This window comes from Streptomyces sp. NPDC001634 (assembly GCF_040298185.1).
Lineage (GTDB): Bacteria > Actinomycetota > Actinomycetes > Streptomycetales > Streptomycetaceae > Streptomyces.
Genome location: NZ_JBEOZU010000017.1, coordinates 55,709 through 113,379, shown reverse-complemented (window position 1 = coordinate 113,379; position 57,671 = coordinate 55,709). Strand labels below are relative to the sequence as shown.

The following is a 57,671-nucleotide window of genomic DNA, read 5'->3' as shown; positions in this document are numbered from 1 at the left end:
GAGATGGAGATCGTGCATTTGCTGCGCGCGGTGACCGCCGAACTCGGTCTGCACAGCTCCCGGTTCGCGAACCGCAACGACATGCACCCGACGGACGTACGCGCCCTGATCGCCCTCATGGACGCGTCGCGCGCCGGGGAGGACATGACGGCGGGCCGCCTGGGTTCGCTCCTCGGGCTCAATTCGGCCGGCACCACGGCCCTGGTCGACCGCCTGGAACGGCTCGGGCACGTGCGGCGCGTACGGGACGGGCGCGACCGGCGACGGGTGCTCGTCGAGGTCGACGAGCGGGCGGTGGAGCTTGGGTGGGAGTTCTTCGGCCCGCTGATCGAACGGGCGGTGGAATTGCTGAAGCGGTACGACGAGCGGGAACTCGCCGCGATCCGGGGGTTCCTGGGCGGAGTGCGGGACGCCGCGGCCGGGGACGGCATGCATCACGGCACAGCATGACCCGGTAACACACGGTTCACACTCGGGCAATGATCGGGAAATCGCCTGTTGACAAGCTGCCGGGCAACAACCGCGGCGCCCCAGTGCCGCAGCGCCGCAGCACCCGCAAGTGCGCCTGACCCACCCCCGAAGGATGTGGCCCGTGACCTTCAAGGCTGAGTACATCTGGATCGACGGCACCGAGCCGACGGCCAAGCTTCGTTCCAAGACGAAGATCATCGCGGGCGCCCCCGCCGGCCTCGACGCGCTGCCGATCTGGGGTTTCGACGGGTCCTCCACGAACCAGGCCGAGGGCCACTCCTCGGACTGCGTGCTCAAGCCGGTCTTCTCCTGCCCGGACCCGATCCGCGGCGGCGACGACGTGCTGGTCCTGTGCGAGGTCCTCAACACGGACATGACCCCGCACCCCTCCAACACGCGTGCCGCGCTGACCGAGGTCGCCGAGAAGTTCGCCGCGCAGGAGCCGATCTTCGGCATCGAGCAGGAGTACACCTTCTTCGACGGCTCGCGTCCGCTCGGTTTCCCGGAGGGCGGCTTCCCGGCCCCGCAGGGCGGCTACTACTGCGGTGTCGGCGCGGACGAGATCTTCGGCCGTGACGTCGTCGAGGCGCACCTGGACAACTGCCTGAAGGCGGGTCTGGGCCTCTCCGGCATCAACGCCGAGGTCATGCCCGGCCAGTGGGAGTTCCAGGTCGGCCCGCTGGCCCCGCTCGACGTCGCCGACCAGCTGTGGGTCGCCCGCTGGCTGCTGTACCGCACCGCCGAGGACTTCGGCGTCTCCGCCACCCTCGACCCGAAGCCGGTCAAGGGCGACTGGAACGGCGCCGGCGCGCACACCAACTTCTCCACCAAGTCGATGCGCGAGGGCTACGACGCGATCATCACCGCGTGCGAGTCGCTCGGCGAGGGCTCCAAGCCGATGGACCACGTCAAGAACTACGGCGCCGGCATCGACGACCGCCTGACGGGCCTGCACGAGACCGCCCCGTGGAACGAGTACTCGTACGGCGTCTCCAACCGCGGCGCCTCGGTCCGCATCCCGTGGCAGGTCGAGAAGGACGGCAAGGGCTACATCGAGGACCGCCGCCCGAACGCCAACGTCGACCCGTACGTGGTGACCCGCCTGATCGTCGACACCTGCTGCACGGCGCTGGAGAAGGCCGGCCAGGTCTGATCGACGCCCACGGCTCCCGAGGGGGGCGTCCACCGTCCGGTGGGCGCCCCCCTCGTCTTGTCTCCGTCAACTTCCCTCCAGGGAAGCGTCCGACCAGTGAGAGGAGTCTCCTGCGGGACCCGGGTGTCTGCTTCAATGGGGCCATGACCGGCTTCCAGAAGTACAGCGCGACGGGTCGCCATGACCTCGAGCCCTTCTGGCCTTCCCGTCAGCACCACGACTTCGACCGGGTGTGTTGTCGCGCGGGGAACGCGCGGGCCCTCTAAAGCCGTACACCCCGGCCTTCGGCCAGCGCGCACGACGTACGTCCTCGACGACCCCGACCACGAACTCGCGGTCGTCGGCCTCCCCGACGAACTTCTCGCGCGAAAGAGCTGACCTCTCATGGCGACCACCCGTTCTCTCTCGACCGCCACCACCCTCAAGCCCACCACCGCCCCGTCGAACGGCTCCGCACGGCACCGGCTGCGTGCCGTGGACCGGAACGAGACCGTCGACGTGGCGGGCCTCCTTCCGCCGGGCGCCACCTGGCTGCCGGCGCCCCAGCACTCCGTGCCCGGCCTGCCGGGCCGGCCGCCGATGATCGGCTACCTGGTGCTCGTCCCGGCCGACCAGCAGCCGCCGTTCCTGCCGGTCGCAATGCCGGACCACCCGGACGCCGTGGACACCGACGACACCGGCCGCGGCGGCGATGCGCTCGTCCGCATCGACGCCGCACAGCGCATCGCCGAGGTGGACGGACGGCCGCTCGACCTCACCTACCTGGAGTTCGAGCTGCTCGCCCATCTGGTCGCGCACCCGCACCGGGTGCACACCCGGGACCAGCTGGTGACCACGGTGTGGGGCTACGGGCACGTGGGCGACGGACGCACCGTCGACGTCCACGTCGCCCGGCTGCGGCGCAAGCTGGGCGCCGAGCACCGCAAGGCGATCCAGACGGTACGGCGCGTGGGCTACAAGTACGCGCCGCCGACCGGGCGTTGACGGTTCCGGGAACCGCCGGTTCTCCGGTTCTCCTGGTAGCAGATTCCCGTTCCGTCCCGCGGCCGGGTCGGGCAGAGTCGCCGGCATGAGACTTCTGGTGCTCGGTGGTACGGAGTTCGCGGGACGGGCCGTCGTGGAGGCGGCACTCGGGCGGGGCTGGGAGGTGACCGTCTTCAACCGGGGACGGCACCAGCCCCCGCCCGGTGTGCGCACGTTGCAGGGCGACCGCACCGCGCCGGGCGGGTTGGCCGCGCTGGCCGAGGGCGAGTGGGACACCGTCGTCGACACCTGGTCGCGGGCGCCCCGCGCGGTGCACGAGGCCGCCCGGCTGCTCGCCGGCCGCGCCGGACGGTATGTGTATGTGTCCAGCTGTTCGGTCTACGCGTGGGCCCCGCCCGCCGGGTACGCCGAGGACGCGCCCCTCGTCGAGGGTGCGGAGGCCGACGCAGACCTGACCGAGTATCCACAGGACAAGCGGGGCGGTGAGCTGGCCGCGCTGGGCGCCTTCGGCGCTGCCGGCTCGGTGTTCGTGCGGGCCGGGCTGATCCTCGGGCCGTACGAGAACATCGGCCGGCTGCCCTGGTGGCTGACCCGGATCGCCCGCGGCGGCCCGGTCCTGGCCCCGGGACCACGGGACCTGCCGCTGCAGTACGTCGACGTCCGGGACCTCGCCGAGTGGATCCTCGGCGCGGCGGAGCAGGAGCTAAGCGGACCGTACAACCTCGTCAGCCCGCAGGGGCACGCCACGATGGGCGACCTCCTCGACGCCTGCGTGGACGTCACGGGCACGGCAGCCGAGCTGCGCTGGACCGACCCGGATGTCGTCCTCGACGCGGGCATCGAGCCGTGGACGCAGCTGCCCGTGTGGGTACCCCCGAACAGCGACATGCACGACGCCATGCACAGCGGGGACGTCTCGCGGGCGGTCGCGACGGGCCTGGACTGCCGCCCCGTCACGGAGACCGTGGCCGACACCTGGAGCTGGCTTCAGGGCATCGGCGGCACCGCGCCCCAACGGCCCGACCGGCCCGCGGTGGGCCTCGACCCCGCGGTGGAGGCGAAGGTGCTCGGCCTCTGAGCTTGTGACCGTCGGGCCGGGGGTGGTGTCAGGTACACCCCCCGGCCGGGTGGTGATCCCCCTGACCTGCACGGAGGCGACGGGCACACTGGACCCGAACCGAGAGAGGCGGGGGTCCATGAACGTGGCACGGATACAGGACGCGCTGAAGGCCGGTGCGCAGGGCGCGGCGCTGGCGGTGGTGGGGTGGATCCCGTCCCTCATGATGTCTGTCCTGGCCACGTTGTCGATCGCCTTCATCCCGCTGGGCGTCGGAGTGCTCACCACCCCGCCCGTGCTCCTCGCGGTGCGCTCGTACGCCGACCGCCGCCGGCTGCTGGCGGAGGAGTGGGCAGGGCCCCGGATCCCGTCCCCGTACGAGCCCCTTCCGCCGCCTGCGCGCGGTGGGCTCATGGGACGGGTGGAGCTCACCAACCGGCTGCTGCGGGACCCGGCGACCTGGCGGGACCTGCGCTGGCTGTTCGTGGACACGACGGCCGCCGCGACCGTCGCCGTCCTGGCGCCGGGCCTGCTCGCGGAGGGGGCCTTCGGCGTTCTGCTGGCGGCGGGCCTGTGGAAGCCGATCGTGGGCGCGTCGGACGACTACTGGTACGGGTTCATCCCGGTCACCAGCTGGGCCACCGCCTTCGCCGCGGGGGTCCTCGGCTGTGTCTGGCTCGCCGTCGCCGTGAAGTGGAACCCCGCGCTGATCCGCACGCACTTCAGGATCACCAAGGCGCAGCTGGCCCCGACGAGCGAGGCCGAACTCGCCCGCCGTGTAGAGAAGTTGACGGAGACCCGGCGGGACGCCGTCGATGCCTCCGCGGCCGAACTGCGGCGCATCGAGCGGGACCTGCACGACGGGGCGCAGGCCCGGCTGGTCGCGATGGGCATGGATCTGGGCACCGTCGAGATGCTCCTCGACAAGGACCCGGCGCAGGCCAGGAAGCTTCTGGCGCAGACCCGCCGGTCCTCCGCCGACGCGCTCGCCGAACTGCGCGACCTGGTCCGCGGCATCCACCCGCCGGTGCTCGCCGAACGCGGCCTCGGCGACGCCGTACGGGCGCTGGCGCTGCGGCTGCCCCTGGCCACCGAGGTGACCGTGGATCTGGACGGCCGCGCGGACGCCCCGGTCGAGTCGGCCGCGTACTTCGCCGTCAGCGAGGTCCTCACCAACGCCGCCAAGCACTCCGGCGCCGACCGCATCCGGGTGAACGTCCATCACACGGACGGCATGCTGCGGATCGCGGTCACCGACAACGGGCGGGGCGGCGCGGTGGTCGGGGCCGGTTCGGGTCTGGCCGGGGTGGAGCGCCGGCTGGGAACATTCGACGGCGTTCTGGCCGTCAGCAGCCCCGCGGGCGGTCCCACCATGGTGACGATGGAGATTCCGTGCGCGTTGTCCTAGCCGAGGACCTGTTCCTGCTGCGTGACGGACTGGTCCGGCTGCTGGAGGCGTACGACTTCGAGATCGCCGCGGCCGTGGCGACCGGCCCCGAGCTGGCCCGCGCGCTGTCCGAGCTGGCGCCCGACGTCGCTGTGGTGGACGTACGCCTGCCGCCGACGCACACGGACGAGGGGCTGCAGTGTGCGCTGCGGGCCCGCCAGGACCGGCCGGGGCTGCCGGTGCTCGTGCTGTCGCAGCACGTGGAGCAGTTGTACGCCCGGGAACTGCTCGCGGACGGAAACGGCGGGGTGGGCTATCTGCTCAAGGACCGGGTGTTCGACGCGGAGCAGTTCGTCGACGCCGTACGACGGGTCGCGGCAGGCGGCACCGCCATGGACCCCCAGGTGATCCAGCAGCTGCTGTCGCGGCGGGCGGCGGACGACCGGCCGCTGGGCCGGCTGACGCCCCGGGAGCTGGAGGTGCTGGAACTGATGGCCCAGGGCCGTTCGAACACGGCGATCGCGGCCCAACTCGTGGTCACGGAACGGGCGATCGCGAAACATACCTCGAACATCTTCACCAAACTGGGCCTTGAGGTTTCCGATGACGACAATCGCCGGGTTCTGGCCGTACTCGCCTATTTGGATCACGGGCGGTGAAGGCAGTTCCGCCGCCGGCCACTGAATTCGATTCAAAAATCTGCGATCTACCCCCCTCAACTCCCTTTGAAACAGGGGCTTCTGCACCTCTTGCGCCCGAAATGCCCTCAGGAACTTCCAAGTTTTTCTGTCACCTCTGAACACCCCATGGGCCCCGTGCGTATTCGAGGACACCGCTTCACCCCTGTCGGGCGCCTCCGCCCCGAAAGGAAGTCAGAGGAGTTCCATGGGACGCAACACACGCAAACGCCGTACGCCGCTGGCCACCAAGGCCATAGCCGCATCGGCGGCCCTAGCAGTCGGTGGGGGCGGGCTGCTCTGGGCCAACTACTACGCCTCGGCTCACGAGTCGAACAACCAGGCGTGGGGAGGGAATTCAACGAAGGCCGCCAGTGCCCAGATCGCCACGATCACCTGCCCGGACGTCGGCCAGCAGCTGACCACCACGCCGAGCGCGGCGAAGTCGCAGGTCGACACGGAACTGGCGACCCTGGACAAGCAGATCACCGAGGCATACGCCCGGCTCGCCTCGACACGCCAGGCGCAGGCGAACGACGCGAACTTCGTTCAGAACGCCATCCTCGGCCCGCTCAAGGACAAGCGGACCGCGGTCATCGGCAGAATCAAGATCGACTTCAAGCGGGTGGGCGCCACCGCCCCGGCCTCGCTCGACGGTCTTGCCGCCTGCACCGGAACCCCCGTCAACAACACAACCGCCGGGGGCGTCCAGAACAACGGCGGGCAGCAGCAGAACAACGGCGGGCAGGCAGGTGCCGGCCAGCAGCAGAACAACGGCGGCCAGGCCGGCGCCGGCCAGCAGCAGAACATCGGTGGCCAGGCCGGCAACGGACCTGTCGCGGCCGACTTCGTGGACATCACGAAGGTCGCGCCGAACGTCCAGGCCAAGCCGCGGAAGACCGCCAACGCCTCGACCGGCACGTTCACCACCCGGTGCGGTACGAACGCCAACAAGAACCACAACACCGACAACGTGATCGTGGCGCCCGGCGTGACCAACGGCGCGCACCACCTGCACGACTACGTCGGCAACCAGAAGGTCAACGCGTTCTCCAGCAACAACACGTTCCTGCAGGGCGGCACCAGCTGCCAGAACAAGAACGACCTTTCGGCGTACTACTGGCCCGTGGTCCGTGTCCAGGACGGCACCAAGGACTTCGACCAGAACGCGGACGGCGGCGGCAAGGAAGGCAACGTCGGCCGGATCCTGAAGCCCGATGTCGCGCAGATCAAGTACGTCGGCAGCGCGGCCAGCAAGGTCGTCGCGATGCCGCAGTTCCTGCGCATCATCACCGGTGACGCCAAGACCACGACCAACGGCCTGGCGAACGCCAACGCGCACTGGAGCTGCACCGGCTTCGAGAACAAGGTTCAGCTGACGACGCAGTACCCGATCTGCCCGCAGGGCAGCAAGGTGGTGCGCACGTTCGCCTTCCAGAGCTGCTGGGACGGCCAGAACATCGACAGCGCCAACCACCGCACCCACGTGGCCTTCGCGGACCCCGCGAGCGGTGTCTGCGGCAACGGCTTCAAGGCCATCCCGCAACTGACGATGCGCCTGGTGTACAACATCACGCCGCCGACCATCCAGAACGGTGTGGTGAAGAACGCCTACGCGGTGGACGGCTTCCCGGAGCAGCTCCACAAGCCGGCCACCGACCACGACGACTTCATCAGCGTCACGACCGGGAACCTGGCGGCCACGATCGCCAACTGCATCAACACGGGTCAGAAGTGCCAGTGACCCACTGAGCCGGTGACCCACTGAAGAAGGCCGGTGGCGGGAGATCCCGCCACCGGCCTTCGGTGTGTGCGCCCCGGAGTGGCCGATCCACCGGACCGGCCGCGGCTCAGCCGCTGTGACCGGCGTGGGCGTGGTGGTCGACCCCGGTCTCCAGGTCGCCGCCGAGCTTGCCGCGCAGCGCCTTGACCACTGCGTCGTCGCCGACGGCGACCCACTTGCTGCCCACGAGGTAGAAACCGCCGTAGTCCTTGGCGTCGTTGATCCACTCGCGCTGTCCCCGGTCGGTGGCGAAGGTGGCCAGCACGAACTTGCCGTCGGAGTTGTTGCAGATGGCCTGACGGATCTCGTCGGCGTCCGTCTGGATGTTCGGCTTGCACTTCACGTCCGCCGCCAGGTCCTCAAGGCTGCCGGTCGCGGTCGCCGGGACCTTGCTCCGGTCGGTGCCCGACGCGGCCGAACCGCCCGAGCCGCCACAGCCGGTCAGCACCAGCAGGGCGACGGCCGCACCGGCCGCCAGCTTCTCGCGCGTCCACCTCATGTGTTCCTCCGGTCCTTCCGGCCCTTGCCACTGGGAGCCCCCCGCGAGGGCCCTCCCTTTCCGTACGGCTCCGATGCGCTCCGTACTCAATTGCGCCATGGCTCACTCCAAGATCACGCAAATCCGGTGCCCCGGACGGCACATGTGTGCGAGGGTCTCCGGTCGAGCGGTCGAGACGAGGGGGACACATGAGCACGCAGGACTGGGACGAGCGCGTGGCCGCCGCCTGGGCGACGTTCGACGACTACGGCGAGGAGGGCGCGGCCGAGTTCCGGGCGGTGATCGACGCCCTTGTCGCCGAACTGCCCGACGACAGCCCGGTCGGCCCCTTCGAACAGGCCTGCGCCTGGGACTCGACCGGTCACTCGGACCGGGCGGTGCCGCTGTACCGGGAGGCGCTGGCACGCGGCCTCGACGGCTACCGCGGGCGCCGGGCCAAGATCCAGCTGGCCAGCTCGCTGCGGAACACCGGGCAGGCGGAGGAGGGCGTCAAGCTGCTCACGCCCGAACTGGAGGCCCCGTCCGACGAACTCGACGACGCGGTGCGCGCCTGTCTGGCCCTGTGCCTGTCGAGCCTGGGCCGCGACCGCGAGGGCCTCTCCCTCGTGCTGGGCGCGCTCGCGCCCCATCTGCCGCGCTACCAGCGCTCGATGGCGAACTACGCGCGCCTGCTGATCGAGCCCGGGGACTGACCGTCCCCGCAGACCCACAGCCCCCTCGAACCCACGCAGGGGCCCACGTCCGGGCCCCGGATCCGGGTCCGCCTCGTAGGCCCGTCGCAGCCTGGCCCGCCGGTTCCTCCGGGCCTGGCGGCCGGTTGACCGAGTACCAGGCGAGCGAGTACGGGTAGACCGGCGTCGGGTCCCGCAACGGAATGCGCAGCAGTCCACGGGCCCCGGGCCGGACGATCCGCCTCCGGGCCCCAGGGGGTCACCGGCGCGGCCGACGCCTGAGGCTTTCGCCCCCGCCGCCCCTACCCTTCCCGTCCTACAGGGACTCCGCCCCTTCAACCCCGCCAGAGGCCCCGCCCTTGGCCCCCGGGCGGGGACAGCATCCCCCGCACCCCCCGCGGGGCTCCGCCCCCGCACCCGCTGGGGCTCCGCCCCTCCGACCCCACCAGAGGCCCCGCCCTTCGACCCCGGCAGGGACTCCATCCCCCGCACCCCGCTGGGGCTCCGCCCCAGAGCCCGATTCGTGGGTGCGGCCCCCGGACCCCAGTGACGGAATGGACGGCAGGGGCCCGGTCCAGGTGACCATCCACCGTCTCGCTCGTTTTGCCGGGCGTGCAGTCACAGGATGTCGCCCCGCGCACAACTCGGGCCTCCGGCCCGGTCGTCGACGTCGAGCAGGCCGAGGCCGCGCTCGTCGAGCACTACCCCCGGCTCGTCCGGCTGGCCTATCTGGTGCTGCCGCCGGGCCTCGGCCGAAACCGGCGGGTGCTGACCGCGCACGCCCTCACCCAGCGGGCACTCCCCCGCGGGCGCGCCTCCGCCTCCGTGATCCCGGCCCAGGCGACAGGCCGCGACGGCGACCCCGGCTACTCCTTCGTCCGCCTCCAGGTGGTGCGTACGGCGCTGGAGGCGGGTCTGCCGCTGAAGCGCAGGGCCTGGCCGAAGCGGGCCCAGCTGCCGTCGCTGTTCCCCCAGGTGTGGGGCCTCAGGCTCTTCCCGCGCTCCGGCGGAGCGGACGAACTCGCCCTGGACCAGCACCTGTCGACGCTCTCCGGCCCGGCCCGCGCCGCCTATGTGCTGCGCGGCCTGGAGAAGCTCCCCGAGGACGGCGTCCGCAAGGTACTCGACGCGGCGGGCGTGGCGGACCCCGCGGCGGCCGTCCGTCAGGCGGCGGGTGTGCCGGTGCAGGACGCGCTGCTCGACTCCCCCGAGTTCGACCCGTGTTCGCTGCAGGCGCGGCCGACCGATCTGATGCGGCGCAGACAGCACACCAAGGCCGCGCTCGCTGCCGCGGCCGCCGTCGCGGTGTGCGGCGCGCTGCTCGCGCTGCCGAGCGGCGGCTGGGGCCCGGACGGCGCGGCCGCACCCTCGTACGCGCAGAACCCGGCCGCCCGGGCCGCCCTGGATCCGGCCAAGGTGACGAAGGCGGCAGCCATCGCGTGGAAGACGTCGGCGCGCACCGACTTCTCCGTGTGGCCCGCGCGTGGCGACCTGCCCGGTGACAAGGCGCTGCTGCGCCGCGCGCTCGCCGTATGGGCGCGGCCCGGCGAGTCCGTCCAGGTCTCGGCGACCCCCGGCACCCCGTCGGGCGGCCCGGCCGGACCGCCGCAACTGCTGTACGCGGGCCGGGTGGACGCCGCCCGTGTGGTGATCTTCTACGACGCTCTGCGCATCGTGCGCTATGCCGAGCCGGTGAGCGGCACGAGCGGGGCGGCGCTCGACTTCGCCCGGGTCGACGCGGCGGCCGGCGCCGAGGCGGACGCGCTGGTGCTGGACCGCGCCGACGGCAACGTCCGCTATCTGACGGCGCCTTGGGTGACCGGAGCGGCCGAGCGGGACCTGTCGAAGCCGTCGGCCGGGGCGATGGACCTGGGTCCCACCGGCGGGGTGACCGCCCCGCTGGCGAGCCCGGCGCAGCAGACCGGCGCATGCACGTCGTGGAACGTGCTGCAGCTGACCGACGCTTCGGGCACACGGCTGCTGACCGACCTCGGGGAGCTGGCGCCGGCGCATCTCACCGTGGGGCGGCCGGCCGCGCCGCGGGAGGTGTCCGGGGCGGCGGCGCTGCGCACCTGGTCGCCGTTCGCGTGCTCGCTCGCGGCGGTTCGGTCGCAGGGCGTGCGGTCCGTGAACGCCTGGGGGTACGCGCAACAGACGCTGCCGGACGACTCCGGGGACGCGGCGTGGGTGTGCACACGGGCGGAGACCTGGCGGGGCGGCGGGGCGCGGGTGCTGGCGCAGTTCCACACGCCGGGCGTGGCGTACGGGGCGGTGGCGGCGAAGGCCGAGGACGTCGCCGCGTGTGGTGCGAAGGATCCGCATGTGCTGGCGGGGGTGCTGTGGAAGTCGGCGGCGGGGTCCTGGTACCTGCTCGCCGCGGGCAGCGCCGACACCCGGTCGGTCCGGGCGACCGGCGGGGTGGAGGGTTCGGCGCAGGGCAATCTGCTGGCGGTACGGACGAAGCAGGGGGCTCAGGCCGGGCTGAAGGGGACTTTGGCCGACGGAAGGGCGATCTCCGGGCTCCGGTAGTCGACGGCAACGTCAACAAGTGGTCGAACGAGGGTTCCCCGCCGTCGAGGCCCGGCTCCCGGAGGGCGCCACCGTCCATCTGGAGCGGTTCGCGCCGCGCGCCACCGTCGTCGGCAACCACCCCTTCGAGAAGGTCGAACTGCGCCGCAGCCGACGGACGTTGACCATACCGGCCGGCTCATCCGTGCTCGCCGCCGTCCGCGCCGAGCTGCCAGGCACCCCGCTCGTGCGAGCAGGGGTTCTGCGGCACCTGCCGACAGCGGGTGCCGGCGGGAGAGGTCGACCGCCGGGACGAACTGCTGACCGACGCGGAGCTCGGTGACTCGATGCTGATCTGCGTATCGTGGGCGCCCAGTGGGAGACTTGTGCTGAATATGTGAACAACCGTCGTCGGTCCCGCCCGTTCGGGGCCGGATTCGATCGGTAAGGTGTTCGCATGACTACCGGGATACGCCGCAGAATGGGAGTCGAGGAGCGGCGGCAGCAGTTGATCGGCGTCGCGCTCGAACTGTTCAGCCAGCGCTCCCCCGACGAGGTCTCGATCGACGAGATAGCGTCGGCCGCGGGCATCTCGCGCCCGCTGATCTACCACTACTTTCCCGGCAAACTCAGCCTGTACGAAGCCGCGTTGAAGCGTGCGTCCGATGATCTGGCCGAACGGTTCGTGGAGCCGCAGGAGGGTCCGCTAGGGGCTCGGCTGCTGCGGGTGATGCGCCGGTTCTTCGACTTCGTCGACGACCACGGGCCAGGTTTCTCCGCGCTGATGCGCGGCGGCCCCGCCGTCCCCGCGGACGGAGTCCGCTCAAAAGATGCAGTGTCCCGGACGAACGCGCTCATCGACTCGGTGCGGCAGGCCGCGTATGTCCAGATCCTTGCGCACCTGCGGGTCCAGGATCCGCCCGCGCGGCTGGAACTGGTGATCCGCTCGTGGATCTCGCTCGTGGAGTCGACGGCGCTGATCTGGCTGGACGGTCGGCGCATCCCGCGTGGCGAACTGGAGGTACAGCTCGTGCACGACTTCGCGGCGCTGGCGGCCGTGAGCGCCGCCCACGACGCCGAGATGAGGGCGCTGCTGCGCCGCACCCTCAAGGACGAGCCGGCCGACGGGCCCTTCACCGACCTGGTCGGCCGGCTGGTCGCCCTGGCGTCCTGACGAGGGTCAGCTCTCGAACTTGCGGTAGGACGCATCGAGGTCCCGCACCTCGGCCGATGCGTGCAGCGCAAGCCCCGTATCCGGCTTCACGTGCTGCCGCAGCAGCTCCAGCACCGCCTCGGTGAGCCGCGCCTTGGTCTCCTCGGTGCGCCCTGCAAGCAGGCCGAGGGTGACGTGCACGATCGCGTGCCCGTCCGGGTCGGCGCCGACCGTGGTGTCCTCGGTACGGCGGAACTGCGTCTTGCACGCCTCGATCCGCGCGGCCGCGATCTCGACCACCTCGGCGTGCAGCGCCGTTGCGAACCCGCGCCGGTCGAAGGCGTCCTTCAGCTGTGCGGAGTAGTCGACGGTGATCTGCGGCATGGGCACCCCTGTTCTAGGACGGACGCCCTCACCCTAGCCCGATCCCCCCAGCCGTAACGCCAGCAGCGCGATGTCGTCCTGCGGGTCCCGGCCGAAGCAGCCGAGCAGCGTGTCGCACAGTGCGCCGATGCCCGGCGGGCCGTCGGCGGCGGCCGTACGCAGGTGCTCCATGGACACGGCGAGGTCGGTGCCACGATTCTCGATGAGCCCGTCGGTGACCATCAGCAGCCGGTCGGACGGCCGCAGCAACGCCTCGGTGGGCGGCGGCCGGTCCAGGCCGAGGCCGAGCAGCGGGCCCGCGGCGGCGGCGTACTCGGCGGTGCCGTCGTCGTGCACGATCAGCGGCGGGATATGACCGGCGTTGGCGATGCGGATGCGCCCGCTGTCCGGGTCGACCAGAACCAGACAGACGGTGGTGGTCGTGTCGGGGTGGAAGTGCTGCAGCAGCCGGTCCAGCCTCCGGGCCAGACTCTCGGGGTCCGGGTTCTCGACGCAGTAGGCGCGCAGCGCATGCCGGATCTCCACCATGACGGTGGCCGCGTCAAGCGAGTGCCCGGCGACATCACCCACCGCGGTGAGCACCCCGCGCGAGGTCGTCAGCGCCGCGTAGAAATCACCGCCGATCTCGGTCTGCCGGGAAGCCGGCACATAGCGGACGACCAGCTCGACACCCTGCACCACAGGCATCTGCTGGGGCAGGAAGCTGTGCTGCAGGGTGAGGGCGACATGCCGCTCCACCTGGTACATGAGCAGGGCCTCCGCGGCGAGCACGGTGGCCTGGGCGAGCCGGGTTACCAGGGCGTCGCCCTCGGTGGCCGGCCCCTGCGCGGGGACGGCGAGGCAGACGGCGGGTTTGCCCTCCTGGGTCCGTGCCACCACCACGCGCGCGTCCTCGGGCTTGCCGGGCCGCAGGAACCCCGCGGGCCACAGCGGGTACGGCACCACCGTGCCGCGCGCCCCGGTGTGCCCGGCGACCAGCCCGCGGATCAGCCGGGCCACGGTCTCGTGGGCCTCGGCGTCCGGAAGCGCCGCACGCGCCCGGGAGCGGGAGAAACCGCGGTACAGCTCGCCGTCCTCGCCGAGCACGAAGACGACGGCGGGCGAACCGGTGAGCCGGGCGGTGCCCTCGGCGGCGGCGCGGACGAGTTCCGTCATGCACCGCGCCGCCTGCACGGAGACGATCGTCTCGGACAGCAGCGTCAGCCGTCGGGCCAGCGTCTCCGCTCCGGTGCGCATCCGGGCACCGCGCACGGCGGCCCGTACGACGGCCTCGATCTCCTCGGGTTCGGCCGGCACCGAGAGATAGGCCTCGCCGCCGGAGTCCAGACCCCGGCAGCGGAAGCCCGACCCGGCGGCGACGGCCGAGAAGTGCACGACGGGCAGCCCGGCGGTGGTGGGCGAGGACTTGAGCCTGCGGCACAGTTCGAAGCCGCTCATGTCCGGCAGCCCCACATCCACGAGGGCGACATCGGGCAGGGTGCCCTTGCGTAGCCGGGTGCCGAGTTCGTTCAGCGCCTCGCCGCCGCTGGCGACGGGCACCACGCTGTGTCCCGCCCTGCGGAGCACGGCACCCAGCGCATAGCGGCTGGCGGGCGCGTCGTCGACCACCAGCACGGTGGAACTCGTCCGGTTGCCGTTGCCGTCCATGTGAGCCGCCCCTCGGCGGAGAAAAGAAGAAGGTGGGGCGGGCCCGGAGTTCCCGGCCCGCCCCACCACGCTAATGCCCTACTGCGTGACCCGTGAGAAGACTGCCACGGTGCGACCCGGAACGGCGAACGTGCCGGATTCCGCCACGTAGGAGGACGTCTTGACGATAGAGTCCGCGCCCGACGCCTGCACCGGGTGCAGCGCGTAGCCCTTCCCGGCGAGGGCGGCGACCGTCTGCTTCTGCTCCTTCGGTGTCGCGTTGAAGACGACGACCAGGTCACCCAGCTCCATCGTGATCACGCCGGGTGTCTCGTCCTTCCCGGAGAGCGGGAAGGAGAGCGCCGACTGCACCTGGCCGGTGGTGCCGAGGGAGAAGACGGGTTCGGTCGTACGGATCCTCAGCAGGTCCCGGTACGCGGCCGAGGCGCCGTCGATCTGCGGGCAGCCCACCGTGATGGAGGTCAACAGGGGCTTGGCGTAGGGCCACTTGGACTGGTTGTCGGCCGCCATCGGCAGTCCGCGTCCGAAGCCGTTGCCGTCCCGACAGTCCCAGTGGATCGAGTTGAACCAGTCACCGCTGTCGAACGAGTTGCGGTCGAGGGACTTGGAGCGCAGCAGGTCGGAGCCGGCCTGGGAGAGGGACGGGCCCTGCGAGAGGGTGGCCGTGGCCATGGCGAGGACCTGCATCCGGGCCCGGTCGGACGCGGAGGTGTCCCCCGGCAGCTTGTAGGCGAGGGCGTCGAACAGCGACTCGTTGTCGTGCGCGTCGGCGTACGCGAGGGCGTCACCGGGTGCGTCCGCGTAGCCGGCGGGAGCGCCGTTGTAGTCGACCTCGGCGCCGGTGACCTCCTTGCCGCCCGAGTCGGTGAAGCGGTACTTGGCGAGGTTGCCGGTCAGACCGACCTTGATGAGATCCTGGTAGTGCAGCAGGCGGGACTTCTGCTCGGCCGGAGTCCCGTTCGCCGTCGAGGAGTTGGGGTCGGTGTACAGCCCGGACGCAAAGCCCTGGATGCCGGGGTCGGAGTCGAAGGGGCCCCCGCCGCGCACCGCGTCACGGGCGCGGTCGGAGAAGGTCGCGATGCCGGTGCCGGCCATGTTCTGCTGGGTGGCCTGCACGAAGCGCGCGTCGTTGGCGACCTCGCCGAAGTTCCAGCCCTCGCCGTAGAGGACGATCTTCTTGCCGTCGACGCCGTCCTTTGCGAGGGTCAGCGCGTCGAGGGCCTTGCGCACGGCGAGGATGTTGGCCTTCGGGTGGTGGCCCATGAGGTCGAAGCGGAACCCGTCGACCTTGTACTCCTTGGCCCAGGTGACGATCGAGTCCACGACCAGCTTGCCCATCATGGCGTTCTCGGGCGCGGTGTTCGCACAGCAGGTGGAGTTGGCCACCGAGCCGTCGGCGAGCAGCCGCTGGTAGTAGCCGGGCACGATCTGGTCGAGCACCGATGTGTCGGCCTCACCGCTCGCGGCGGTGTGGTTGTAGACGACGTCCATGACGACCCTGAGGCCGTCCTCGTTCAGCGCCTTGACCATCTTGCGGAACTGGACCGTACGGGCCGTGCCGTCCGGGTCGGTGGCGTACGAGCCCTCGGGGACCGTGAAGTGGTACGGGTCGTAACCCCAGTTGTAGGCGTCCTTCGCGGCGGTCGCGGCGACGCACGCTTGCTGCCGGTCGGAGTCGGCGGCGTAGGAGGCGAGGTCGCAGCCGGGGGTGGCTTGCTCGGACTTCTTCTCGGGGACGGTCGCGAAGTCGAACGCGGGCAGCACGTGCACATACGAGGTGCCGGCCTTCGCCAGCTCCCGCAGATGCTTCGAGCCGTCGCTGTTCCTGTCGGTGAAGGCGAGGTAGGTGCCCCGGTCCTTGGCCGGGACGGTCCTGTCCGCGACGGAGAAGTCCCGGATGTGCAGCTCCTGGATCTGCGCGTCCCTGAGGGGTACGGCCCTGGGCTTCCGGTACGAGGACCAGCCGCTCGGGGCGAGCGACCTGTCGTTCAGGTCGACGACGAGGCTGCGCTCGGAGTCGGCGGTGAGGGCGACCGAGTACGGGTCGGTGACCTTGTTGGTGACGACCTTGCGGACGCTGGGCGCCCACACCTTCACCGCGTACCGGTAGGGCTTGTTCTTCCAGGACGCCGGGCCGGTGACGGACCAGACGCCCGTGGTGGCGTTCCGGTGCATGGCGACCGTGGAGCCGCCGATCTCCAGTGAGACGTTCTGCGCGGTCGGTGCCCACACGGCAAGCGTGGGACGGCCGTGACGGAAGGCCGGCCCGAGGTCCGCCTTCGTCGCGTCGTACAGATCGTCCAGTACGCCGGCGATCTGGACGCCCGTCGCCGCCGCCACCGCGCCGTTCGCGGCCCGTTGCGAGGCGACGATCTGACCGCCGAGCGCCTCGCGCACCCGGTCGCGGTCGCGCGGGTCGACGGACCAGGCCGTGTAGTCCTTCAGATGGGGGAACTTCGCCTTCTGCGCGTCGGTGAGCGTCGTCTTCGTCAGCCGCAGCCAGCGCTCGTCGTCGCTGGTCAGGGTCCCGTCCTTGACGGCGATCGAGCCGTCGTGGGAGTAGACGAGCTGGGTGGAAGCGACGCCTTCGACGCCGTTCCAGGCGACCGTGTTCCGGTCGATCCAGATCGCCTTGGAGGTGGTCAGGTCCAGGGCGGCGGCGCTGCCCGCGGGCTGCGGCAGCAGGTACTTCTCCTGGCCGTTCAGCAGCCACACCTCGTAGCCGTTCGCCTTCAGGTCGAGCGACTGGTCGGCGGGCAGGTCCTTCTCGTCGCCCTTGTGGACGATGTAGCTGAGGCTGGTGGCGCCGTCGGCGAGCGGCACCTCGAAGACCGCGCCGTACGCGTCGGTCCGCACCGGCTTCAGCGGGCTGGACCAGTCGGTGGGGTTTGCGGCCCCTGTCCACACATGGAGGCCCCAGCCGTCGTAGTTCCCGTCGGCGCGGTGATAGTGGATGACCGCCTTGGACTTGTCCTGCGCCGGGTAGTCGGGCCGCTGGGTCTGTACGGCCTCCTTGCCCTGCTCGACCCAGACCTCGCCGGTCTTGGTGACGTCGATGGTGCGGTCGGCCGAGACGTCCTTGTTGCCGTCCTTGTCGATGACGAGGAAGCCGACGCTGGAGGCGCCCGGCTTGAGCTTGACGTAGGCGAAGGCGCCGTACGCGTCACGGCCGACGAAGGGGTGGCTGTTCGGCCAGGTCGTCGCCTCACCGTCGGCGAGGTCGCCCCAGGCGTACAGGCCCCAGTTGTCGTAGTCGCCGTCGGTGCGCTTGTAGTGGACGATCGCATAGTCGCGGGAGGAGGCGGTGGGGACCTGGGCGGCGGGCGGGGTGCCGGTGGTGCTGCCCGCCGTCGCACTCGCTGTCCGGCCCGCCGAATCGACCACGACTGCCTTGTACCGCAGGGCGGTTCCGGCCGGAACACCCTTGGCGACGGTCTGGGTGACCTTGTACGGCGCGTGGTCGGCGGTGCCCAGGGTCCGCCATGTGCCGTTGCCCACCTGGGCGGCGAAGACGACACGGTTGAGCTGTCCGCCCTGGACGTCGGCGGAGAGCTCCACGGTGCCGGTGGCGCCCGCGTCCGGGGCCTTCAGGGTGAGCGTCGGCTTCGAGGCCGGTGCGCCGAGCGGGCGGGCGGCCTTGAGGACGACGGCGGACCGGGCCGGGACGGTGACGGTGACCTTGGTGTCGGCGTCGCTTTTGAGGGACCCGTCCGTGCCGTAGATGCCGCGGAAGGTCATGTCCGCCGACCCGGTCGCGAAGGTGGCCGTCTTCGCCTCGTCCGCGTTGTTGAGGGCGACGACGTACTCGGTGCCGTCGGTGCCCGTACGGGAGAAGGCGTAGACACCGGCACCGTCGGCCGCGTACCGCTCGGTCTGAACGCCGTCGGCGAGCGCGGGATGGTCCTTGCGGAGCTTCGAGAGAGCGGCGATCTCCTTGTAGAGCGGTGCACTCGTGTCGTACGAGTCGCTCGCGTGCGTACGGTCGGTGCCGATCTCGTCGTCGTCCAGATAGTCCGCGACCTTGGAGGCGAACATCGTCTGGCGGGCGTCCTTGTCGCCGCCGGAGCCGGTGAAGCCCTGCTCGTCGCCGTAGTAGACGACGGGGTTGCCGCGGCTGAGGAACATCACCTCGTTGGCGAACTCGTCCTTCTTCAGCAGCTCGGCATCGGTCGCCTTCGGGCTGTCCTGCTTCAGGAAGTACCCGATCCGCCCCATGTCGTGGTTGCCGAGAAAGGTGACCTGCTCGTACGCGTTGGCCTTGTCGGTCGTGTACTTGTAGTCGTCCCCGAACACACCCGCGAGCTTCTGCGCGCTCCCGCCCTGGGAGGCGTACTCACGGGCCGCCTCCTGGAACGGGAAGTCGAGCGTGGCGTCGAGACGGCCCTGGGTGACGTACGGGGACGTGATCGACGTGTCGGCGGAGTAGACCTCGCCGAACATGAAGAAGTTCCTGCGGCCGTACGCGGCGGCGTACTTGTCGAGCGCGGTCGCCCATTGCGTCCAGAACTCCATGTTCACGTGCTTCACGGTGTCGATCCGGAAGCCGTCGACGTCGAAGTCCCGCACCCAGCGTTCGTAGATCTTCTCCATGCCCCTGACGACCTCGGGGCGCTCGGTCCACAGGTCGTCGAGGCCGGAGAAGTCACCGTAGGTGGCGTTCTCTCCGGCGTAGGTCGAGTCGCCGCGATTGTGGTACATCGTCGGCTCGTTGAGCCAGGAAGGGACTTTGACGTCCTTCTTCGCGGCGGGAACGACGGGCGTGCGCGGGAAGGAGGCGGCTCCGACGGAGGGGAAGCCCTTCGTGCCGTCCGCGTAGTCGGCGTCGTCGAAGGGCCGGCCGTCCTTGGTCAGGTACGGGAAGGCGCCCTTGGAGAGGTAGTCGTACGACTTGCCTTCATAGTCGATGACGTCGGCGGTGTGGTTGGTGATGACGTCGAAGAAGACCTTCATGCCCTTGGCGTGGGCCTTGGAGATGAGGTGCTTCAGATCCGCGTTCGTCCCGAAGTGCGGGTCGACCTGGGTGAAGTCGGTGATCCAGTAGCCGTGGTAGCCGGCTGAAGCATTGGAGCCGGTTCCCTGGACGGGCTGGTTCTTGAAGATCGGAGCCATCCAGATGGCGGTGGTGCCGAGCCCCTTGATGTAGTCGAGCCGCTTGGTCAGGCCCTTGAGGTCGCCGCCCTGGTAGAAGCCCTTGTCGGTGGGGTCGTAGCCGGTGGCCAGCCGTGAACCGGTCAGCCCGCCCCGGTCGTTGGACGTGTCCCCGTTGGCGAACCGGTCCGGCATCACGAAGTAGAACTGCTCGCGGGTGTCGTCGTGCCGGGCGGGCTCGGCGGCGAGCCGCGCGTCCGACGGGGGTGCGGGCGGGGTGGCGGCCCTGGCGGAAAGGGGCTGGAGGAGGGCGGTGGAGAGCGCGGCGACGGTGAGGGCCGCGACCCTTCTCCGGCTCGCGGTGCGGCGCGTCCGGGGCGCCGGCCATCTCGGTATCACAGGCGGAAACTCCTTGCGATTACGGCTCAGTTGGATCCTCGGGTCCGACCCCTCGCCGCGGCATCGGCTTCGCTGCCGGGCGCCGGCGTGACCGTATCGCTGGCGAAAGGTTTACAGCAAGAGGCTTGAAAGTCACAGAAAGAACTTTCACCGTCAACCTTGACGTGCCCTTCTCAACTGGCCCACGCTCACCCCTGGTTGAAACCCGAACTCCCCACCCCCTTTTTTTCGGAGCCGCACATGATCCGACACCGACCCCCGGGTGTCCTCCGCCGCGCCGGGACCGCGGCGGCGGCCGGCGCCCTGGCGCTCGCGGGCGCGATAGCCCTGCCGGCCTCACCCGCGCAGGCGGACACCACCGCAAAGGGCGATGTGATCGCCAACCTGTGGGAATGGAACTGGGACTCCATAGCCACGGAGTGCACCAACGTGCTGGGCCCGGCGGGCTACGGAGCCGTCCAGGTGGCCCCGCCCGCCGAGTCGCTGAAGCAGACCAACTACTACTGGTGGGACGTCTACCAGCCGTACTCGTACAACCTGAACAGCCGCTTCGGTACGGCGGCGAAGTTCGCGAACATGATCACCACGTGTCACCAGGCCGGGGTGAAGGTCTACACGGACGCGGTGATCAACCACACGGCGGCCCAGACCGGCACCGGCTACAACGGCACCACGATCACCAACAAGTACAGCACCCCGAACTGGAGCCGCTCCGACTACCACGACTCGACCGACTGCCCCACCTCCGACCTGACCATCCAGGACTACTCGAACCTCACCCAGGTCCAGAACTGCGAACTCCTCGGCCTGCCCGACCTCAAGACCGGCTCGGACACGGTCCGCGCAGGCATCGCGAACTACCTCAACAGCCAGCTCGCCCTCGGCGTCGACGGCTTCCGCGTGGACGCGGCCAAGCACATCCCCGAGACGGACCTGGCGGCGATCGAGTCCAAGCTCACCAACACCACGTCCGGGACGGCCCCGTACATCTTCCAGGAGGTCTATCCCGGCTCGACCCCGCAGCCGAGCGACTACTACAACTCCGGTGACGTCCTGGACTTCACGTACGCGAGCAAGTTGAAGTCGGCGTTCCAGGGCAACGTCTCGGACCTGTCGTCCTTGGAGAGCAGCGGCATCCTCCCGGCCGCCAACTCGGTCTCGTTCGTCACGAACCACGACACCGAACGCAACGGCCTGCACATGAGCTACAAGGACGGCGACACCTACAAGCTCGCCAACCTCTTCCAGCTCGCCTACAAGTGGTCGACGCCGACGGTCTACGCCAGCTGGGAATGGACGCAGAGCGACCAGGCCCCGCCGAACTCGTCCGGCTTCGTGACGAACACGGACTGCGCCGGCGGCTGGTACTGCCTGGACCGCGACACGGCGGTCGTGGGCATGGTGGCCTGGCACAACGCGACGGACACGGCGGCCGTCTCCGACTGGCAGACCAAGTCGTCCAGCGTGATCGGCTTCGGCCGGTCCGGCAAGGGCTTCTTCGCCCTGAACAACGGCGCCGGCAGCGCCACGTACACGTTCACGACCGGCATGACCGACGGCACGTACACGAACGTGATCGACGGCGGCGCGACGAAGGTCACCGTCTCCGGCGGCAGCGCGAGCATCACGATCCCCGCGAAGAGCGCGATCGCCTTCTACAACGGGTCCTACACCTGCCCGATCAGCTGCGGCGGCACGGGCGGCGGCGGTCCGACGTCCACGGTGAGCGCGACGTTCAACGAATACGCGTCCACGACCAGCGGCACGAACGTCTACGTCGTCGGCTCGATCTCGGCCCTGGGCTCCTGGGACACGTCGAAGGCGATCCAGCTGTCGTCGTCCGGGTACCCGATCTGGTCGGGGGCGGTGAGCGTACCGATCAATACGTCGTTCGAGTACAAATTTCTGAAAAAGGACAGCTCGGGGAACGTCACCTGGGAGTCGAACGCCAACAGGTCCGCATCCACGACGACGTCGGCGATCTCACTCAACAACTCCTGGAACGTGGCGAACGCCGACGCGACCGACGTGACCTTCAACGTCAACGCCACGACGAACTCGGGCACCAACGTCTATGTCGTCGGCTCCATCCCGTCCCTCGGCTCCTGGAACACCGGCGACGCGATCCCGCTGTCGTCGGCGTCGTACCCGACGTGGAGCAAGCTCGCCATCGTCCCCAAGAGCACGTCCTTCGAGTACAAGTACGTCAAGAAGGACAGCTCCGGGAACGTGACCTGGGAATCGGGCACGAACCGCTCGTACACAACGGGCACGTCGAGCGGGTACACGACCAGCGACACCTGGAAGTAGCCAGGCCCTGAACGCGGCCCGGCCCACCGTGGGAGCGGTGGGCCGGGCCGTACCTGTTCCTCAAGATGCCCTCAGGCGGCCGTCCACCACACCGTCGTGTCCGCCGGAAGCTTCGCCTCGTCCGTCGTCAGGGTCAGGTCTCCGCTGGTGACGAGGACGCGGCCGTACGCCGGGATCGTGACCGCCTCGCCGGTGGTGTTCGCCACGCACACGAACTCGCCCCGGCGGAAGGCCAGTACGCCCTCGGGTGCCTTCAGCCACTCCACCGAGTCGCCCGCGCCCAGGTCGGGCTGCTCGCGGCGGACGGCCAGTGCCGACCGGTACAGCTCCAACGTCGAGCCCGGCACGCCCGTCTGCGCCTCGACGCTCAGCTCGCCCCAGTTCTCCGGCTGGGGCAGCCAGCTGCCGCCCTCACCGAAGCCGTACGACGATCCCGTGCGGGTCCACGGGATCGGCACCCGGCAGCCGTCGCGGAAGCCGTCCTGGCCCTCGCCCCGGAAGTACGCCGGGTCCTGGCGGACCTCGTCCGGGAGGTCCACGACGTCGGGCAGGCCCAGTTCCTCGCCCTGGTAGAGGTAGGCGGAGCCGGGCAGGGCGAGCATCAGGAGGGTTGCCGCCCTCGCCCGCCGCAGGCCCAGCTCGCGGTCGCCCGCCAGGCGGATCTGGGTGCCGAGGCCGGCCTCGTTGGCGAAGCGGGTGGCGTGGCGGGTCACGTCGTGGTTCGAGAGGACCCAGGTGGCGGGGGCGCCGACCGGACGCATCGCGTCGAGGGTGCGGTCGATGACGGCGCGCAGCTCGGCCGCTTCCCAGGAAGTGCTCAGGTACTGGAAGTTGAAGGCCTGGTGGAGTTCGTCCGGGCGGACGTAGTTCGCGGTGCGCTCGACGGTCGGGGTCCATGCCTCGGCCACGAAGATACGGTCACCCGCGTATTCGTCCAGGATCGTGCGCCACTGGCGGTAGATCTCGTGCACGCCGTCCTGGTCGAAGAACGGCATGACATCGTTGCCCAGCAGTTTGAGCTGGTCGTGGGTGCCCAGATCGGGCAGGCCCTCTGCCTTCACCAGGCCGTGGGCGACGTCGATGCGGAAGCCGTCGACGCCCATGTCGAGCCAGAAGCGGAGGATGGAGCGGAACTCGTCGCCGACGGCGGGGTGGTTCCAGTTGAAGTCGGGCTGCTCCGGCGCGAAGAGGTGCAGGTACCACTCTCCGTCCGGAACCCTCGTCCAGGCCGGGCCGCCGAAGATCGACTCCCAGTCGTTCGGCGGGAGTTCGCCGTTCTCGCCCTTCCCCGGGCGGAAGTGGTAGCGCTCCCGCAGCGACGAGCCCGGTCCCTCGGCCAGCGCCCGCTTGAACCACTCGTGCTGGTCCGAGGAGTGGTTCGGGACCAGGTCGACGATGATGCGCAGCCCCAGTTCGTGGGCGTCGCGGATCAGTGCGTCGGCGTCCAGGAGGTTGCCGAACATGGGGTCGACGGCACGGTAGTCGGCGACGTCGTAGCCGGCGTCGGCCTGCGGCGAGGCGTAGAAGGGGCTGAGCCATACGGCGTCCACGCCGAGGTCGCGCAGGTACGGAAGTCGTGAACGTACGCCCTCCAGGTCGCCCATGCCGTCACCGTTGCTGTCGGCGAAGCTGCGCGGATAGACCTGGTAGATCACCGCGTCGCGCCACCAGTCGCGGTGGGGGGCGACGGTGGTGAGGGCGGTGTTCGGGGCCGGGTCGGCGGAGTGCTGGCTCATGGCGTCCTTGATAACGGGGTTCGGGTCATAGGCGTGGGGTACGGGCGGGTGACGAGGCGGCCGCGGTGACAGCGGGGTCTGGGGGTCCCCCCTGCTCGAAGAGCTTGGGGGAGGGCACCGCGGCCGCCACCCGCGCGGTCAGGCGCGCGGGAACCTTCGGCAAGGGGGGTCAGCCCTTGGTACCGCCGGCCGTGAGGCCGGTCACCAGGTTCTTCTGTACGAGGTAGAAGAACGCGGCGACGGGTATCGCGATCAGCACCGCGGTGGCGGCCATGTAGTTGCGCTGGGCGTCGTGCTCGCTGATGAAGCTCTGCAGACCCACGGCGAAGGTGTACTTCTGGTCGTCGAGCATGAACGTCGAGGCGAAGGCGACCTCGCCCCAGGCGGTGATCAGGTTGTAGAAGGCGGCGACCGCCAGGCCGGGCTTGGCCAGGGGCAGGATGAGCCGCAGGAAGGTGCCGAACGGGGACAGCCCGTCGACGCGTCCCGCCTCGTCGATCTCGAAGGGGATCGTGTCGAAGTAGCCCTTGAGCAGCCAGGCGCTGTAGGGCACGACGGTCGAGCAGTAGACCAGGATCAGGCCGATGTAGGTGTCGATGAGCCCCAGCTCCGAGAGGATCTGGTACATCGGCACGATCAGTACGGCGATCGGGAACATCTGCGTGACCAGCAGGACCCACATCAGCTTCTTGTAGCCGGGGAAGCGCATACGGGAGACCGCGTAGCCGGTGGTGGCGGCGAAGGCCACGCCGCAGAAGGTGGTGCCCAGCGAGACGATGAGCGTGCTGCCCAGCCAGTGGAAGAACTCGGTGTGCTGGAGCACGAAGGAGTAGTTGGACAGGCTCGCCTTGCCGGGGATCTTCCCCGGGTGCAGGTAGTCGTCCTTGTCCGGGCCGAAGGACAGGAAGATCAGCCAGGCGATCGGGAAGAGCGCGACGAGGCTCGCCACGATCAGGACGCCGTGCGAGGCGAGGGAAGCGCCCGGGCCGCGCTCTCCACGGCGGCGGGCGGGGCCGCGGGACAGCGAGGCGAGGGCCTGCGGGGTCACCGGACGGTCGCCCTTGATCTCGGGGGGCGTGGTGGTGCTCATGGGGACTCCTGCCTCAGACGGCGAGCTGCTGCTCATTGCGGTTCAGCCAGCGGCGGTAGACGGAGGTGAAGACGATCAGGACGGAGAGGAGCAGGATGCCGTACGCGGCCGACTGTGCGTAGTCGCGCGGCTGCTGTCCGAAGCCGAGGTAGTACGCCCAGGTGACCAGGATCTGGGCGTCCGGGGCGCTGTTGCCGAACAGCAGGAAGATGATGGCGAACTGGTTGAAGGTCCAGATGATGCCGAGGAGTACGACGGTGGCGCTGACGGACCGCAGGCCCGGCAGGGTGACGTACCGGAAGCGCTGCCAGGCGTTCGCGCCGTCCATCTCGGCGGCCTCGTACAGGGTGGAGTCGATGGACTGCAGTCCGCCGAGCAGCGAGACCATCATGAACGGGACACCGCACCAGGTGTTGACCATGATCGCGGCGAAGCGCTGCCAGAAGGTGTCCTCCAGCCACTGCGGCTGGGGCAGGTGCAGGGCGTCGAGCATCTGGTTGATCACGCCTGAGTCGGCGAGCATGATGCGCCAGCCGTAGACGGTGACGAAGGTGGGCACGGCCCAGGGCAGGACGAGCAGCAGCCGGTAGGCGACACGGCCGCGCAGCTTCTGGTTGAGCAGCAGCGCGAGCCCCAGCCCGATGCCGTAGTGCAGTGCGACGCAGACCGCCGTCCACACGACCGTCCAGATGAAGTGCGACCAGAAGCGGTCGTACGACAACGGCCCGAACAGGATGTCCTTGTAGTTGTCGAGGCCGATGAACTTGTATGTGGCGTCGATGTGGTTGACGCCGATCGTCCGGGCGGTGTTGAGGCTGTTGGCGTCGGTGAGGGTCAGGTAGAGGCCGTACACCAGGGGGTAGAGCACAAGGACGCCGAGCACGATCACCACGGGCGCGATCATCGCGTACGCGTACCAGTGCTTCTGGTAGCCGTGCTTCAGACGCCGGCCCAGGCCGGGCCGCGGCGCGCGGTCACCGCGGGGTTTGCCGGTCGCACGGTCGATGGCGACTGTCATGGTTCGACACCTTCTGGAAGTTCAAGGGGTGGGCCTGGGCACAGGCCGGTGGCCGCCGGATCCTTCCCCCCAGTCACCGGAGGATCCGACGGCCACACGGGCTCACTTGCTGAAGTCGGGGACCAGCTTGGCGATCGCGATCTCCGCGTTGCTCAGACCCTTGTCCAGGGACTCCTTGCCGTCCGCGATCTTGGGCAGCTCGGTGTCGAGCGGGCCCCACAGCGAGCTGTACTCGGGCAGCGCCGGGCGCGGCTGGGCGGCGGAGAGCACACTCTGGTAGCCGGCGATGCCCGGGTCGGCCTTCACCTGGGCGGTGTAGGCGTCGTCGCGCGTCGGCAGCGTGGAGTTCTTCAGGGCGATGGTCTCCTGGGACTTCGCCGAGGTCATGAAGTTGACGAACTTCAGCGCGGCCTCCTGGTGGGCCTTGTCCGAGCCCGCGTACACGGCGAGGTTGTGGCCGCCGGTCGGGGCGCCCGCCTTGCCGCTGGAGCCGGCCGGGACGGTGGCGATGCCCAGGTTGGACTTGTCCGTGAAGGCCGAACCCTTGTAGAAGTTCGTGATCTCCCAGGGGCCCTGGAGGATCGCGGCGACCTTGCCGCTCACGAACGCGTCCTGGATGTGGGCGTAGGCGTCGGCGGTGGTGTCGGCCTTGTGCAGGCCCTGTCCGGAGAACAGGCTCAGCCAGGTGCCGTAGGCCTTCTTCGCGGCGGCGGAGTCGACGGTGATCTTCTTGGCGGTGGCGTCGACGGTGTCGGTGCCCTCGCCGTAGAGGAAGGTCTGGGCGTAGTAGGACTGGGTGGAGCCCCAGTAGCCGTACACCTTCTCCTTGGCGTCGATCTTGGCGGCGTCGGCCTTCAGCTCGTCCCAGGTCTTGGGGGCCTCGGTGATGCCGGCCTTCTTGAAGATGGCCTTGTTGTAGACCAGCGCGAGCGTGTCGGTGACCAGCGGCGCGCCGTAGGTCTTGCCGTCGTACTGGGCCTGCTTGATCAGGCTCGGCTGGAACTTGCTCTGGTCGGCGAGGGCCTCGGTGCCGTCCAGCGGCAGGAAGTAGCCCTTCTTCGCGAAGGCGGGGGTCCAGCCGACCTCGGAGCGCAGCACGTCCGGGGCGCCCTTGGAGCCGGCGGCGGTGTCGAACTTGTTCTGCGCCTGGTCGAAGGGGACGTTGACGTACTTGACCTTGATGTCCTTGTTGGCAGCCTCGAACTGCTGGACCAGCGCCTTGTACGTCGGCGCCTCATTGGTGGCGTTGGAGGTGTCCCACCAGGTGATGGTGACCGGGCCGGTCGACTTGCCGCTGTCGCTGCCACTTCCGCCGCAGGCCGTCGCCGCGAGGGCGACGGACGCCACCAGCGCGGTGGCCGCTATGCCACGCCGCATGAGTTCTCCTTGAGGGTGAAAGCCCGTGGGGGCGAGGAACGGTCCCGTCCGACGTCCCTCCGCCGACTTGCCGACTGCGCCGTTGCCGCCGCCGGGCGACCGTGAACGTAACAGCGATGCAACCGGCGCGAAAGACCTTGCAGAAAAAAAGTGCAAGAACCGGCGATGGTTACCCCGCTGTGACCTCACCGTGAGGGCCCGTAGACCTGGACTTGCGGCTGCTCGGCGGGACCTCGGACACTTGTGCAAGACTCTGCAAGGTCTTGCCAGACCTCTCCCGCGCGGGAATCATCCCGTTGCGGACCGGACGCCGACCAGAATCACGAGGGAGCGCGATGTCGCAGCAACCCGCAGCGGGCCGATCAACCGCCCGGGCCCGGCGTCCTTTTGGTGGGCAACGGGAGATTCGCCCGGTACAGTCCAGTGCCGTGACCACACGGCTTGCCGACATCGCAGCTCAGGCGGGGGTCAGCGAGGCGACCGTCAGCCGCGTCCTGAACGGGAAGCCGGGCGTCGCCGCGACCACCCGCCAGTCCGTCCTGGCCGCCCTCGACGTGCTGGGCTACGAGCGTCCGGTACGGCTGCGCCAGCGCAGCGAGGGCCTGGTCGGGCTGATCACCCCGGAGCTGGAGAACCCGATATTCCCGGCGCTCGCCCAGGTCATCGGCCAGGCGCTGACGCGGCAGGGTTACACCCCGGTCCTGGCCACCCAGACCCCCGGTGGCTCCACCGAGGACGAGCTGACGGAGATGCTGGTGGACCGGGGGGTCGCGGGCATCATCTATGTCTCCGGGCTGCACGCGGACACCACCGCGGACACGCAGCGCTACGAGCAGCTGCGCGCCCAGGGCGTGCCCTTCGTCCTGGTCGACGGTTTCTCGCCCAAGGTGCAGGCGCCGTTCATCTCCCCCGACGACCGCGCCGCGATGACCCTGGCGGTCACGCATCTGGTGTCCCTGGGCCACACCCGCATAGGTCTGGCCCTCGGGCCGAAGCGGTTCGTGCCGGTGCAGCGGAAGATCGAGGGTTTCGTACGCGCGATGCAGGAGCAGCTCGGCCTGACTCCGGACGACATCGAGGAGCGGCTGATCCAGCACTCGCTGTACACGCTGGAGGGCGGCCAGGCGGCGGCGACCGCGCTCATCGACCGGGACTGCACGGCGGTGGTGTGCGCGAGCGACATGATGGCGCTCGGGGCGATACGCGCGGCGCGCCAGCGGGGTCTGGAGGTCCCGACGGACATCTCCGTGGTGGGCTTCGACGACTCGCCGCTCATCGCGTTCACGGATCCGCCGCTGACGACGATCCGCAAGCCGGTTCCGGCGATGGGTCAGGCGGCGGTGCGCACGTTGCTGGAGGAGATCGGCGGGACGCCGGCGCCGCACAGTGAGTTCGTGTTCATGCCGGAGCTGGTGGTGCGGGGGTCGACTGCTTCGGCGCCCGGGGAGCGGAGTCGTCCCTAGGCAGTAGTTTCCGGGCCTCGAAGGGGTCCGGAAAGTGGAGAAAATGCGGCCACAACCCTTCCAAGGGATGATCGGTGGGGGAAGGCTTTTCTGGCAGACTCTGTGCTTATGGGTGATAGGACCCTGACGACGCTGGAGGGCCATGGACAGGCCGCTCCACAACCCGTCACGGACGAAGCGCAGGACCGCGCGAGGCAGGGCCTCCTGCGCCGGATCCGGACTCCGCGCCGTCCACGCTTCTGGTTCGAAATCCTGCTCATCGCGGTCAGTTACTGGACCTACTCACTGATCCGCAACGCGGTACCGGAGCAGAAGGCCGAGGCACTGGGCAACGCGGACTGGCTGTGGCGCCTGGAGAACCACCTGGGCATCGCCGCCGAGGACTCGGTCAACCATGCCGTGAACTCCGTGACATGGCTGATCGTGGGGATGAACTACTACTACGCGACACTGCACTTCGTGGTGACGCTGGGTGTCCTGGTGTGGCTGTACCGGAGCCATCCCGGCCGGTATGCGGCGGCACGGCTCGCCCTGTTCTCCACGACGGCGGTGGCGCTGCTCGGCTACTACTTCTTCCCGTTGGCGCCACCCCGCCTGATGACCGGCGGGGACTTCGTCGACACGGTGGTGGTGCACCAGACCTGGGGTTCCATGGCCTCGGGCGACCTGAAGCACATGTCGAACCAGTATGCGGCGATGCCGTCGATGCACATCGGCTGGTCGCTCTGGTGCGGCCTGACGATCTTCGCGCTGGCGAGGGTGCCGTGGGTGCGGATGCTCGGGTTGCTGTACCCCGCGGCGACCCTGGTGGTGATCGTCGCCACGGCGAACCACTTCTGGCTGGACGCGGTGGGCGGGATGGTGTGCCTGACGTTCGGGTTCACGATGGCACGGCTGTGGTACGGCGCCCTGCCGTACACGCTGCCGCGCCGGGTGGCTCCCGTCACCTTGCGGGTCGGCCACACCCGTATCGATCACGCTCCGTAGAATCACGCTCCGTAGAAGAGTTCCTCCACGACCGCCCGGGCCCGGCGCGTCGTCCGCCGGTAGTCGTCGAGCATGTCGCCCACATGGCCCGGCCCGTACCCGAGGTAACGCCCCACTGCGGCGAGCTCCCGGCTCTGGGACGGGAACGTGTCGCCCGCCCGGCCCCGCACCAGCATCACCGCGTTGCGCACCCGTGTCGCGAGTACCCAGGCCTCGTCCAGGATCGCCGCGTCCTCGCCCGGGATCAGTCCGGCGGCGCACGCGGCGGCGAGGGCGGCGCGGGTGCGGGTGGTGCGCAGGCCCGGTTCCACCCAGCCGTGCTGCAGTTGCAGGAGCTGGACGGTCCATTCCACGTCCGACAGTCCCCCGCGGCCCAGCTTCGTGTGGAGCGTCTTGTCGGCGCCCCTCGGCAGCCGTTCCGACTCCATACGCGCCTTCAGGCGCCGGATCTCGCGGACGGCCTCGTCGCCCAGCCCCTCCGCCGGGTAGCGCAGCGGATCGATCAGCTCGATGAATCGGCGGCCGAGGTCCTCGTCCCCCGCGACGGGCTCGGCCCGCAGCAGCGCCTGCGACTCCCAGACCAGCGACCAGCGCCGGTAGTACGCCTCGTACGACGTAAGGGTCCGTACGAGCGGTCCCGACTTGCCCTCCGGCCGCAGATCGGCGTCGATCAGCAGCGGCGGATCGGTGCTCGGGAGCTGGAGCAGCCGGCGCATCTCCGCGACCACGGTGTTCGCGGCCTCGGCCGCCTCCTGTTCGTCGACGCCCTCCCGCGGCTCGTGCACGAACAGCACGTCCGCGTCGGAGCCGTAGCCCAGTTCGTGCCCGCCGAAGCGGCCCATGCCGATGACCGCGAACCGGGTGGGCAGCGTGTCGCCCCAGCGGTCCCGTACGACGGCGCGGAGCGTGCCCGCCAGCGTCGCGGCCGTGAGGTCCGAGACCGCGCCGCCGACCATGTCCACCAGGGCGCCCTGGTCCGGCCGGGCCGGGGTCTCCTCGGTGCCGTACGAGCCGACGATGTCCGTGGCGGCCGTACGGAACAGCTCGCGTCGGCGCACGCCGCGCGCGACCGTGACCGCCTGTTCGGCGTTCTCGGCGCGGCCGACCGCGGCGAGGACCTCCTGCTCCAGATGCGCGCCGGTGCGGGGTTCGAGTCCGCCGCCGTCCCCGTCGCCCAGGAGAGCGACGGCCTCGGGTGCGCGCATCAGCAGGTCGGGGGCGAGCTTGCCCGCGGACAGGACACGGGCGAGGTTCTCGGCGGCCGCGCCCTCGTCCCGCAGCAGCCGCAGATACCACGGGGTCTTGCCGAGCGCGTCCGACACCTTGCGGAAGTTGAGCAGGCCTGCGTCGGGGTCGGCGGAGTCGGCGAACCAGCCGAGAAGCACGGGCAGCAGAGTGCGCTGGATCGCGGCCTTGCGGGTAACGCCGGACGCCAGTGCCTCCAGGTGGCGCAGGGCGGCGGCCGGGTCCGCGTAGCCGAGTGCGACGAGCCGTTCCCGGGCCGCGTCGGGGCTCAACCGGGCCTCGCCGGGTGCGAGTTGGGCGACGGCGTCGAGCAGCGGCCGGTAGAAGAGCTTCTCGTGCAGCCGGCGTACGACGCCGGTGTGCCGCCGCCACTCGCGGTGCAGTTCGGCGACGGGGTCGGTGCGCAGGCCGAGGGAGCGGCCGAGGCGGCGCAGGTCGTTGTCGTCCTCGGGGACGAGGTGGGTGCGGCGCAGCCGGTAGAGCTGGATGCGGTGCTCCATGGAGCGCAGGAAGCGGTAGGCGTCGTCGAGCTGGACGGCGTCGGCGCGCCCCACGTAGCCGCCGGCCGCGAGCGCCTTGAGCGCGTCCAGCGTGGTGCCACTGCGCAGCGAGGCGTCGGAGCGCCCATGCACCAGTTGCAGAAGCTGTACGGCGAACTCGACGTCCCTCAGGCCCCCGGGCCCGAGCTTCAGTTCGCGCTCGACCTCGGCGGCGGGGATGTTCGCGACGACCCGGCGGCGCATCTTCTGCACGTCGGCGACGAAGTTCTCGCGTTCGGCGGCCTGCCAGACGAGGGGGGAGAGGGTGGCGATGTACTCCTCGCCGAGGTCGAGGTCCCCGGCCACCGGGCGCGCCTTGAGCAGGGCCTGGAACTCCCAGGTCTTGGCCCAGCGCTGGTAGTAGGCGAGGTGGCTGCTCAGGGTGCGGACGAGCGGACCGTTTCTGCCTTCGGGGCGCAGATTGGCGTCGACAGGCCAGATGGTGCCCTCGACGGTCGTCTCGGAGCAGATCCGCATCATGTGCGAGGCGAGCCGGGTCGCGGCCTGCAGGGCCTTGCCCTCGTCGGCGCCGCCCGCGGCCTCGCCGACGAAGATGACGTCCACGTCGGAGACGTAGTTCAGCTCATGGCCGCCGCACTTGCCCATCCCGATCACCGCGAGCCGGCAGCTCGCGGCGGCGTCGGGGGCCGCGGCCCGGGCGATGCCGAGGGCGGCCCGCAGGGTGGCGGTGGCGAGGTCGGCGAGCTCGGCGGCGGTCTGGGCGACATCGGTCGTGCCGCACACGTCGCGCGCGGCGATCGACAGCAGACAGCGGCGGTAGGCGACGCGCAGCAGGACGGGGTCGGTGGCCCCGGCGAGCTGCCGTTCGAACTCCGCCACGCCGGGGTGGAGGTCCTGCGGCTCGTAGGTGACCAGGGCGTGCCAGTCGCCGGGGTGCCGGGCAAGGTGGTCGGCGAGCGCGGCGGAGGCGCCGAGGACGCCGAGCAGCCGGTCCCGCAGGGGCTTGGCCGAGATCAGCGTGTCGAGCAGCTCGCGCCGCGCGGTGTGGGCGGGCTGCGCCTCCAGGAGCCGGACGAGGCCGCGCAGCGCCAGATCGGGGTCGGCGGTCGCGCCGAGCGCGTCGAGTAGAACGGGATCGGCCCTTATCGGCGCCAGTTCCACGCTCTCCAGGAGCCGCTCGGCGGCCGAGGGGTCGGTGAAGCCGTGCCGCAGCAGTCGCGTGAAGGTGCTGCTCCTGCGCCCCGGCACCGTCATCCTCGGCCTCCCGTCGAACCCGCACTCGTACAAGCCATCGGATCAAGGTCGTACGAGCCAGAGCCTAACCCGCGTCCTCGTACTGGCGCTGCGCCCCGGTTTCCGCTTCTGTGTGGTGTGCCCCGTGCGGACGGGGTCTGCACGGCGGAACGTGGATGACAAAGGAGTCTCTTCATGGACATGACCCTGGAAGTGATCCTGCTGCCGGTCTCCGACGTGGACCGGGCGAAGGAGTTCTACCGGGACAAGGTCGGTTTCCACGTGGACCTGGACGGCGAGGTGATGGAGGGCGTGCGGATCGTGCAGCTGACGCCGCCGGGCTCGGGGTGTTCGATCGCGCTGGTCGACGGGTTGCAGGTGCCGACGGGGACACCGCAGCCGGGGACGTACCACGGGATGCAGCTGTGCGTCGCCGACGCCAAGGCGGCGTACGAGGAACTGACCGCGCGCGGGCTCGAGGTCAGTGAGCCGCAGACGTTCGCGCCGCAGGACGGGGCGACCTTCATGTACTTCAAGGACCCGGACGGCAACGGATGGGCGATCCAGGAGTACCGGCAGCGGGAGACCAAGCCGCTGCACCGGCTGCTGACCGAACTGGCCGCGACGCGGCAGTAGTTCACCGGCTCTTCATCCGCCGGGTTGGACGGCGTGGGTCCGGGGAATCTTGGCGTGTGCATGCTCTGTGCGCATCGCCACCCCCGTACCCTCTCCCCTCCACCGGAGGTAGATGTGTCCGGCAGTTCCGTGTACCGCCGCACCCGCGCCGCAGTGGCGTCGGCAGCGGCCCTCGCCGCCGCGGCGATCGGTCTGTGGACCGGGATCGGCGGCGAGTCCGCGCACGCCGCGGGCTCCGTCCCGTCCCCGGACCACGTGATCGTCGTGGTCATGGAGAACCACGCGTACAGCCAGGTGATCGGCTCCTCCAGCGCCCCGTACATCAACTCGCTCAAGTCCGGCGGCGCCAACCTCACCCAGTCGTACGCCATCACCCACCCCAGCCAGCCCAACTACATGGCGCTGTTCTCCGGCTCCACCCAGGGCATCACGGACGACAGCTGCTACACGCCCGGCTTCTCCTCGGCCGCGAACCTGGCCTCCGAGCAGCTCGCCGCGGGCCGCACCTGGGCCAGCTACAACGAGTCGCTGCCCAGCCAGGGCTCGACCACGTGCAGCAGCGGCAACTACGCGCGCAAGCACAACCCGTGGTTCGGCTTCAGCAACGTGCCGACGTCGAGCGCGAAGACCTTCGCGCAGTTCCCGACGGACTACACCACGCTGCCGCAGCTGTCCTTCGTGGTCCCCAACCTGTGCAGCGACATGCACGACTGCTCGGTGTCGACCGGTGACACCTGGATCAAGAACAACCTGGGCGCCTACGCGACCTGGGCCAAGACCCACAACAGCCTCCTCGTCATCACCTTCGACGAGGACAACCGCCTCAGCGGCAACCGCATCCCGACGGTGCTGTACGGCCAGCCGGTGACGGCCGGGTCCAGCAGCTCCACCACCTACAACCACTACGACCTGCTGCGCACCCTGGAGGACACGCAGGGCCTGACGACCCACGCGGGCAACGCGGCCTCCGCCAAGGACATCACCGGCATCTGGGCGCCCTGACATGTACGTTGCGGACAGCCGCGCCGGAACCCCGGCGCCGGCGTCCGCGGACAGCGCCGTCCGGCCCCGTGCCGGACGGCGTCTTTCCGCGGTCGCCCCCACGGTGCTCGCGCTCGGCGCGGTCAGCCTGATCACCGACGTCTCCTCCGAGATGGTCACGGCGGTGCTCCCGCTGTACCTGGTGGCGGGCCTCGGCCTCTCGCCCCTGGGCTTCGGCCTCCTGGACGGCATCTACACCGGCTTCTCGGCACTGGTACGACTGGCCGGGGGCCACCTCGCCGACCGCGGCGGAGGACGCCACAAGTGGGTGGCGGGGATCGGCTACGGCATCTCGGCCCTGTGCAAACCGCTCCTCCTGATCGCACACACACTCACCCCCATCGGCCTGATCCTGGCCGCCGACCGCACGGGCAAGGGCCTGCGCACGGCACCGCGCGACGCCCTGATCTCGCTGTCGAGCACTCCGGAGAACCGCGGCCGTGCCTTCGGGGTGCACCGGGCGATGGACACGACGGGCGCACTGCTCGGCCCGCTCGTGGCGTTCATGATCCTTCGGGCCACCGTGGACGGGTACGACGCCGTGTTCACGGTGAGCTTCTGCGTGGCGGTGGCGGGCGTACTGGTGCTGGTGCTGTTCGTGCCGGGCCGCGGACACGCTCCGCAGGCCCGCGATGCGGCGGGGCCGACCCTGCGCGCCGCCCTCGCCCTGCTGCGCCGCCGCGACCTGCGCCGGATCACCGTCTGCGCCCTGCTGCTGGGCCTCGCGACGGTGAGCGACTCCTTCGTCTATCTCCTGCTGCAACGGCGCCTTGGCGTCCCGGACCGCTGGTTCACGCTGCTGCCGCTCGGCACGGCGGCGGCGTTCCTGCTCCTGGCCGTCCCGCTGGGGCGGCTGGCCGACCGGGTGGGCCGCTGGCGGATCTTCCTCGCGGGCCACGCCGCCCTGCTCCTGGCCTACGCCCTGCTGCTCACGTCCTGGCACGGCACCGCACTGCCGTACGCCGTCCTGCTCCTGCACGGCGGCTTCTACGCGGCGACCGACGGGGTGCTGATGGCGGCGGCCTCGGACAGCGTGCCCGAGGAACTGCGCTCGTCCGGTCTCGCGCTGGTGCAGACGGGCCAGGCGCTGGCCCGTTTCGCGTGCTCGCTGGGCTTCGGGGCCGCCTGGACGGTATGGGGCGACCGTACGGCGCTCATGGCCTCGACGGCGGCGCTCGCGGTGTGCGCGGCCTTCTCCCTGACGCTCCGGCCACAAGGCACGGCTCCGAAAGGCACGGCATGACGGCACGCACCCGCATCCTGGTCCTGTGCTCGGCCCTCGTGGTGCTCGCGGCGGTGGCGGTGGCGTCCGTGCTGCATGCCTCCGCGCGGGCGGAGCGCAGGAGCCAGACCCAGGCGGGCGGCCCGCGCATCACGCCCGGCAAGGTCACGCTGACGGAGCCCGGCCGCATGGTGTTCCGCAACATGGCGTGGGGCCCGCACCGTGACGAGCTGACGACGGTCCCGGCGACGGACCCCGCGGGTCCGCGCACCGCCTCGTCCGTCAAGTGCCTGCGTTTCTACGCCGCTTCGGGCACCGGAGTCTGCCTCCAGGCCGTCCACGGCCCGGTCTCGGACACCTATCGCGCGGTGATCCTCGACGCCTCCCTGCACCAGCGGTCGCATTACGACGTCCCTGGCATCCCGTCCCGCGCCCGGGTCTCCCCCACCGGCCACTACGCCGCGTGGACGGCCTTCGTGGGCGGGGACTCGTACGCCGGTACGAACTTCTCGACCCGCACGGCGATCGTGGACACCCGCACCGGCACACTGACCCCGACCCTTGAGGAGTACCGCATCATCAAGGACGGTCATCCGTACCGGGCGGCGGACGTGAACTTCTGGGGCGTGACGTTCGCGGCGGACGACCGCACGTTCTACGCGACGCTCGCCACGCAGGGGAAGACCTATCTGATCCGCGGCGACCTGCGGGCCCGTACGGTCACGACGCTCCACACGAACGTCGAGTGCCCGTCCCTGTCCCCCGACGGCACCCGCATCGCCTTCAAGAAGCGGGTGCCGGGCCTCCCGAAGGACGCTCCCTGGCACCTGTACGTCCTGGACCTGAGCACCCTGCGCGAGACGGCGCTCGCCGAGCCCCGCAGCGTGGACGACCAGGCGGTGTGGCGCGACGACCACACCCTGGTCTACGCGCTGCCGGGCGACTACGGGGCGGACCTGTACACGGTCCCGTCGGACGGCTCGGGAAAGCCGCGGCGTATCAGCGCCTCGGCTGTGTCCCCTGCGTACATCGAATGAGCGGATGAGACCGCTCCGGGCAACCGGACGGTGGGCGCCGGCACCGTACCGGGCGAAGCTCGACGCGACTACGGTGCCCACATGACGGATCAGACAGCCGACGCGGAAGACGCGCCGCTGGCCAGGCCCCGACCGCACACGGTACTGCTGGAACTCGAGCGGGAAGTGCCGGCCGACCCCTCGCAGGGGGCGGCAGCCCGGCCTGCGGATGGAGCACCGGCCCTGTCGCACGTCGACCCTCCCGGAACCACACTGGTCAGTAGTGCGCCCCGCCAAAGGCGCGTGCCCACGACGGAAGGAGGGACCCATGCCCACGGACACACCTCCCGGCCCGCTGCGGGTCCTGGTCTTCGGTGCGGCACTGCGGGCCGATTCGGCCAACGCCCGCCTCGCCGCCCTCGTGGCCCGGCTCATCGCCGACACCGGTGCCACCGTCGACCTCGCCGCCATGGGCGAGTTCGACATGCCCTTGTACAACGGCGACATGGAGGCCACCGAAGGGCTGCCGCAGGGGGCCCTCGCCCTGCGTGACCGACTCGAGCAGAGCGACGCCTTCGTCATCTCCTCGCCGGAGTACAACGCCTCCGTGCCGGGAGTGCTGAAGAACGCGATCGACTGGGTCTCCCGTGTCCGGCCGCAGCCGTTCAAGACCAAGCACGCGATGCTCGTCTCCGCCTCGCCGTCGCTGGTCGGCGGCAACCGCGGGCTGTGGACCCTGAGGATTCCCCTGGAGCACCTGGGCACGCGCGTCTACCCGGACATGTTCAGCCTGGCCAATAGCTACCAGGCCTTCGCCGAGGACGGAACGCTGGCCGACCCGGGGCTGCAGGAACGTCTCAGCGAGACCGTGTCGGGTTTCCTCAGCCTCGTCGAAGCGGACGTGCGCTACGTCTGCCTGGAACGCAGGTGGTACGAGTTCCTGGGAGACCGCACCGAGGCAGCCATCACCCAACGGGCCGAGGCGTGATGCCGGGACAGTGAGACGCGGTGGGGCCGACGGTCCACGACCGTCGGCCCCATCCGTCGTATCAGCGGGAAACCCGCCCTGACCTGCGCTTACAGAACCGGCAGATTCTTCCGCAGCTCGAACGCCGTGACCTCGCTCCGGTACTCCTCCCACTCCTGCCGCTTGTTGCGGAGGAAGAAGTCGAAGACGTGTTCGCCCAGCGTCTCGGCGATCAGGTCGCTGCGCTCCATCAGGGTGAGGGCCTCGCCGAGGTTCTGCGGCAGCGGCTCGATGCCCATCGCGCGGCGCTCGGCGTCGGTGAGGGCCCAGACGTCGTCCTCGGCGCCCGGCGGGAGCTCGTAGCCCTCCTCGATGCCCTTCAGGCCCGCGGCCAGCAGGGCCGCGTAGGCCAGGTACGGGTTCGCGCCCGAGTCGAGCGAGCGGACCTCGACGCGCGCCGAGCCCGTCTTGCCCGGCTTGTACATCGGGACGCGGACCAGGGCCGAGCGGTTGTTGTGGCCCCAGCAGATGTAGGAGGGAGCCTCGCCGCCGGCGCCTGCCGTGCGCTCGGAGCCGCCCCAGATGCGCTTGTACGAGTTCACCCACTGGTTGGTGACCGCCGAGGTCTCCGCCGCGTGCCGCAGCAGGCCCGCGATGAAGGAGCGGCCGACCTTGGAGAGCTGGTACTCGGCGCCGGACTCGTAGAACGCGTTGCGGTCGCCCTCGAAGAGCGAGAGGTGCGTGTGCATGCCGGAGCCCGGGTGCTCCGAGAACGGCTTCGGCATGAACGTCGCCTGGACGCCCTGCTCCAGCGCCACCTGCTTCATGACCAGGCGGAACGTCATGATGTTGTCCGCCGTGGAGAGGGCGTCGGCGTAGCGGAGGTCGATCTCCTGCTGGCCCGGCGCGCCCTCGTGGTGGGAGAACTCGACCGAGATGCCCATCGACTCCAGCATCGTGATCGCCTGGCGGCGGAAGTCCATGCCGACGTTCTGCGGGGTGTGGTCGAAGTAGCCGGAGTTGTCGGCCGGGGTCGGGCGGGTGCCGTCGAGGGGCCGGTCCTTCAGCAGGAAGAACTCGATCTCCGGGTGGGTGTAGAAGGTGAAGCCCAGGTCGGAGGCGCGGGCCAGGGCACGCTTGAGGACGTAGCGCGGGTCCGCGAAGGACGGGGAGCCGTCCGGCATGAGGATGTCGCAGAACATACGGGCGGTGCCGGGGGCCTCCGCACGCCACGGCAGCACCTGGAACGTCGACGGGTCCGGCTTGGCGATCATGTCGGACTCGTAGACCCGCGCGAAGCCCTCGATGGCCGAGCCGTCGAAGCCGATGCCCTCGTCGAAGGCCTGCTCCAGTTCGGCGGGGGCCACGGCCACGGACTTGAGGAAGCCCAGCACGTCCGTGAACCACAGGCGTACGAACCGGATGTCGCGCTCCTCCAACGTACGGAGCACGAACTCCTGCTGCTTGTCCATCTTCCGATTCCCCATCCTTGCTGGTCAGGCCGCCTGTCTCCCCTACCACGGGAGGCGGTCGGGCACCTGAGCATCCCACCACAACACCATTTCATGCGCGTTGCGGACCTTGATCGGCCGACCGACCTCGGGCTGAACGCCTCGCGTACGGCAGGTGTCCTGCCGGGGTGTTCTGCTCTGCCGCCCATCTTGCCTGTTCGTCGGCCCATTCGTAATGGCCGACCCCGTACCGCGCACCCCTCCCCGTTAATTTGCATCCCAGATGCAAGTTTAAGTACCGTGCCGAGCGGCCGAGTGGGCCGCCCCCCGCCCTTCGCGAAGGAGTCCCGATGCTGTCCGAACAGTCCGCCGCCACGGTGCGCGCCACCCTCCCCGCCGTCGGCGCCGCCCTCGGCGAGATCACCGAGCGCTTCTACGACGGGCTGTTCACCGCCCACCCCGACCTGCTGCGCAACCTCTTCAACCGCGGCAACCAGGCGGCCGGCACCCAGCGGCAGGCGCTGGCGGGCTCGATCGCCGCCTTCGCCGGGCACCTCATTGAGCATCCGGACGAGCGGCCGGACGTGATGCTGAGCCGCATCGCCCACAAGCACGCCTCACTGGGCGTGACGCCCGAGCAGTACGCCGTCGTCCATCAGCACCTCTTCGCGGCCATCGCCGAGGTCCTGGGCGACGCCGTCACCCCCGAGGTCGCGGCCGCCTGGGACGAGGTCTACTGGCTGATGGCGAACGCGCTCATCGCCCTCGAGAAGCGGCTGTACGAGGCGAGCGGACAGACCGGCTGGCGGACGTGGCAGGTCGTCGGGCGCGTCGAGGAGACCGCGGACGTGGCCACCTTCCAGCTCCGCCCGGCCGGCGACGAGCCCGCCCCCGACTTCCGCCCGGGCCAGTACGTCTCCGTCCGTGTCGAACTCCCTGACGGCGCCCGGCAGATACGCCAGTACAGCCTCTCCGCCGCACCCGGCTCACCGCTGCGGCAGATCAGCGTCAAGCGGGTGCAGGACGATGCGGCCCCCGACGGGGAGGTCTCCGGCCACCTGCACGCGCACGTGCACGAGGGCGACTCCCTGGAGCTGTCGGCCCCGTACGGCGACCTCGTCCTGGACGCCACCGACGCGCCCCTGCTGCTCGCCTCCGCGGGCATCGGCGTGACCCCGATGATCGCCATGCTGGAGCAGCTCGCCCGCACCGGCCACGGCGCCCCGGTCACGGTCGTGCACGCCGACCGCTCCCCCGCCGCGCACGCCCTGCGCGCCGACCACGAAGGCTTCGCGGCGAAGCTGCCGGAGGCCGCCGTGCACTTCTGGTACGAGGAGGACGCCCCGGAGTCCGCGCACACCGGCCTCGTCGACCTGTCCCAGGTGCCGGTCACGTCGGGCACGCGCGCGTACCTGTGCGGTCCGCTGCCCTTCATGCGGGCGGTGCGCACCCAGCTCATCGAGAAGGGTGTGGTCCCGGCCGGCATCCACTACGAGGTGTTCGGTCCGGACCTCTGGCTGGCCCGGAGCTGAGTCGCAGCTAAGGCGCGCGGGAGATCTCCAGCAGCAGCGGACCGGTCGGTTCTGCGATCACGTCCGCGATCGTCAGCGGGTCCAGCGTGGCGAAGAACGCCTCCTGGGCCCGCCGCAGCGCGCCCCGCAGCCGGCAGCCGGAGCGGAGCGGGCACGGTGCGGTGGCGTCGCCCTCCCCGTCGCAGTCGATGACGTCGCCGCCCCCCTCGAAGGCGCGCACGACCGCGCCGACCGACGCCGAGCGCCCGGCCTCGGTGAGCGCGAGCCCGCCGCCCCGGCCGCGCCGGGCCGCGAGCAGCCCCATGTGCTGGAGCTCGGCCACCACCTTGGCGGCGTGCGTGTAGGGCACGTCCATGTCCGCCGCGACCTCCCGGGTCGTGGGGCTGGACTCGCCGGCGACGGCGAGCCGCATCAGGACGCGCAGCGCAAGATCGGTGGAGCGCAACAGCCGCATGCCGCCAGCGTAAATAATGCGCATCTACGCTTCAAATTATCGACACGAAAGCCGCCTCTTCGGCCATTGGGGTGTCCTCGCTGCATACGGACACTCCCGTCCCACTACCATCGGCGGTCCCGACTGTCCCTTCCCCCAAAGGACTCGCCATGGGTTCCGCGAAGAAGACCGGCTCTGCCGAGCGCAAGGCACGTATAGAGGAGATGCGCCGTGCCGAGCGCGCCCGTGAGCGCCGCAACCGGATCCTGACGATAGGGGCCAGCGTGGTCGTCGTCGCCGGTCTCGTCGTCGGCGGAGTGGTCCTCATCGACTCGCAGTCCGACAGCGGCAAGGCCGCCGCGGCGAGCGACTCGAAGAGCTCGGGAGACTCCGGCCACTTCGCCACCGGCAAGGACGGCGTCCAGACCTGGACGGGCAAGCTGTCCCGCACCCACGTCACCACGAGCGTGACCTACCCGATGCACCCGCCCGTGGGCGGCAACCACAACCCGGTGTGGCTGAACTGCAACGGCGACGTCTACACCCAGCCCGTGAAGGACGAGAACGCCGTGCACTCGCTGGAGCACGGCGCGGTCTGGGTGACGTACACCGGCAAGGCGTCGAAAGCCGACGTCGACGCGCTCGCGGCGAAGGTGAAGAAGACCCCGTACACCCTGATGAGCCCCTACGAGAACCAGGCGAGCCCGATCATGCTCTCGGCCTGGGGTCACCAGCTCTCGGTGAAGAGCGCCTCCGACCCGGCCGTCGACAAGTTCTTCGCCACCTACGTCCAGGGCCGGCAGACGCCCGAGCCGGGTGCCTCGTGCACCGGCGGGATGATGAAGTGACGCGACACATCGGCTGGATCGCCGGGGCCGCGGCGGCGGTGCTCGTCGCGGCCGGGGCGATCACGTACGCCGTCGCCGAGGACAAAGGCTCCACGGCCCAGGTGCCCACCGCCGACTCCGCGGACGCGGGCTTCGCCCGGGACATGGCGGTCCACCACCAGCAGGCCGTCGAGATGTCGTACATCGTGCGCGACCGCACGACGAACGAGGACGTGCGCCGCCTCGCGTACGACATCGCACAGACGCAGGCCAACCAGCGCGGCATGCTGCTGGGCTGGCTCGATCTGTGGGGGCTGCCGAAGGTGTCCGCCGATCCGCCGATGACGTGGATGGGCATGGGCGACATGGCTTCCGGCAAGGACGGCGCGCTGATGCCGGGCATGGCCACCAACACCGAGCTGAAGAAGCTGAATTCGCTGAGCGGCAAGCAGGCCGAGATCTTCTACCTGCAGCTGATGACCGACCATCACAAGGGCGGCATCCACATGGCCGAGGGCTGTGTCGCCAAGTGCACGGTGGGCGTGGAGAAGAAGCTCGCGCAGGGCATGGTCGACGCACAGCAGTCGGAGATCGAGCTGATGGCGAACATGCTCAAGGAACGGGGCGCGAGGCCGCGCGACTAGCAATACGTCGCGCGGCCTCGCCGCACGGGTCACCCGCCCACCAAAGACATCACAACGCCACGGCAAGGACGCCACGGCAATCGCAACCATGCCGCAACAGTTCCACGTCCGAACAAACCACCCCAAATGCCGCACAATCGCGGCCACTTGGGATTTCCTTGGCCTTTTCATTCCCCTGGCATGAACAGTTCATCGAAAGAGTGGCCCCCATCGTGTGATCCATTCACCGCGCCTTCATCGCGTGGTGTTCTACGCGGATCACCGACCGACCACACATGCGAAGAACCGCATCGCAGGGGGTTCTATGAGATCCAACCGCGCCAACGTGCGTGCCGGAGTGAGCCTGGCAGCGACACTGCCGATGCTCGCCGGAGCGCTGGCGCTCGGCATACCCGCGGCGCACGCCGCGGACAACCCCGGCCGGAACTCGCTCGCGGGCACCAAGCCCGCGTGGGCGACGGCCAAGGCGGACAAGGGCGCGACCTCGAACAGCGCCCAGGTCTCCGCCCGGGTCTACCTCGCCGGCCGTGACGCCAAGGGCCTGGCCGCCTACGCGAGGGCCGTTTCCGACCCGAGCTCGCCGCTGTACGGCAAGTACCTGAACGCAAAGCAGACGCAGCAGCGCTTCGGCGCGACCAAGGCCCAGGTGGCCGCGGTGAAGTCGTGGCTGAAGGCGTCCGGCCTGAAGGTCACCGCCGTCACCCAGCACTACGTCGCCGTGACCGGTGATGTGGCCGCCGCCGAGAAGGCGTTCGGCACGCAGCTGCACAACTACGTCAAGGGCTCGAAGACGTACCGGGCGCCGTCGAAGACGGCCTCCGCGCCGGACAGCCTGAACGGTGCCGTCCTGACCGTCACCGGCCTGGACAACGCCCCGCACATGGCGAACCACGACGACCAGCTGCCGCCGCCGGAGACCGTCTTCCGCAACTCCGGGCCGTTCTCCTCGTACTTCGGCTCGAACATCGCGACGACGCTGCCGGACGCCTACGGCACGAAGATCCCGTACGCGATTCAGGGCTACACGGGCAAGCAGCTGCGGGCCGCGTACGGCGCGGGCACCCGCACGGGCAAGGGCGTCCGGGTCGCCATCACCGACGCGTACGCCTCGCCGACCATCGCCTTCGACGCGGCCACCTACGCGAAGAAGCACGGCGACGCCGCCTGGACGACCGGCCAGCTGCACCAGGCGCTGCCCAAGAACTACACGAAGACCACGGAGTGCAAGGCGGCCGGCTGGTACGGCGAGGAGACCCTCGACGTCGAGGCCGTGCACGCGGTCGCGCCGGCCGCGGACGTCACCTACGTGGGCGCAGCGTCCTGCTTCGACGACGACCTGCTCGACTCGCTCAGCAAGGTCGTCGACAACCACCTGGCGGACATCGTGTCCAACTCGTGGGGCGACATCGAGGCCAACCAGACGCCGGACCTCGCGGCCGCCTACGACCAGGTCTTCCAGTTCGGCGCGGTCGAGGGCATCGGCTTCTACTTCTCCTCCGGTGACAACGGTGACGAGGTCGCCAACACCGGTACGAAGCAGGTCGACACCCCGGCCAACTCGGCGTGGGTGACGGCGGTCGGCGGCACCTCCCTGGCGGTCGGCAAGGGCGACAAGTACCAGTGGGAGACCGGCTGGGGCACCGAGAAGGCCCTGCTGTCCGCGGACGGCAAGAGCTGGACGAACTTCCCCGGCGCGTTCACCTCGGGCGCGGGCGGCGGCACCAGCAAGACGGTGGCGCAGCCCTACTACCAGAAGGGTGTCGTCCCGGACGCGCTCGCCAAGGCCAACAGTGCCGACGGCAACCGCGTCGTCCCGGACATCGCGGCGATCGCCGACCCCAACACCGGTTTCCTGGTCGGCCAGACGCAGACCCTGCCGGACGGCAAGACGCAGGCGTACGACGAGTACCGCATCGGCGGCACCTCGCTCGCCGCGCCGGTGATCGCGGCCGTGCAGGCGCTGGCCCAGGAGGCGGGCGGCGGCAAGGCGATCGGCTTCGCCAACCCGGAGATCTACGCCAAGTACGGCTCGAAGGCGTACCACGACGTCACGGACAACCCCACGGGCTCCGGACTCGCCGTGGCACGCGTCGACTTCGTCAACGGCCACGACGCCACGGGCGGCCTGGCCACCTCTGTCCGCAGCCTCGGCAAGGACAGCTCGCTGCAGGCCGTGAAGGGCTACGACGACGTGACCGGTGTGGGCTCGCCCGCGCCCGGCTACGTCGAGTCGTGGCGCCGCCCCTGACCGGCGGCTCACCGCGGTTCATCGCGTCGCGCCCGTCCCTCGTCATCGGGGGGCGGGCGCGTGTGTGTGCCGGACGTTTCCGGTAGGGCGTGCGTGTGCCGCCAGGCCCTCGCGAGCAGGCCGTGCGTGTGCCGTCAGGCCGTCTCCAGTACGGCGTCGGCCACGTCCCCGGGCCGGTCCAGCATCACCAGGTGGCCCGAGGGTTCGGCCACCCGGAAGGTGCCGTTCAGCAGATCGGCGAGGGCCCGCTGGCGGTCGAGCCAGTGCGGGGCTCCCGCCGCGAGCACGGTGACCGGGACATCGGGGAACGGTATGTCCCGGCGCAGGGCGGCGAGTTCGACCGCCTCGTCCATGTACGTGGTGTTCTCGGCGATGATCGCGTCGAGCGCGCGGCGGGTGGAGTAGGAGCCACGGACGAGGGCGTACGGGGCCGGGTCGCCGCCTCCGGTGCGGGAGGCCCGTACGACGGCGCGGCGCAGCTGTGGCAGCAGGGCGCGCGGCACGCCTGCGGCGCCCAGCAGCGTGAGGCACACGCGCATGGCCGCGTCCTGGGCCGTCCCCGCCCGGCGGGGACGTGGATCCTCCTCGACGCTGGAGTCGACGAGCACGACGCCCGCAGCCCGTTCGGGGAAGAACCGGGCGAACGCCTCGGCGTGGAAGCCGGCGAGCGAGTGCCCCACCACGGTCGCCGGCCCGTCGAGGCCGAGCGCGTCCAGGACCTGCCCGATCCGCCGGGCCTCACCGCGGAGCGTGGGCCAGGCGCGGGCGGGCCCGCTGAGTCCGAGCCCGGGCCGGTCGAACCGTACGACGGTCCGCCAGGGCGCGAGCAGCGGCACGACCGGGTCCCAGTCGAACCAGCACATCCCGAGGCCGGGGCTCAACACGCACAGGGGGCCGGTGCCCTCGACGCGGACGTGGTGCGGGACGCCGTCGATGCGCACGTACCGCGCCTCGCCGACGCCGGCCGGCGGCTGGGGAGCGCTGCTGAGGAGTTCATGGGTCATGGCCCGCTCTCCCGCCCTTCCGGGTGACCGATGGCGTACGGCGTTCACGGCCCGCCACGGTCCGTGAAGGTGAGGAGAGCGTACGTGACCTGGTTTTCCTGCTTTCGGCCGGGCGCCGCTACGTGGGGTGCCCCACACCCCCATAGTGTCGCTCTGACGATTACTGGCGTCTAAACTGGGCGCGTGCCTCAACTACGCCTCGCCCTGAATCAGATCGACTCGACCGTCGGTGATCTCGCCGGAAACGCCGAGGCGATCGTCCGTTGGACCCGGCACTCCGCCGAGCAGGGAGCGCATCTGGTGGCGTTCCCGGAGATGGTGCTGACCGGGTATCCCGTCGAGGACCTGGCCCTGCGGTCCTCCTTCATCGACGCCTCGCGCGCCACCCTCAAGGACCTCGCCGGGCGCCTCGCCGACGAGGGCCTCGGGGAGCTGCCGGTGGTCGTCGGCTACCTCGACCGCTGCGAGACCGCCCAGCCGAAGTTCGGCCAGCCGGCCGGCGCCCCGCAGAATGCGGCGGCGGTGCTGCACCGCGGCGAGATCGCGCTGACCTTCGCCAAGCACCACCTGCCGAACTACGGCGTCTTCGACGAGTTCCGCTACTTCGTGCCTGGCGACACGATGCCGGTCGTGCGGCTGCACGGGGTCGACATCGCGCTCGCCATCTGCGAGGACCTGTGGCAGGACGGCGGCCGTGTACCGGCCGCGCGGACCGCGAGGGCCGGGCTGCTGCTCTCGATCAACGCCTCGCCGTACGAGCGCGACAAGGACGACACGCGCCTGGAGCTGGTCCGCAAGCGGGCCCAGGAGGCGGGCTGCACCACGGCCTACCTGGCCATGATCGGCGGACAGGACGAGCTGGTCTTCGACGGCGACTCGATCGTCGTCGGCCCGGACGGCGAGGTGATCGCGCGGGCGCCGCAGTTCTCGGAGGGCTCTGTGGTCCTGGACCTGGACCTGCCGACGGCTGATGCGGAAGCGCCGACAGGCGTGGTGGACGACGGTCTGCGCATCGACCGCCTGGTGCTGTCCGAGGAGCCGCTGCCGGCGTACGAGCCGGAGCACACGGGCGGCTACGCCGACCGCCTCGAGGACGACGAGGAGGTCTACTCGGCGCTGGTCGTGGGCCTGCGGGCGTATGTGGCGAAGAACGGCTTCAAGTCGGTCCTCATCGGTCTGTCCGGCGGTATCGACTCTGCGCTGGTCGCGGCGATCGCGTGCGACGCGGTGGGAGCGGAGAACGTGTACGGCGTCTCGATGCCGTCGAAGTACTCCTCCGACCACTCGAAGGACGACGCGGCGGAGCTGGCGCGGCGGACGGGCCTGAACTTCCGTACGGTCCCGATCGCTCCGATGTTCGACGCGTACATGAACGCCGTCGGTCTGACCGGTCTGGCCGAGGAGAACCTCCAGTCCCGCCTGCGCGGCACGCTGCTGATGGCGATCTCGAACCAGGAAGGCCACATCGTCCTGGCTCCCGGCAACAAGTCGGAGCTGGCGGTGGGCTACTCGACGCTGTACGGCGACTCGGTGGGCGCGTACGGCCCGATCAAGGACGTGTACAAGACGTCGATCTTCCAGCTGGCACGCTGGCGGAACCGGGCGGCCGAGGAGCGCGGCCAGACGCCCCCGATCCCCGAGAACTCGATCGCGAAGCCGCCGAGCGCGGAGCTGCGCCCGGGGCAGGTCGACACGGACTCGCTGCCGGACTACCCGGTCCTGGACGCGATCCTCGACCTCTACGTGGACCACGACAAGGGCGCGGACACGATCGTGGCGTCGGGCTTCGACCGCGAGCTGGTGGTCAGGACGCTGCGCATGGTCGACACGGCGGAGTACAAGCGCCGCCAGTACCCGCCGGGCACGAAGATCTCGGCCAAGGGCTTCGGCAAGGACCGCCGCCTGCCGATCACAAACCGCTGGCGGGAACACGCGTAGCGCTCCGCGGGGTGCCGGTGTGCCGGGGGTGCCCCCGGCCCCCTCCCCGCCCACCCTGGGGGCTGCGCCCCCAGCCCCCGCATCGGCCTGAACGGCCTCGTCCTCAAACGCCGGACGGGCTGATGGGCACCTGACCAGGCCGGAGAACTCCGGCCCGTCCGCCACCCTCCGGCGATTGAGGAGCGGGGATCCGGACGCTGGTCCCTGAAGGGGGGCCTGGAGCGAAGCCGGCGGGGGTGCAGGGGGCTGCTGCCCCTGGCAGAACCCAAGAGGCGCAACCCCATGCAGGGGCGCAGGGGACGCAGTCCCCGCCCGGGGCGCAGGGGACACAGTCCCCGCCCGGGCCCAGGGGCGCAGCCCTCTCGACGGGATCCACGGGCGCGGCCCCAGGCACGCGTGCAGGGACGCACCCCGCGGGATCCAGGAACGCAGCCCCGCGAAAAACACAGCGGACGAAGGCCCCCGCCCCCAACGCCCAAAAGCACAACCCGAGGCGGGCCCAACGAGCGCAACCCCATGCAGGGGCGCAGGCGACACAGCCCCCGCCCGGGGTGCAGGGGACGCAGTCCCCACCCGGGGCGCAGGGGCGGAGCCCCGGGCGGGGGTGCAGGGGTGCAGCCTCTGGAGGATGGGACGGGTGGGGCGGCGGGGGCGAAACAAGCCGCCCGAAGCCACCGTCAGCCGCGCACGCTCTCCGCCCGCTCCGGAACATGCGCCGCAACCAGACGCCCCGGCACCGGTACCTGCTCCCGGCGGCGGTCCACCGCATACGCGGCCCCCGCCACCACCAGCCCCAGCACCGCAAGCCCCGCCCCCGCGACCGCCGGGGACGTCACGCCGAAGCCCGCCGCCAGTGCAAGGCCGCCGATCCACGCTCCACCCGCGTTGGCCAGGTTGAAGGCCGCCTGGTTCGCCGAGGACGCCAGCGAGGGGGCCGCGGACGCCTTCTCCATGACCATCAGCTGCAGCGGGGAGCCGGTGATGAACGCCGCCGTGCCCAGCAGCGTCACCGCCAGGGCCGCACTCCACTCGGTGGCCATGAGCAGCGGGAACAGAGCCAGCACCAGCACCATCGAGACCAGGCCGCCGAACAGCGTGCCCCGCAGCGAGCGGTCCGCGAGCCGGCCGCCCACCAGGTTGCCGATCGTCGCGCCCACGCCGAACAGGGCAAGCAGAAGGGTGACACTGCCGTCCGCGTAACCCGCCGCGTCCGTCAGCATCGGCGTGACGTAGCTGTAGGCCGAGAACAGCGCCCCGAAGCCCGCGACCGTCGTACCCAGCGCCAGCCACACCGGCAGCGAGCGCAGGGCCGCAAGTTCGCCCCGCAGGCCGCCCGCCGGGGCGTGGGTGTGGTCGTGCGGGATCAGGAGGAAGAGGGACGCGATCGCAGCCACGCCGATCGCGCTCACGCCGAGGAACGTCGCGCGCCACCCCAGGTGCTGGCCCATGAGCGTCGCCACCGGCACACCCGCGATGTTCGCGACGGTCAGGCCCATGAACATCAGCGACACCGAGCGGGCCTTGCACTCGGGCGCGGCCAGGCTCATGGCGACGACCGCGCCGACGCCGAAGAACGCCCCGTGCGGCAGACCGCTCAGGAAGCGCGCGGCCAGCAGCCAGTGCTGGTCGGGGGCCAGACCGGACAGTGCGTTGCCCAGCACGAACAGGCCCATCAGTCCGATGAGGACCTTTCGGCGGGACATCCGGGCGGTGACCGCGGCGAGCAGCGGCGCGCCGATCACCACGCCCAGCGCGTACGCCGAGACCAGGTGCCCGGCGGTGGGAATGGATATGTGCAGGTCGGCCGCGACATTGGGCAGCAGGCCCATCATCACGAACTCGGTGGTGCCGATGCCGAAGGCGCCCACGGCGAGGGCGAGCAGGGCCAGGGGCATGAAGGGGGCCTATGCCTTTCGGGGGTCCAGGGTTGGGCGTGCGCCGCACGCGAGCTGACGCCGCACGCGAGCCGACGACGCACGCGAGCGGGCGCCGCACGCCCTCATCTTATGTTCACTTACGGAACAAAGCCTGGCAGGCCCAGTATTCCGGGAGGTTACGGCGTAGTGACCTTCACGCGTGCCGCGACCGGCAGATGGTCGCTCCCCGTCCGCGGCAGGGTCCACGAGCTCACCGGCTCCACACCCCTGACCATGATCTGGTCGATCCGCGCCATCGGGAACGACGCCGGCCAGCTGAAGCCGAAACCACTGCCGGCCGCGCCCTGCGTGGAACGCATCTGCGAGGTGACGGCGTTGAGCGAGCGGTCGTTCATGGTGCCGTTGAGGTCGCCCAGCAGGATCACCCTGCTCAGCTTCTCGCCGGCGATGGCCTCACCGAGCGCGTCCGCGCTGGTGTCCCGCTGCCGCGCGGTGAACCCGGCCGCCAGCTTCACCCGTACCGAGGGCATATGGGCGACGTAGAAGGCGACTTCCCCGTTCGGCGTATTCACGGTGGCCCGCATCGCCCGCGTCCAGCCCAGCTTGATGTCCACGGCACTCACCCCGCCCAGCGGGTACTTGCTCCACAGGCCGACCGTGCCCTGCACCGAGTGGTACTTGTACGTCGACGCCAGCGCCTGCTCGTACACCGGAACCGCGGACGCCTTCAGCTCCTCCAGGGCCAGCACGTCCGCGCCGGACGCGGCCACGTCACGGGCGGTGGTGGACGGGTCGGGGTTGTCGGCGTTGACGTTGTGCGTGGCGACGGTCAGATCGCCGCCGCTTCCGGTCTTGTCGCCGAGCAGCCCGCCGAAGAGGTTCAGCCAGACCGCCGCGGGCACCAGCAGGGCGATCAGCGCGGTCGCGGACTTCCGCACCAGCGCGAGGATCAGCAGCAGCGGAACGAACACCACACCGAGCCAGGGCAGGAACGTCTCCGTGAGACTTCCGAGGTTGCCGACGGTGTTGGGGATCCGGGCGTGCAGCAGCATCACCAGCGCGAGAACAAGCGCGAGAACGGCCAGCACGATTCCACGGCGCCAGATGCCACGGTCGCCGCGCAGTGTGTCGTACAGGCGCCGGAGCCGGGATCCTCTGCGGACCGGCCCCGTGCCGCCGCTGCCCGTCTCCGTCACGTACGCCTGCGCCATACCGTCGCCTCACAACTTGCCGTACACACCGTCGTCCCCCGCGGTTACGACCCTAGGGGATGATCGGCTCCGTTCCTGCCGTCCATCGTGGCCGTATGCGCACAAGGACGAGGAACTCGGCGTCCGGAGTTCCGAACGAGGGCACCAGAGCGGCCCTCTGTGACGAAACCCGTACATAACGACGGGGAACCCGTATTCGGCGGCTAGGAACTGACGGGCCGTAGCCCTTCCAGGACCGTGTCGACGATCTGCTCGGAGAGACCCTCTTCGAGCTGTGCGTCGGGGCGCAGGACGGATCGTACGAGCATGGGGCCGACCAGGATGTCGTTCATCAGGTCGACGTCCACGTCCTTGCGCAGCTCGCCGTTCTCCTGTCCACGGCGAAGGACTTCCATCCCCAGCCGGCGCCGGGGGGCGACGACGATCGCGTGATACGCGGCCCAGATCTTGGGGCTGCACTTCATCTGGGCGTGCACATTGCGCAGGATCGCCGAGGAGCGGCTGGCCAGACCGCGCTGCCGCAGCGACTCCAGGAGCGTGACGAGGTCGTCGCGCATCGAGGTGCCGGGCAGTTCGGGGTCCCCGGGCTCGGTGGCGCGCACCACGTCGACGAAGAGGTCCTCCTTGTTGCTCCACCGGCGGTAGATGGTGGCCTTGCCCACGCCGGCGGTGCGGGCGATGCGCTCGATGGACAGGTCCGCGAGAGGCACGCCGTCCTCGATGAGCTTCATCACCCCTTCGATGATGGCCCGTTCGACGGCCTCGCTGCGAGGGCGTCCACGCACGGGGCCGTCCTGCCGGAGATGGCTGTCGGCGAGGCTCACGTTCGACTCCGTCCTTGCTGTGCTGGGATGAAATTCCCCCGGTGTACGCATGAACGGGCACTCGGCCCCCCGAGTGCCCGGCCATGACGTGACGTCGGTGACGTCAGTGCCATCAGCGCCGTAAGCGTCGTCAGTTGTCCGCCGTCACCAACTCCGTCTCCTCCTTGCCCGCTTGCGGTGCGGGCGCCTTGCCGGGCAGGAACATCGCGACCACGATCGCGCCCAACATCGCGACGCCCGCGCCGCACAGCGCCGTGACGTGCATCGCGTGCAGGAACGCGTCGTTGGCCGGGGCGACGAGGGCCTTGCCGCCCGCGCCGAGCTTCGCGGCCACGCCGAGCGTCGCCTCGATCGACTCGCCGGCGGTGTGACGGACGCCCGCCGGGAGGAAGGAGAGCTTGTCCTGGATGCCGTCGCGGTACGTCGTCGACAGGACGGAGCCGAGAACCGCGATACCGAGCGCACCGCCGACCTGGCGGAAGGTGTTGCTGAGTGCGGACGCGGAGCCCGCCTTCTCGCGGGGCAGCGCCTGCATGATGACAACGCTGGTCGGGGTCATGATGTGCGCCATGCCGGTGCCCATCAGGAAGAAGACGACCTCGAGGATCCAGATCGGGGTGTCCGCCTGCAGGGCGGCGAACGCGGCGAGCATCGCGGCGATGATCACCATGCCGGCGGTGGTGGTGGCCCTGTTGCCGAACCGGTCGACCAGCAGCCGGGCCCGCGGCGCGAAGATCATCTGCGCGGCGGCCAGCGGCAGCATCAGCACACCGCTCTTCAGCGGCGAGTAGCCCCGGATGCTCTGGGTGTAGAAGACGGAGAAGAAGGTCACGCCCATCAGCGCGAAGAAGACCAGCGCGATCGCGGCGATGGCGGCGGAGAAGACCTTGTTCTTGAAGTACGTGACGTCTATCGACGGGTGGTTGCTGCGCTTCTCGAACACGACGAACGCGGCGAGGACGGCGAGACCGGCGGCGATGGTCGCGAGCACCGTGGTGTCGGTGAAGTCCGCCAGCTGGCCGCCCTTGATGATGCCGTAGACCAGCAGGACCAGTCCGACGACCGACAGGACGACACCCACCGGGTCGATGCGGCCGGGGTTGGGGTCACGGGAGTCGGGGACCAGCCAGATCATCAGGCCCAGCGCGAGGATCACGATCGGCACGTTGATCAGGAAGACGGAGCCCCACCAGAAGTGGTCCAGGAGCACACCGCCGGTGATCGGCCCTATGGCGATGGCGAGACCGACGCCGCCGGCCCAGATGCCGATGGCCTTGGGCTGCTCGTCGCGCTCGAACACGTTCATGAGCACGGCGAGCGTCGCGGGCATCACGAACGCCGCACCAAGAGCCATGAGCGCACGGAACGCGATGAGCTGAGCGGGTGAACCGGACTCCGCGGCGAGCGCCGACCCGGCGCCGAACACGACGAGACCGGCCAGCAGCGTCTTCTTGCGGCCCAGGCGGTCGCCCAGGAGGCCCGCGGTGAACAGCAGCCCCGCGAAGACGAGGGTGTAGGCGTTGATGGCCCACTCCAGCTCGCTCTGGGTGGCGCCGAGGCCGGTCGGCGCCGGGGTGGAGATGGTCTTGATGGCGACGTTCAGGATCGAGTTGTCGAGCACCACGATCAGCAGGCTGAGCATCAGCGCGCCGAGGATGGCCCACCGGCGCCGGTGCACCGCCTCCGGCACCCGCCGTTCGACAGGGGCAGCAGGAGTAGTCATGGGAACGAGCCTAGGCCATTTCCGATACGGAACGGTCTCGTATCTTAGTTCTTTACGGAGCCCTTAACGACGAGACCTGGGGCAGGGGTGAAACGGCCCGGGACCTCCGTCTCAGGCTCCGTCCTCGGGTCGAGCATGCCCCACGGAAAGCCGGGCGGCCCGGCGTGACTCGCGTCGCCATCCCTGCCCTAGCCGCGCGTGGCACGAAGTGCCACCATGGGGGTGATCCGGGGACGCCGTCAGGGCGCCTCGAGATGACCGAAGGAGCGTTGCGATGACGCAGCTTCCGGCTGCCCAGGGGCAGCCCGCTCAGGGTGCGCTCAAGCCCTCCGACAGCAGCAAGGCGCTGTACGGAGGAAAGAGCACCCGCCGCATTACCGTGCGCGACATCACCGCCGCCAAGGAGCGCGGCGAGAAGTGGCCCATGCTCACCGCCTACGACGCGATGACCGCTTCCGTGTTCGACGAGGCCGGCATCCCGGTCATGCTCGTCGGCGACTCGGCGGGCAACTGTCACCTCGGGTACGAGACGACCGTACCCGTCACCCTCGACGAGATGACCATGCTCTCCGCCGCGGTCGTCCGGGGCACGAAGCGCGCCCTGATCGTCGGCGACCTGCCCTTCGGCTCGTACCAGGAGGGCCCGGTGCAGGCGCTGCGCTCGGCCACCCGCCTGGTGAAGGAGGCCGGGGTCGGCGCGGTGAAGCTGGAGGGCGGCGAGCGCTCCCACCGCCAGATCGAGCTGCTGGTGGAGTCCGGCATCCCGGTCATGGCGCACATCGGCCTGACCCCGCAGTCCGTGAACACCATGGGCTACCGCGTCCAGGGCCGTGGCGACGAGGCGGCGCACCAGCTGCTGCGGGACGCCAAGGCCGTCCAGGACGCGGGCGCGTTCGCGGTCGTCCTGGAGCTCGTCCCTGCGGAGCTGGCGGCCGAGGTGACGCGGGCGCTGCACATCCCGACGGTCGGCATCGGGGCCGGGCCGGAGACGGATGCGCAGGTGCTGGTGTGGACCGACATGCTGGGGCTGACCGGTGGCCGGGTGCCGAAGTTCGTGAAGAAGTACGCGGACCTGCGTGAGGTCATGGGCAACGCGGCCAGGGCGTTCGCCGAGGATGTGGTGGGCGGAACGTTCCCGCTCGAGGAGCACTCGGTGCACTGAGCCTTCCTCGGGGTGCGGTAGTGGGCCGACCGGGGCCGTCTGTGGCTGGTCGCGCCCACGCGGCGGAGCCGCGTACGTCGCCGTCCCGCGCCCCTTACGGGGCGCCCCGCTCACGGGGCGCGCAGCAGCCCGCCGACTTCCCCCATCGGCGGGCTGCTTGCTGTCTGTCGGCGGGCCATCGGGAGCTGTAGGCGAGCTGTCGGCGGTTTGTCGGTGGCCGCTGGCACCTTGGCGGCATGACGCGAATCGACAACAACCCCAGCGACGCCGCCCCGGACGCGGCCGTCACCGTACGGGGGCTGGTCAAGCACTATGGCGAGACCAAGGCACTGGACGGCGTCGACCTCGATGTGCGCGAGGGCACCGTCCTCGGTGTGCTGGGGCCGAACGGCGCCGGCAAGACCACCCTGGTCCGCTGCCTGTCCACCCTCATCACCCCGGACGCCGGCCACGCCGTGGTCGCCGGCTACGACGTCGTACGGCAGCCCCGCCAGACCCGCCGCGTGATAGGCCTCACCGGCCAGTACGCCTCGGTCGACGAGAAGCTGTCCGGCTTCGAGAACCTGTACATGATCGGCCGGCTCCTCGACCTGCCCCGCAAGGAGGCCCGCGCCCGGGCCGACGGGCTCCTGGAGCGGTTCTCGCTCACCGAGGCGGCCAAGCGCCCGGCGTCCACGTACTCCGGCGGTATGCGGCGGCGGCTGGACCTCGCCGCCTCGATGATCGGGCAACCGGCCGTCCTCTATCTGGACGAGCCGACCACCGGCCTGGACCCGCGTACGCGGAACGAGGTGTGGACCGAGGTCAAGCGGATGGTCGCCGAGGGCGCCACCGTGCTGCTCACCACCCAGTACATGGAGGAGGCCGAGCAGCTGGCCTCCGAGCTGACCGTCATCGACCGCGGCAAGGTCGTCGCGGGCGGTCGCATCGACGAGCTGAAGGCGAAGGTCGGCGGCCGTACGCTGCGCATCCGCCCGGCGGACCCGCTGGAGCTGCGCCCGACGGCCGCGGCGCTCGACGAGTTCGGCCTCACCGGTCCCGGCCACGCGACCGTGGACGCCGGGACCGGCACCGTCCTCGTACCGATCCTCAGCGACGAGCAGCTGACTGCGGTGGTCGGCGCGCTCACCGCCCGCGGCATCACGCTCGCCGACATCACCACCGAACTGCCCAGCCTGGACGAGGTGTTCCTGTCCCTCACCGGCCACAAGGCCAGTGCCCCGCAGGACGCGTCCCCCGCCCGCGAGGAGGTCGCCGTATGAGCTCCGCCACCATCACCTCTCCCCCGGTCCCCGTCGAGGGCCGCATCGGACTGCGCGGCAATCTGCGCCACATCGGCGCGCTGGTCCGCCGCAACCTGCTGTGGATCCGCCAGGACCCGGAGTCCATGTTCGACGCCGTCCTGTTCCCGATCACCTTCTGTCTGCTGTTCGTGTTCGTCTTCGGCGGCGCGATCGCGGGCACCCACAACCGGCACGCGTACGTCAACTACGTGGTCCCCGGCCTGATGGCGATGATGGGCATGAACATCGCGCAGGGCGTCGGCACCGGGTTCAACGAGGACTTCCACAAGGGCGTGATGGACCGATTCCGGTCCCTGCCGATCAGCCGCGCCTCCGTTCTGATCGCCAAGATCACGGTGGAGATCGGGCGGATGCTCGTCGCCACGGCGATCCTGCTCGCGGTGGGCTTCATGCTCGGCCTGTCCGTGTCGAACGTACCGGGCCTGTTCGCGGCCATCGGCCTCTCGGTCGTCTTCGGGTTCGGGGTCATGTGGATCTTCCTGACCCTTGGTGTGGTGCTGAAGAGCGCCCAGGCCGTCCAGGGGATGGGGTTTCTCGTGCTGATGCCGCTGCAGTTCGGTTCGTCGATCTTCGCCCCGACCAGGACCATGCCGGGCTGGCTCCAGGCCTTCACCGACTACAACCCGCTGTCGACGCTGGCGGACGCCGCCCGCGGCCTGATGAACGGGCACGAGCCGATCGCCCACGACGTGCTGATGACGCTCGCCTGGTCGGCCGTCCTCACCCTGGTCATGGCGCCGATCGCCATCCGCAAGTTCAACAACAAGAGCTGACGCACCGCACGAGCACAGCCGGTCCGCGTCAGACGAGGGCGGCGGCCTCCTCGAAGGAGAGGCCGTCGCCCTCCGCGTAGGCCGCCTCGTACGCCGCGTCGCCCAGCGAGGCCCGGGCACCCGCCTCGGCGTCGGCGCGTATCTCGCGCTCCGCCGGGCTCCGGAAGTGGCCGGGCGGCAGCAGCCGGTCTGCGGCGGCCAGACACCGGGCCGCGTCCGGGGCGCGGTGCCCGCCGTCCAGGCCGGTGAGCGCGACCGCCGCAGTGACCAGATGCACGGAGAACATGTGCGGCGCGATCACCCGGGCCATCCTGTCCGAGGCCCGCGCAAGGGCCGCGCGCACCTTGGGCAGCGCCTCGTCGTACCGTCCGTCCGTCGCGTCCAGCCAGGCGTCCAGGCCGAGCACGAAACCGTCGAAGACCACGAAGGCGACGCCCGCGAAGTCCCTGCGCAGCAACCGGAGCTGCTCGCGCGCCTCGGCCACCCGATCCGTGCGGCCCAGCCACATCGCGAGGAACAGGCGCGCGGCGGGCATGCCGTCGTTGAACGAGCCGGAGGCCTCTTCGACGACCTGGCGCAGCAGCCGCTCACCCGGCTCGCTCTGCCCCGCGTCGAGCAGGACGCTGCCGAGGCGGGCGCCGAGCACGGTCATCTGGGAACGGGCGCCCAGCTGTTCGGCGTACTCGCGGGCGGCCTCGTAGTCGGCGGCGGCGAGCAGGTATTCACCGCGGCGTTCACGGGCCTCTCCGCGGGCGGACAGGGCCTCGGCCGCGCCCCAGGTGTCCCCGATCCGGCGGAAGATCTCCAGTGCTTCGTCCGCGTCCCGGGTCGCGTCCCCCGCCCAGTCGCTGCGGTTGGCGAGGATGTTGGCCCGCATCTGCAGGGTCTGGGCCAGGTCCCAGGTGTAACCGAGCTCGCGGCAGGTGGTGACGGACTCGTCGATGACCGCGCGCATGCGGTCCTGTTCGCAGGAGAACAAAACAGCAAAGAACCACAGGAAGCCGGGCATCCGGCAGGT

43 protein-coding genes and 1 pseudogene (2 of these 44 running past the window's edge) are annotated in these 57,671 nt (G+C 70.3%); 27 read left to right on the top strand and 17 right to left on the bottom strand.

Translation table 11 applies throughout. From position 1 onward, the window contains the following. The 7 genes from ABT186_RS13900 to ABT186_RS13870 all read left to right on the top strand — a co-directional run. Positions 1 to 450, top strand: partial view of a MarR family transcriptional regulator gene (locus ABT186_RS13900; protein WP_351235005.1) — the 3' portion only. It extends 18 nt beyond the left edge of the window; only the last 450 of its 468 coding nucleotides appear in the window; its start codon lies off the left edge, out of view; the stop codon is at positions 448 to 450. 142 nt (positions 451 to 592) lie between these two features. Continuing rightward, entirely contained in the window at positions 593 to 1,624 is a 1,032-nt protein-coding gene (gene glnII, locus ABT186_RS13895; RefSeq protein ID WP_351925180.1) for a glutamine synthetase, read from the top strand. Between the two features lie 384 nt (positions 1,625 to 2,008). Next, positions 2,009 to 2,608: a winged helix-turn-helix domain-containing protein gene (locus ABT186_RS13890; RefSeq protein WP_351235009.1), complete on the top strand. Its 600-nt coding sequence runs from the start codon at positions 2,009 to 2,011 to the stop codon at positions 2,606 to 2,608. An 85-nt stretch (positions 2,609 to 2,693) separates the two neighbouring features. Further along, on the top strand, positions 2,694 to 3,686 hold the full coding sequence (locus tag ABT186_RS13885) for an NAD-dependent epimerase/dehydratase family protein (RefSeq protein WP_351235011.1): 993 nt from the start codon (positions 2,694 to 2,696) through the stop codon (positions 3,684 to 3,686). 118 nt (positions 3,687 to 3,804) lie between these two features. Beyond that, positions 3,805 to 5,073 (top strand): sensor histidine kinase, encoded by a 1,269-nt coding sequence (locus tag ABT186_RS13880; RefSeq protein WP_351925178.1) that lies wholly within the window; start codon positions 3,805 to 3,807, stop codon positions 5,071 to 5,073. Beyond that, positions 5,058 to 5,711, top strand: a complete 654-nt coding sequence (locus tag ABT186_RS13875) for a response regulator transcription factor (protein WP_351235015.1) — start codon at positions 5,058 to 5,060, stop codon at positions 5,709 to 5,711. Before ABT186_RS13880 ends, ABT186_RS13875 begins: the two co-directional genes overlap by 16 nt. Positions 5,712 to 5,937: 226 nt before the next feature. After that, positions 5,938 to 7,473 (top strand): DUF1996 domain-containing protein, encoded by a 1,536-nt coding sequence (locus tag ABT186_RS13870; protein ID WP_351235017.1) that lies wholly within the window; start codon positions 5,938 to 5,940, stop codon positions 7,471 to 7,473. Between the two features lie 106 nt (positions 7,474 to 7,579). Here ABT186_RS13870 and ABT186_RS13865 read toward each other — a convergent pair whose 3' ends face one another. Further along, positions 7,580 to 8,011, bottom strand: coding sequence for a hypothetical protein (locus ABT186_RS13865; RefSeq protein ID WP_351235318.1), 432 nt, complete (start codon positions 8,009 to 8,011; stop codon positions 7,580 to 7,582). Between the two features lie 188 nt (positions 8,012 to 8,199). Between ABT186_RS13865 and ABT186_RS13860 the strand changes: the two genes are divergently transcribed. From ABT186_RS13860 to ABT186_RS13845, 4 genes and pseudogenes are all read left to right on the top strand, one after another. Continuing rightward, positions 8,200 to 8,703, top strand: a complete 504-nt coding sequence (locus ABT186_RS13860) for a tetratricopeptide repeat protein (protein ID WP_351235316.1) — start codon at positions 8,200 to 8,202, stop codon at positions 8,701 to 8,703. Between the two features lie 591 nt (positions 8,704 to 9,294). Beyond that, positions 9,295 to 11,211, top strand: a complete 1,917-nt coding sequence (locus tag ABT186_RS13855) for a hypothetical protein (RefSeq protein WP_351925176.1) — start codon at positions 9,295 to 9,297, stop codon at positions 11,209 to 11,211. Between the two features lie 40 nt (positions 11,212 to 11,251). Then, positions 11,252 to 11,591, top strand: a pseudogene (locus ABT186_RS13850) (2Fe-2S iron-sulfur cluster-binding protein); the annotation flags it as partial. Positions 11,592 to 11,647: 56 nt separating this feature from the next. Next, positions 11,648 to 12,364: a TetR/AcrR family transcriptional regulator gene (locus ABT186_RS13845; protein WP_351235312.1), complete on the top strand. Its 717-nt coding sequence runs from the start codon at positions 11,648 to 11,650 to the stop codon at positions 12,362 to 12,364. Positions 12,365 to 12,370: 6 nt separating this feature from the next. On the opposite strand, the gene ABT186_RS13840 is transcribed toward ABT186_RS13845, so the two are convergent. The 3 genes from ABT186_RS13840 to pulA form a co-directional block, all read right to left on the bottom strand. After that, positions 12,371 to 12,727 (bottom strand): 5-carboxymethyl-2-hydroxymuconate Delta-isomerase, encoded by a 357-nt coding sequence (locus tag ABT186_RS13840; protein WP_351235310.1) that lies wholly within the window; start codon positions 12,725 to 12,727, stop codon positions 12,371 to 12,373. A gap of 33 nt (positions 12,728 to 12,760) precedes the next feature. Next, positions 12,761 to 14,374 (bottom strand): SpoIIE family protein phosphatase, encoded by a 1,614-nt coding sequence (locus ABT186_RS13835; protein ID WP_351235308.1) that lies wholly within the window; start codon positions 14,372 to 14,374, stop codon positions 12,761 to 12,763. A 78-nt stretch (positions 14,375 to 14,452) separates the two neighbouring features. Beyond that, positions 14,453 to 19,861: a pullulanase-type alpha-1,6-glucosidase gene (pulA, locus tag ABT186_RS13830; RefSeq protein ID WP_351925174.1), complete on the bottom strand. Its 5,409-nt coding sequence runs from the start codon at positions 19,859 to 19,861 to the stop codon at positions 14,453 to 14,455. Between the two features lie 240 nt (positions 19,862 to 20,101). Here pulA and ABT186_RS13825 point away from each other — a divergent pair, with 240 nt between their 5' ends. Next, positions 20,102 to 22,171 carry a carbohydrate-binding module family 20 domain-containing protein gene (locus ABT186_RS13825; RefSeq protein ID WP_351925172.1) on the top strand — a complete coding sequence of 690 codons (2,070 nt, stop codon included), beginning with the start codon at positions 20,102 to 20,104 and terminating at the stop codon, positions 22,169 to 22,171. Between the two features lie 71 nt (positions 22,172 to 22,242). Here the strand turns inward: ABT186_RS13825 and ABT186_RS13820 are convergent, their stop codons facing one another. From ABT186_RS13820 to ABT186_RS13805, 4 genes are all read right to left on the bottom strand, one after another. Then, complete coding sequence (locus tag ABT186_RS13820) at positions 22,243 to 23,907, bottom strand: glycoside hydrolase family 13 protein (RefSeq protein WP_351925170.1); 1,665 nt, start codon at positions 23,905 to 23,907, stop codon at positions 22,243 to 22,245. A gap of 169 nt (positions 23,908 to 24,076) precedes the next feature. Then, complete coding sequence (locus tag ABT186_RS13815; RefSeq protein WP_351236172.1) at positions 24,077 to 24,997, bottom strand: sugar ABC transporter permease; 921 nt, start codon at positions 24,995 to 24,997, stop codon at positions 24,077 to 24,079. 13 nt (positions 24,998 to 25,010) lie between these two features. Further along, positions 25,011 to 26,015, bottom strand: a complete 1,005-nt coding sequence (locus ABT186_RS13810) for a carbohydrate ABC transporter permease (protein ID WP_351236174.1) — start codon at positions 26,013 to 26,015, stop codon at positions 25,011 to 25,013. A gap of 102 nt (positions 26,016 to 26,117) precedes the next feature. Further along, positions 26,118 to 27,392 carry an extracellular solute-binding protein gene (locus ABT186_RS13805; RefSeq protein WP_351236176.1) on the bottom strand — a complete coding sequence of 425 codons (1,275 nt, stop codon included), beginning with the start codon at positions 27,390 to 27,392 and terminating at the stop codon, positions 26,118 to 26,120. Positions 27,393 to 27,820: 428 nt separating this feature from the next. Between ABT186_RS13805 and ABT186_RS13800 the strand changes: the two genes are divergently transcribed. Next, positions 27,821 to 28,855 carry a LacI family DNA-binding transcriptional regulator gene (locus tag ABT186_RS13800; RefSeq protein WP_351236178.1) on the top strand — a complete coding sequence of 345 codons (1,035 nt, stop codon included), beginning with the start codon at positions 27,821 to 27,823 and terminating at the stop codon, positions 28,853 to 28,855. A gap of 108 nt (positions 28,856 to 28,963) precedes the next feature. Then, complete coding sequence (locus tag ABT186_RS13795; protein ID WP_351925168.1) at positions 28,964 to 29,842, top strand: phosphatase PAP2 family protein; 879 nt, start codon at positions 28,964 to 28,966, stop codon at positions 29,840 to 29,842. Between the two features lie 2 nt (positions 29,843 to 29,844). Here the strand turns inward: ABT186_RS13795 and ABT186_RS13790 are convergent, their stop codons facing one another. Next, the gene (locus ABT186_RS13790; protein WP_351925166.1) at positions 29,845 to 32,841 is read right to left on the bottom strand and encodes a bifunctional [glutamine synthetase] adenylyltransferase/[glutamine synthetase]-adenylyl-L-tyrosine phosphorylase; all 2,997 of its coding nucleotides are present in this window, start codon (positions 32,839 to 32,841) and stop codon (positions 29,845 to 29,847) included. Between the two features lie 174 nt (positions 32,842 to 33,015). Between ABT186_RS13790 and ABT186_RS13785 the strand changes: the two genes are divergently transcribed. The 5 genes from ABT186_RS13785 to ABT186_RS13765 all read left to right on the top strand — a co-directional run bounded on the left by ABT186_RS13785 (position 33,016) and on the right by ABT186_RS13765 (position 37,723). Next, positions 33,016 to 33,456 carry a VOC family protein gene (locus tag ABT186_RS13785; RefSeq protein WP_351236184.1) on the top strand — a complete coding sequence of 147 codons (441 nt, stop codon included), beginning with the start codon at positions 33,016 to 33,018 and terminating at the stop codon, positions 33,454 to 33,456. Positions 33,457 to 33,570: 114 nt separating this feature from the next. Next, positions 33,571 to 34,458, top strand: coding sequence for an alkaline phosphatase family protein (locus ABT186_RS13780; RefSeq protein ID WP_351236186.1), 888 nt, complete (start codon positions 33,571 to 33,573; stop codon positions 34,456 to 34,458). A gap of 1 nt (position 34,459) precedes the next feature. Beyond that, positions 34,460 to 35,740: an MFS transporter gene (locus tag ABT186_RS13775; protein ID WP_351925164.1), complete on the top strand. Its 1,281-nt coding sequence runs from the start codon at positions 34,460 to 34,462 to the stop codon at positions 35,738 to 35,740. Next, positions 35,737 to 36,756 (top strand): TolB family protein, encoded by a 1,020-nt coding sequence (locus ABT186_RS13770; protein WP_351925162.1) that lies wholly within the window; start codon positions 35,737 to 35,739, stop codon positions 36,754 to 36,756. The genes ABT186_RS13775 and ABT186_RS13770 overlap by 4 nt, the downstream gene beginning before the upstream one ends. Before the next feature lie 307 nt (positions 36,757 to 37,063). Then, positions 37,064 to 37,723, top strand: a complete 660-nt coding sequence (locus tag ABT186_RS13765) for an NADPH-dependent FMN reductase (protein WP_351237115.1) — start codon at positions 37,064 to 37,066, stop codon at positions 37,721 to 37,723. A gap of 89 nt (positions 37,724 to 37,812) precedes the next feature. Here the strand turns inward: ABT186_RS13765 and glnA2 are convergent, their stop codons facing one another. After that, positions 37,813 to 39,174, bottom strand: a complete 1,362-nt coding sequence (gene glnA2, locus ABT186_RS13760) for a gamma-glutamylpolyamine synthetase GlnA2 (RefSeq protein ID WP_351237114.1) — start codon at positions 39,172 to 39,174, stop codon at positions 37,813 to 37,815. Between the two features lie 329 nt (positions 39,175 to 39,503). Here glnA2 and ABT186_RS13755 point away from each other — a divergent pair, with 329 nt between their 5' ends. After that, the gene (locus ABT186_RS13755) at positions 39,504 to 40,685 is read left to right on the top strand and encodes a globin domain-containing protein (protein ID WP_351237112.1); all 1,182 of its coding nucleotides are present in this window, start codon (positions 39,504 to 39,506) and stop codon (positions 40,683 to 40,685) included. Positions 40,686 to 40,692: 7 nt separating this feature from the next. Here ABT186_RS13755 and ABT186_RS13750 read toward each other — a convergent pair whose 3' ends face one another. After that, complete coding sequence (locus ABT186_RS13750) at positions 40,693 to 41,139, bottom strand: RrF2 family transcriptional regulator (protein ID WP_351237110.1); 447 nt, start codon at positions 41,137 to 41,139, stop codon at positions 40,693 to 40,695. A 149-nt stretch (positions 41,140 to 41,288) separates the two neighbouring features. On the opposite strand from ABT186_RS13750, the gene ABT186_RS13745 reads away from it, so the two are divergent. From ABT186_RS13745 to ABT186_RS13735, 3 genes are all read left to right on the top strand, one after another. Next, positions 41,289 to 41,966 (top strand): thioredoxin-like domain-containing protein, encoded by a 678-nt coding sequence (locus tag ABT186_RS13745; protein ID WP_351925160.1) that lies wholly within the window; start codon positions 41,289 to 41,291, stop codon positions 41,964 to 41,966. After that, positions 41,963 to 42,589, top strand: a complete 627-nt coding sequence (locus ABT186_RS13740) for a DUF305 domain-containing protein (protein ID WP_351237106.1) — start codon at positions 41,963 to 41,965, stop codon at positions 42,587 to 42,589. The genes ABT186_RS13745 and ABT186_RS13740 overlap by 4 nt, the downstream gene beginning before the upstream one ends. Positions 42,590 to 42,893: 304 nt before the next feature. Further along, positions 42,894 to 44,837, top strand: coding sequence for a S53 family peptidase (locus ABT186_RS13735; protein ID WP_351237545.1), 1,944 nt, complete (start codon positions 42,894 to 42,896; stop codon positions 44,835 to 44,837). A 134-nt stretch (positions 44,838 to 44,971) separates the two neighbouring features. Here ABT186_RS13735 and ABT186_RS13730 read toward each other — a convergent pair whose 3' ends face one another. Then, positions 44,972 to 45,841, bottom strand: coding sequence for an alpha/beta fold hydrolase (locus tag ABT186_RS13730; RefSeq protein ID WP_351237543.1), 870 nt, complete (start codon positions 45,839 to 45,841; stop codon positions 44,972 to 44,974). Between the two features lie 183 nt (positions 45,842 to 46,024). On the opposite strand from ABT186_RS13730, the gene ABT186_RS13725 reads away from it, so the two are divergent. Further along, on the top strand, positions 46,025 to 47,779 hold the full coding sequence (locus tag ABT186_RS13725) for an NAD+ synthase (protein WP_351925158.1): 1,755 nt from the start codon (positions 46,025 to 46,027) through the stop codon (positions 47,777 to 47,779). Positions 47,780 to 48,456: 677 nt separating this feature from the next. Here ABT186_RS13725 and ABT186_RS13720 read toward each other — a convergent pair. The 4 genes from ABT186_RS13720 to ABT186_RS13705 form a co-directional block, all read right to left on the bottom strand. Next, positions 48,457 to 49,674 (bottom strand): MFS transporter, encoded by a 1,218-nt coding sequence (locus tag ABT186_RS13720; protein WP_351925156.1) that lies wholly within the window; start codon positions 49,672 to 49,674, stop codon positions 48,457 to 48,459. Between the two features lie 158 nt (positions 49,675 to 49,832). Then, positions 49,833 to 50,867, bottom strand: coding sequence for an endonuclease/exonuclease/phosphatase family protein (locus ABT186_RS13715; RefSeq protein ID WP_351925154.1), 1,035 nt, complete (start codon positions 50,865 to 50,867; stop codon positions 49,833 to 49,835). A 203-nt stretch (positions 50,868 to 51,070) separates the two neighbouring features. Beyond that, positions 51,071 to 51,691: a TetR/AcrR family transcriptional regulator gene (locus ABT186_RS13710; protein WP_351225424.1), complete on the bottom strand. Its 621-nt coding sequence runs from the start codon at positions 51,689 to 51,691 to the stop codon at positions 51,071 to 51,073. A gap of 130 nt (positions 51,692 to 51,821) precedes the next feature. After that, entirely contained in the window at positions 51,822 to 53,414 is a 1,593-nt protein-coding gene (locus ABT186_RS13705; RefSeq protein WP_351225422.1) for an MFS transporter, read from the bottom strand. 274 nt (positions 53,415 to 53,688) lie between these two features. Here ABT186_RS13705 and panB point away from each other — a divergent pair, with 274 nt between their 5' ends. From panB to ABT186_RS13690, 3 genes are all read left to right on the top strand, one after another. Beyond that, positions 53,689 to 54,576: a 3-methyl-2-oxobutanoate hydroxymethyltransferase gene (gene panB, locus ABT186_RS13700; RefSeq protein ID WP_351225420.1), complete on the top strand. Its 888-nt coding sequence runs from the start codon at positions 53,689 to 53,691 to the stop codon at positions 54,574 to 54,576. A gap of 236 nt (positions 54,577 to 54,812) precedes the next feature. Next, positions 54,813 to 55,838 carry an ATP-binding cassette domain-containing protein gene (locus tag ABT186_RS13695; protein WP_351925152.1) on the top strand — a complete coding sequence of 342 codons (1,026 nt, stop codon included), beginning with the start codon at positions 54,813 to 54,815 and terminating at the stop codon, positions 55,836 to 55,838. Next, on the top strand, positions 55,835 to 56,653 hold the full coding sequence (locus ABT186_RS13690; protein ID WP_351225416.1) for an ABC transporter permease: 819 nt from the start codon (positions 55,835 to 55,837) through the stop codon (positions 56,651 to 56,653). The genes ABT186_RS13695 and ABT186_RS13690 overlap by 4 nt, the downstream gene beginning before the upstream one ends. A 28-nt stretch (positions 56,654 to 56,681) precedes the next feature. Here ABT186_RS13690 and ABT186_RS13685 read toward each other — a convergent pair whose 3' ends face one another. Continuing rightward, a protein-coding gene (locus tag ABT186_RS13685) for an AfsR/SARP family transcriptional regulator (protein ID WP_351925150.1) crosses the window boundary here: on the bottom strand, positions 56,682 to 57,671 show its end. 2,382 nt of this gene lie beyond the right edge of the window; only the last 990 of its 3,372 coding nucleotides appear in the window; the start codon falls outside the window, past its right edge; the stop codon is at positions 56,682 to 56,684.

Bases quoted from the DNA above. Each gene is read 5' to 3' on its own strand.
- ABT186_RS13890 (WP_351235009.1), top strand. From the start codon at position 2,009: ATGGCGACCACCCGTTCTCTCTCGACCGCCACCACCCTCAAGCCCACC.
- ABT186_RS13885 (WP_351235011.1), top strand. From the start codon at position 2,694: ATGAGACTTCTGGTGCTCGGTGGTACGGAGTTCGCGGGACGGGCCGTC.
- ABT186_RS13880 (WP_351925178.1), top strand. From the start codon at position 3,805: ATGAACGTGGCACGGATACAGGACGCGCTGAAGGCCGGTGCGCAGGGC.
- ABT186_RS13870 (WP_351235017.1), top strand. From the start codon at position 5,938: ATGGGACGCAACACACGCAAACGCCGTACGCCGCTGGCCACCAAGGCC.
- ABT186_RS13865 (WP_351235318.1), bottom strand. From the start codon at position 8,011: ATGAGGTGGACGCGCGAGAAGCTGGCGGCCGGTGCGGCCGTCGCCCTG.
- ABT186_RS13860 (WP_351235316.1), top strand. From the start codon at position 8,200: ATGAGCACGCAGGACTGGGACGAGCGCGTGGCCGCCGCCTGGGCGACG.
- ABT186_RS13845 (WP_351235312.1), top strand. From the start codon at position 11,648: ATGACTACCGGGATACGCCGCAGAATGGGAGTCGAGGAGCGGCGGCAG.
- ABT186_RS13840 (WP_351235310.1), bottom strand. From the start codon at position 12,727: ATGCCGCAGATCACCGTCGACTACTCCGCACAGCTGAAGGACGCCTTC.
- ABT186_RS13835 (WP_351235308.1), bottom strand. From the start codon at position 14,374: ATGGACGGCAACGGCAACCGGACGAGTTCCACCGTGCTGGTGGTCGAC.
- ABT186_RS13825 (WP_351925172.1), top strand. From the start codon at position 20,102: ATGATCCGACACCGACCCCCGGGTGTCCTCCGCCGCGCCGGGACCGCG.
- ABT186_RS13820 (WP_351925170.1), bottom strand. From the start codon at position 23,907: ATGAGCCAGCACTCCGCCGACCCGGCCCCGAACACCGCCCTCACCACC.
- ABT186_RS13815 (WP_351236172.1), bottom strand. From the start codon at position 24,997: ATGAGCACCACCACGCCCCCCGAGATCAAGGGCGACCGTCCGGTGACC.
- ABT186_RS13810 (WP_351236174.1), bottom strand. From the start codon at position 26,015: ATGACAGTCGCCATCGACCGTGCGACCGGCAAACCCCGCGGTGACCGC.
- ABT186_RS13805 (WP_351236176.1), bottom strand. From the start codon at position 27,392: ATGCGGCGTGGCATAGCGGCCACCGCGCTGGTGGCGTCCGTCGCCCTC.
- ABT186_RS13795 (WP_351925168.1), top strand. From the start codon at position 28,964: ATGGGTGATAGGACCCTGACGACGCTGGAGGGCCATGGACAGGCCGCT.
- ABT186_RS13790 (WP_351925166.1), bottom strand. From the start codon at position 32,841: ATGACGGTGCCGGGGCGCAGGAGCAGCACCTTCACGCGACTGCTGCGG.
- ABT186_RS13785 (WP_351236184.1), top strand. From the start codon at position 33,016: ATGGACATGACCCTGGAAGTGATCCTGCTGCCGGTCTCCGACGTGGAC.
- ABT186_RS13775 (WP_351925164.1), top strand. From the start codon at position 34,460: ATGTACGTTGCGGACAGCCGCGCCGGAACCCCGGCGCCGGCGTCCGCG.
- ABT186_RS13770 (WP_351925162.1), top strand. From the start codon at position 35,737: ATGACGGCACGCACCCGCATCCTGGTCCTGTGCTCGGCCCTCGTGGTG.
- ABT186_RS13765 (WP_351237115.1), top strand. From the start codon at position 37,064: ATGCCCACGGACACACCTCCCGGCCCGCTGCGGGTCCTGGTCTTCGGT.
- glnA2 (WP_351237114.1), bottom strand. From the start codon at position 39,174: ATGGACAAGCAGCAGGAGTTCGTGCTCCGTACGTTGGAGGAGCGCGAC.
- ABT186_RS13755 (WP_351237112.1), top strand. From the start codon at position 39,504: ATGCTGTCCGAACAGTCCGCCGCCACGGTGCGCGCCACCCTCCCCGCC.
- ABT186_RS13750 (WP_351237110.1), bottom strand. From the start codon at position 41,139: ATGCGGCTGTTGCGCTCCACCGATCTTGCGCTGCGCGTCCTGATGCGG.
- ABT186_RS13745 (WP_351925160.1), top strand. From the start codon at position 41,289: ATGGGTTCCGCGAAGAAGACCGGCTCTGCCGAGCGCAAGGCACGTATA.
- ABT186_RS13735 (WP_351237545.1), top strand. From the start codon at position 42,894: ATGAGATCCAACCGCGCCAACGTGCGTGCCGGAGTGAGCCTGGCAGCG.
- ABT186_RS13730 (WP_351237543.1), bottom strand. From the start codon at position 45,841: ATGACCCATGAACTCCTCAGCAGCGCTCCCCAGCCGCCGGCCGGCGTC.
- ABT186_RS13720 (WP_351925156.1), bottom strand. From the start codon at position 49,674: ATGCCCCTGGCCCTGCTCGCCCTCGCCGTGGGCGCCTTCGGCATCGGC.
- ABT186_RS13715 (WP_351925154.1), bottom strand. From the start codon at position 50,867: ATGGCGCAGGCGTACGTGACGGAGACGGGCAGCGGCGGCACGGGGCCG.
- ABT186_RS13705 (WP_351225422.1), bottom strand. From the start codon at position 53,414: ATGACTACTCCTGCTGCCCCTGTCGAACGGCGGGTGCCGGAGGCGGTG.
- panB (WP_351225420.1), top strand. From the start codon at position 53,689: ATGACGCAGCTTCCGGCTGCCCAGGGGCAGCCCGCTCAGGGTGCGCTC.
- ABT186_RS13695 (WP_351925152.1), top strand. From the start codon at position 54,813: ATGACGCGAATCGACAACAACCCCAGCGACGCCGCCCCGGACGCGGCC.
- ABT186_RS13690 (WP_351225416.1), top strand. From the start codon at position 55,835: ATGAGCTCCGCCACCATCACCTCTCCCCCGGTCCCCGTCGAGGGCCGC.